The 55,577-nt window shown below is 71.2% G+C and carries 55 protein-coding genes and 1 tRNA gene (2 of these 56 running past the window's edge); 26 read left to right on the forward strand and 30 right to left on the reverse strand.

Features of this window, described 5'->3' with window-relative positions:
• Window positions 1-1,722, reverse strand: partial view of a tetratricopeptide repeat protein gene (locus AB0J87_RS20330; protein ID WP_363967235.1) — the beginning only. Its footprint begins 3,234 nt before the window's first position; the window shows 1,722 of its 4,956 coding nt (coding positions 1-1,722); it begins with the start codon at window positions 1,720-1,722; its stop codon lies off the left edge, out of view.
• Between the two features lie 129 nt (window positions 1,723-1,851).
• On the opposite strand from AB0J87_RS20330, the gene AB0J87_RS20335 reads away from it, so the two are divergent.
• From AB0J87_RS20335 to AB0J87_RS20345, 3 genes are all read left to right on the forward strand, one after another.
• Window positions 1,852-2,400, forward strand: a complete 549-nt coding sequence (locus tag AB0J87_RS20335) for a hypothetical protein (RefSeq protein ID WP_355207942.1) — start codon at window positions 1,852-1,854, stop codon at window positions 2,398-2,400.
• 33 nt (window positions 2,401-2,433) lie between these two features.
• Complete coding sequence (locus tag AB0J87_RS20340; RefSeq protein ID WP_363967237.1) at window positions 2,434-2,814, forward strand: hypothetical protein; 381 nt, start codon at window positions 2,434-2,436, stop codon at window positions 2,812-2,814.
• Window positions 2,815-2,893: 79 nt separating this feature from the next.
• Complete coding sequence (locus tag AB0J87_RS20345) at window positions 2,894-3,565, forward strand: DUF6766 family protein (protein ID WP_363967239.1); 672 nt, start codon at window positions 2,894-2,896, stop codon at window positions 3,563-3,565.
• Here AB0J87_RS20345 and AB0J87_RS20350 read toward each other — a convergent pair.
• Entirely contained in the window at window positions 3,538-4,338 is an 801-nt protein-coding gene (locus AB0J87_RS20350) for a pyridoxal-phosphate dependent enzyme (protein ID WP_363967241.1), read from the reverse strand. The genes AB0J87_RS20345 and AB0J87_RS20350 overlap by 28 nt on opposite strands.
• Window positions 4,339-4,381: 43 nt before the next feature.
• Between AB0J87_RS20350 and galK the strand changes: the two genes are divergently transcribed.
• On the forward strand, window positions 4,382-5,494 hold the full coding sequence (galK, locus tag AB0J87_RS20355) for a galactokinase (protein ID WP_363967243.1): 1,113 nt from the start codon (window positions 4,382-4,384) through the stop codon (window positions 5,492-5,494).
• A 31-nt stretch (window positions 5,495-5,525) separates the two neighbouring features.
• Here the strand turns inward: galK and AB0J87_RS20360 are convergent, their stop codons facing one another.
• The 3 genes from AB0J87_RS20360 to AB0J87_RS20370 all read right to left on the reverse strand — a co-directional run bounded on the left by AB0J87_RS20360 (window position 5,526) and on the right by AB0J87_RS20370 (window position 8,096).
• A complete protein-coding gene (locus AB0J87_RS20360; protein WP_363967244.1) occupies window positions 5,526-6,299 on the reverse strand; it encodes an enoyl-CoA hydratase-related protein in 774 nt (257 codons plus the stop codon).
• A 3-nt stretch (window positions 6,300-6,302) separates the two neighbouring features.
• A complete protein-coding gene (locus tag AB0J87_RS20365; protein WP_363967246.1) occupies window positions 6,303-7,424 on the reverse strand; it encodes a nitric oxide synthase oxygenase in 1,122 nt (373 codons plus the stop codon).
• A gap of 267 nt (window positions 7,425-7,691) precedes the next feature.
• The gene (locus tag AB0J87_RS20370) at window positions 7,692-8,096 is read right to left on the reverse strand and encodes a hypothetical protein (RefSeq protein WP_363967248.1); all 405 of its coding nucleotides are present in this window, start codon (window positions 8,094-8,096) and stop codon (window positions 7,692-7,694) included.
• Between the two features lie 255 nt (window positions 8,097-8,351).
• On the opposite strand from AB0J87_RS20370, the gene AB0J87_RS20375 reads away from it, so the two are divergent.
• From AB0J87_RS20375 to AB0J87_RS20385, 3 genes are read left to right on the forward strand one after another with little or no spacing between them, the layout of a single operon-like run.
• Complete coding sequence (locus AB0J87_RS20375; RefSeq protein ID WP_363967249.1) at window positions 8,352-8,615, forward strand: hypothetical protein; 264 nt, start codon at window positions 8,352-8,354, stop codon at window positions 8,613-8,615.
• 46 nt (window positions 8,616-8,661) lie between these two features.
• Window positions 8,662-8,985 (forward strand): YciI family protein, encoded by a 324-nt coding sequence (locus tag AB0J87_RS20380; RefSeq protein WP_363967251.1) that lies wholly within the window; start codon window positions 8,662-8,664, stop codon window positions 8,983-8,985.
• Window positions 8,982-10,223, forward strand: coding sequence for a DUF6596 domain-containing protein (locus tag AB0J87_RS20385; RefSeq protein WP_363967253.1), 1,242 nt, complete (start codon window positions 8,982-8,984; stop codon window positions 10,221-10,223). Before AB0J87_RS20380 ends, AB0J87_RS20385 begins: the two co-directional genes overlap by 4 nt.
• 245 nt (window positions 10,224-10,468) lie before the next feature.
• Here the strand turns inward: AB0J87_RS20385 and AB0J87_RS20390 are convergent, their stop codons facing one another.
• Window positions 10,469-11,083 (reverse strand): response regulator transcription factor, encoded by a 615-nt coding sequence (locus AB0J87_RS20390; protein ID WP_363967254.1) that lies wholly within the window; start codon window positions 11,081-11,083, stop codon window positions 10,469-10,471.
• Entirely contained in the window at window positions 11,071-12,213 is a 1,143-nt protein-coding gene (locus tag AB0J87_RS20395; protein ID WP_363967256.1) for a sensor histidine kinase, read from the reverse strand. Before AB0J87_RS20395 ends, AB0J87_RS20390 begins: the two co-directional genes overlap by 13 nt.
• 75 nt (window positions 12,214-12,288) lie before the next feature.
• Between AB0J87_RS20395 and AB0J87_RS20400 the strand changes: the two genes are divergently transcribed.
• Window positions 12,289-12,465 carry a hypothetical protein gene (locus AB0J87_RS20400; RefSeq protein ID WP_355207971.1) on the forward strand — a complete coding sequence of 59 codons (177 nt, stop codon included), beginning with the start codon at window positions 12,289-12,291 and terminating at the stop codon, window positions 12,463-12,465.
• A gap of 273 nt (window positions 12,466-12,738) precedes the next feature.
• Entirely contained in the window at window positions 12,739-13,725 is a 987-nt protein-coding gene (locus AB0J87_RS20405) for a hypothetical protein (RefSeq protein WP_363967258.1), read from the forward strand.
• A 227-nt stretch (window positions 13,726-13,952) separates the two neighbouring features.
• On the opposite strand, the gene AB0J87_RS20410 is transcribed toward AB0J87_RS20405, so the two are convergent.
• Window positions 13,953-14,024: transfer RNA gene (locus AB0J87_RS20410), tRNA-Asn, on the reverse strand.
• Window positions 14,025-14,149: 125 nt separating this feature from the next.
• On the opposite strand from AB0J87_RS20410, the gene AB0J87_RS20415 reads away from it, so the two are divergent.
• On the forward strand, window positions 14,150-14,467 hold the full coding sequence (locus AB0J87_RS20415) for a YtxH domain-containing protein (protein ID WP_350725184.1): 318 nt from the start codon (window positions 14,150-14,152) through the stop codon (window positions 14,465-14,467).
• Window positions 14,468-14,495: 28 nt separating this feature from the next.
• Here the strand turns inward: AB0J87_RS20415 and AB0J87_RS20420 are convergent, their stop codons facing one another.
• Genes AB0J87_RS20420 through AB0J87_RS20430 form a run of 3 tightly spaced genes read right to left on the reverse strand, consistent with a single transcriptional unit; the run spans window position 14,496 to window position 16,434 of the window.
• Window positions 14,496-14,972: a hypothetical protein gene (locus AB0J87_RS20420; protein ID WP_350725182.1), complete on the reverse strand. Its 477-nt coding sequence runs from the start codon at window positions 14,970-14,972 to the stop codon at window positions 14,496-14,498.
• Window positions 14,969-16,243, reverse strand: coding sequence for a hypothetical protein (locus AB0J87_RS20425; RefSeq protein ID WP_363967260.1), 1,275 nt, complete (start codon window positions 16,241-16,243; stop codon window positions 14,969-14,971). The genes AB0J87_RS20420 and AB0J87_RS20425 overlap by 4 nt, the downstream gene beginning before the upstream one ends.
• A 32-nt stretch (window positions 16,244-16,275) precedes the next feature.
• On the reverse strand, window positions 16,276-16,434 hold the full coding sequence (locus tag AB0J87_RS20430) for a hypothetical protein (RefSeq protein WP_355207984.1): 159 nt from the start codon (window positions 16,432-16,434) through the stop codon (window positions 16,276-16,278).
• 178 nt (window positions 16,435-16,612) lie between these two features.
• Here AB0J87_RS20430 and AB0J87_RS20435 point away from each other — a divergent pair, with 178 nt between their 5' ends.
• The 7 genes from AB0J87_RS20435 to AB0J87_RS20465 are packed head-to-tail and all read left to right on the forward strand — an operon-like array spanning window position 16,613 to window position 24,837.
• Window positions 16,613-17,779 (forward strand): hypothetical protein, encoded by a 1,167-nt coding sequence (locus tag AB0J87_RS20435; protein ID WP_363967262.1) that lies wholly within the window; start codon window positions 16,613-16,615, stop codon window positions 17,777-17,779.
• On the forward strand, window positions 17,776-19,908 hold the full coding sequence (locus AB0J87_RS20440) for a tetratricopeptide repeat protein (RefSeq protein WP_363967264.1): 2,133 nt from the start codon (window positions 17,776-17,778) through the stop codon (window positions 19,906-19,908). The genes AB0J87_RS20435 and AB0J87_RS20440 overlap by 4 nt, the downstream gene beginning before the upstream one ends.
• Window positions 19,909-19,922: 14 nt before the next feature.
• Complete coding sequence (locus AB0J87_RS20445; protein ID WP_350725173.1) at window positions 19,923-20,744, forward strand: protein phosphatase 2C domain-containing protein; 822 nt, start codon at window positions 19,923-19,925, stop codon at window positions 20,742-20,744.
• A complete protein-coding gene (locus AB0J87_RS20450) occupies window positions 20,737-22,023 on the forward strand; it encodes a VWA domain-containing protein (RefSeq protein ID WP_363967266.1) in 1,287 nt (428 codons plus the stop codon). The genes AB0J87_RS20445 and AB0J87_RS20450 overlap by 8 nt, the downstream gene beginning before the upstream one ends.
• Window positions 22,023-22,652 (forward strand): FHA domain-containing protein, encoded by a 630-nt coding sequence (locus tag AB0J87_RS20455; protein WP_363967268.1) that lies wholly within the window; start codon window positions 22,023-22,025, stop codon window positions 22,650-22,652. The genes AB0J87_RS20450 and AB0J87_RS20455 overlap by 1 nt, the downstream gene beginning before the upstream one ends.
• Window positions 22,649-24,034, forward strand: a complete 1,386-nt coding sequence (locus tag AB0J87_RS20460) for a hypothetical protein (RefSeq protein ID WP_363967270.1) — start codon at window positions 22,649-22,651, stop codon at window positions 24,032-24,034. The genes AB0J87_RS20455 and AB0J87_RS20460 overlap by 4 nt, the downstream gene beginning before the upstream one ends.
• Window positions 24,031-24,837 (forward strand): transporter substrate-binding domain-containing protein, encoded by an 807-nt coding sequence (locus AB0J87_RS20465; RefSeq protein ID WP_363967272.1) that lies wholly within the window; start codon window positions 24,031-24,033, stop codon window positions 24,835-24,837. Before AB0J87_RS20460 ends, AB0J87_RS20465 begins: the two co-directional genes overlap by 4 nt.
• Window positions 24,838-24,903: 66 nt before the next feature.
• On the opposite strand, the gene rpoD is transcribed toward AB0J87_RS20465, so the two are convergent.
• From rpoD to dnaG, 4 genes are all read right to left on the reverse strand, one after another.
• Window positions 24,904-26,040: an RNA polymerase sigma factor RpoD gene (gene rpoD / locus AB0J87_RS20470; RefSeq protein WP_363967273.1), complete on the reverse strand. Its 1,137-nt coding sequence runs from the start codon at window positions 26,038-26,040 to the stop codon at window positions 24,904-24,906.
• Window positions 26,041-26,357: 317 nt separating this feature from the next.
• Window positions 26,358-27,239 carry a hypothetical protein gene (locus tag AB0J87_RS20475; RefSeq protein ID WP_363967275.1) on the reverse strand — a complete coding sequence of 294 codons (882 nt, stop codon included), beginning with the start codon at window positions 27,237-27,239 and terminating at the stop codon, window positions 26,358-26,360.
• Window positions 27,236-28,222, reverse strand: coding sequence for a hypothetical protein (locus AB0J87_RS20480; RefSeq protein WP_363967277.1), 987 nt, complete (start codon window positions 28,220-28,222; stop codon window positions 27,236-27,238). The genes AB0J87_RS20475 and AB0J87_RS20480 overlap by 4 nt, the downstream gene beginning before the upstream one ends.
• A 130-nt stretch (window positions 28,223-28,352) precedes the next feature.
• Entirely contained in the window at window positions 28,353-30,194 is a 1,842-nt protein-coding gene (gene dnaG, locus AB0J87_RS20485) for a DNA primase (RefSeq protein WP_363967279.1), read from the reverse strand.
• A gap of 140 nt (window positions 30,195-30,334) precedes the next feature.
• Here dnaG and AB0J87_RS20490 point away from each other — a divergent pair, with 140 nt between their 5' ends.
• On the forward strand, window positions 30,335-31,243 hold the full coding sequence (locus AB0J87_RS20490) for a M23 family metallopeptidase (RefSeq protein WP_363967280.1): 909 nt from the start codon (window positions 30,335-30,337) through the stop codon (window positions 31,241-31,243).
• On the opposite strand, the gene AB0J87_RS20495 is transcribed toward AB0J87_RS20490, so the two are convergent.
• Together AB0J87_RS20495 and AB0J87_RS20500 are read right to left on the reverse strand one after the other, a co-directional pair.
• Window positions 31,209-32,366, reverse strand: coding sequence for an FAD-dependent oxidoreductase (locus AB0J87_RS20495; RefSeq protein WP_363967282.1), 1,158 nt, complete (start codon window positions 32,364-32,366; stop codon window positions 31,209-31,211). The two genes, AB0J87_RS20490 and AB0J87_RS20495, sit on opposite strands and share 35 nt — an antisense overlap.
• A 66-nt stretch (window positions 32,367-32,432) precedes the next feature.
• Window positions 32,433-33,653 (reverse strand): deoxyguanosinetriphosphate triphosphohydrolase, encoded by a 1,221-nt coding sequence (locus AB0J87_RS20500; RefSeq protein ID WP_363967284.1) that lies wholly within the window; start codon window positions 33,651-33,653, stop codon window positions 32,433-32,435.
• 81 nt (window positions 33,654-33,734) lie between these two features.
• Between AB0J87_RS20500 and AB0J87_RS20505 the strand changes: the two genes are divergently transcribed.
• Window positions 33,735-35,255, forward strand: coding sequence for a M48 family metallopeptidase (locus tag AB0J87_RS20505; protein ID WP_363967285.1), 1,521 nt, complete (start codon window positions 33,735-33,737; stop codon window positions 35,253-35,255).
• Here the strand turns inward: AB0J87_RS20505 and AB0J87_RS20510 are convergent.
• Window positions 35,252-35,983 (reverse strand): phosphotransferase, encoded by a 732-nt coding sequence (locus AB0J87_RS20510; protein ID WP_363967287.1) that lies wholly within the window; start codon window positions 35,981-35,983, stop codon window positions 35,252-35,254. The genes AB0J87_RS20505 and AB0J87_RS20510 overlap by 4 nt on opposite strands.
• A gap of 106 nt (window positions 35,984-36,089) precedes the next feature.
• On the opposite strand from AB0J87_RS20510, the gene AB0J87_RS20515 reads away from it, so the two are divergent.
• Complete coding sequence (locus AB0J87_RS20515) at window positions 36,090-36,533, forward strand: DUF6194 family protein (RefSeq protein WP_363967289.1); 444 nt, start codon at window positions 36,090-36,092, stop codon at window positions 36,531-36,533.
• Window positions 36,534-36,572: 39 nt separating this feature from the next.
• Here the strand turns inward: AB0J87_RS20515 and AB0J87_RS20520 are convergent, their stop codons facing one another.
• On the reverse strand, window positions 36,573-37,109 hold the full coding sequence (locus AB0J87_RS20520) for a GNAT family N-acetyltransferase (RefSeq protein ID WP_363967291.1): 537 nt from the start codon (window positions 37,107-37,109) through the stop codon (window positions 36,573-36,575).
• A gap of 52 nt (window positions 37,110-37,161) precedes the next feature.
• Window positions 37,162-38,019, reverse strand: a complete 858-nt coding sequence (locus AB0J87_RS20525) for a methyltransferase (RefSeq protein ID WP_363967292.1) — start codon at window positions 38,017-38,019, stop codon at window positions 37,162-37,164.
• Between the two features lie 274 nt (window positions 38,020-38,293).
• Between AB0J87_RS20525 and AB0J87_RS20530 the strand changes: the two genes are divergently transcribed.
• The 4 genes from AB0J87_RS20530 (at window position 38,294) to AB0J87_RS20545 (ending at window position 42,106) form a co-directional block, all read left to right on the forward strand.
• A complete protein-coding gene (locus AB0J87_RS20530) occupies window positions 38,294-40,087 on the forward strand; it encodes a protein kinase (protein ID WP_363967294.1) in 1,794 nt (597 codons plus the stop codon).
• 81 nt (window positions 40,088-40,168) lie between these two features.
• The gene (locus AB0J87_RS20535; protein WP_363967296.1) at window positions 40,169-40,933 is read left to right on the forward strand and encodes an FHA domain-containing protein; all 765 of its coding nucleotides are present in this window, start codon (window positions 40,169-40,171) and stop codon (window positions 40,931-40,933) included.
• 43 nt (window positions 40,934-40,976) lie between these two features.
• The gene (locus AB0J87_RS20540) at window positions 40,977-41,768 is read left to right on the forward strand and encodes an arginase family protein (protein WP_363967298.1); all 792 of its coding nucleotides are present in this window, start codon (window positions 40,977-40,979) and stop codon (window positions 41,766-41,768) included.
• Window positions 41,769-41,794: 26 nt separating this feature from the next.
• Window positions 41,795-42,106, forward strand: a complete 312-nt coding sequence (locus AB0J87_RS20545; RefSeq protein WP_363967300.1) for a YciI family protein — start codon at window positions 41,795-41,797, stop codon at window positions 42,104-42,106.
• A gap of 814 nt (window positions 42,107-42,920) precedes the next feature.
• Here the strand turns inward: AB0J87_RS20545 and AB0J87_RS20550 are convergent.
• Window positions 42,921-44,075 (reverse strand): NAD(P)/FAD-dependent oxidoreductase, encoded by a 1,155-nt coding sequence (locus AB0J87_RS20550; RefSeq protein WP_363967302.1) that lies wholly within the window; start codon window positions 44,073-44,075, stop codon window positions 42,921-42,923.
• A 54-nt stretch (window positions 44,076-44,129) separates the two neighbouring features.
• Here AB0J87_RS20550 and AB0J87_RS20555 point away from each other — a divergent pair, with 54 nt between their 5' ends.
• Complete coding sequence (locus tag AB0J87_RS20555; RefSeq protein ID WP_363967303.1) at window positions 44,130-44,822, forward strand: TetR/AcrR family transcriptional regulator C-terminal domain-containing protein; 693 nt, start codon at window positions 44,130-44,132, stop codon at window positions 44,820-44,822.
• 345 nt (window positions 44,823-45,167) lie between these two features.
• On the opposite strand, the gene ppdK is transcribed toward AB0J87_RS20555, so the two are convergent.
• Complete coding sequence (gene ppdK, locus AB0J87_RS20560; RefSeq protein ID WP_363967305.1) at window positions 45,168-47,801, reverse strand: pyruvate, phosphate dikinase; 2,634 nt, start codon at window positions 47,799-47,801, stop codon at window positions 45,168-45,170.
• Window positions 47,802-48,030: 229 nt separating this feature from the next.
• Between ppdK and AB0J87_RS20565 the strand changes: the two genes are divergently transcribed.
• Window positions 48,031-49,386 (forward strand): cytochrome bc complex cytochrome b subunit, encoded by a 1,356-nt coding sequence (locus tag AB0J87_RS20565; protein ID WP_363967306.1) that lies wholly within the window; start codon window positions 48,031-48,033, stop codon window positions 49,384-49,386.
• Here AB0J87_RS20565 and AB0J87_RS20570 read toward each other — a convergent pair.
• The 8 genes from AB0J87_RS20570 to AB0J87_RS20605 form a co-directional block, all read right to left on the reverse strand.
• Window positions 49,383-50,549 carry a HAMP domain-containing sensor histidine kinase gene (locus AB0J87_RS20570; RefSeq protein WP_363967308.1) on the reverse strand — a complete coding sequence of 389 codons (1,167 nt, stop codon included), beginning with the start codon at window positions 50,547-50,549 and terminating at the stop codon, window positions 49,383-49,385. The two genes, AB0J87_RS20565 and AB0J87_RS20570, sit on opposite strands and share 4 nt — an antisense overlap.
• On the reverse strand, window positions 50,546-51,211 hold the full coding sequence (locus AB0J87_RS20575; protein ID WP_363967309.1) for a response regulator transcription factor: 666 nt from the start codon (window positions 51,209-51,211) through the stop codon (window positions 50,546-50,548). Before AB0J87_RS20575 ends, AB0J87_RS20570 begins: the two co-directional genes overlap by 4 nt.
• 10 nt (window positions 51,212-51,221) lie before the next feature.
• On the reverse strand, window positions 51,222-52,046 hold the full coding sequence (locus AB0J87_RS20580; protein ID WP_363967311.1) for a trypsin-like peptidase domain-containing protein: 825 nt from the start codon (window positions 52,044-52,046) through the stop codon (window positions 51,222-51,224).
• On the reverse strand, window positions 52,043-52,987 hold the full coding sequence (locus tag AB0J87_RS20585; protein WP_363967313.1) for a VWA domain-containing protein: 945 nt from the start codon (window positions 52,985-52,987) through the stop codon (window positions 52,043-52,045). Before AB0J87_RS20585 ends, AB0J87_RS20580 begins: the two co-directional genes overlap by 4 nt.
• Window positions 52,984-53,916, reverse strand: a complete 933-nt coding sequence (locus AB0J87_RS20590) for a DUF58 domain-containing protein (RefSeq protein WP_363967315.1) — start codon at window positions 53,914-53,916, stop codon at window positions 52,984-52,986. Before AB0J87_RS20590 ends, AB0J87_RS20585 begins: the two co-directional genes overlap by 4 nt.
• Window positions 53,913-54,908 (reverse strand): MoxR family ATPase, encoded by a 996-nt coding sequence (locus AB0J87_RS20595; protein ID WP_363967317.1) that lies wholly within the window; start codon window positions 54,906-54,908, stop codon window positions 53,913-53,915. Before AB0J87_RS20595 ends, AB0J87_RS20590 begins: the two co-directional genes overlap by 4 nt.
• Entirely contained in the window at window positions 54,905-55,051 is a 147-nt protein-coding gene (locus AB0J87_RS20600; RefSeq protein ID WP_350725105.1) for a hypothetical protein, read from the reverse strand. The genes AB0J87_RS20595 and AB0J87_RS20600 overlap by 4 nt, the downstream gene beginning before the upstream one ends.
• A 122-nt stretch (window positions 55,052-55,173) precedes the next feature.
• A protein-coding gene (locus tag AB0J87_RS20605; protein WP_363967319.1) for a M14 family zinc carboxypeptidase crosses the window boundary here: on the reverse strand, window positions 55,174-55,577 show its 3' portion. It continues 2,707 nt past the right edge of the window; only the last 404 of its 3,111 coding nucleotides appear in the window; its start codon lies beyond the right edge, outside the window; it ends in the stop codon at window positions 55,174-55,176.

Here is a 55,577-nt window from a genome sequence, read left to right on the forward strand (position 1 = left end):
CGTGGCCCGGCGCAGCAGGTCGAGCGAGGCCTCCTCGTCGGACAGCACCTCCTTGCAGATCACCGCCGTGTACGACAGCGCCAGCGGGTCCCCGCTCTCGGCCGCCGACTCGAACAGCTTGGCCGCGTCCGACAGGTCGTACCCGATCGAGGCCAGCACCTGGGCGAACACGGCGGCGCCGATCGCCGCGACGGCGGGATCGGGATGGTCCATGGCCGCGCGGTAGCGGACCAGCCCCTCCTCCCTGCCCAGTCGCTGGTGGTCGAGCATCGCGCCCAGCACGGGGTGCGCCTCCTCGCCCGACTCGCGCAGCAGGTGCAGCAGGAAGACCGCGCTGAAGCCCTGGAGCACGTCGTCGCCCTCGGCCACGTACGCGAGCAGCTCGTCGGCCTGCTCCCGGTCGCCCTCGCCGATCTCCAGCTGGGCCAGCGTCGCCATGGCCCTGAGCGACTGCGTGGCCGCGCCCGAGTCGGCGGCCCCGCGCAGCAGCAGCCTGGCCCCGGCCACGTCACCGGCCTGCAGGCGGGCCAGCCCCTCGTCGGTGTCCTGGAGCGCCTGCTCCTCGACGGGGTCGGCCAGCGGCTGCTGCCTGGCGGCGTGCTCGAGGAGCAGCGTGGCCTTGAACGCGGCGTCGGGGTCGTCGTGCCCGGACGCGAACCGCGCCAGCTCCATGGCCTCGTCGTACACCTCGGGATGCTGGTCGAGCAGCAGGCCGAGCAGCGTGACGCAGATCGACGCCCACTCGTCCTCGCCCGCCTCCAGCACCGCGCGCAGCGCGGCCAGCGCCTCGGCCGTCTCGCCCGCCTCGACGTGCATCTGGGCCAGGCAGGCCTGGGCCTGCACGACGTACTCGCGCTGCCCGCTGGCGATCACCCGGCGGAAGATCGCCTTGGTCTCCTCCACGTCGCCCAGCGACGCGGTCACCTTGGCCAGCTCGATCAGCGACGGCAGCCGGATGTCGGGCCTCGGGTCCTCGGCGGCCACGCGGTAGGCGGCGGCGGACTCGGCGTACTCGCCCAGGTCCACCAGCACCGCGCCGAGCAGCTTGTGCGCCATGGCCAGGTGGTCGGGGTGCCCGACGGCGATGGCGTGCTCGCACACCTGCCTGGCCTGCTCGAACTCCTCCTCCTCGGCGTAGATCTGGTACAGCCGGAACGCCGACAGCGACACCACGTCGGGGTCGCCGCAGGTCAGCAGCGCCCGGAAGTCGTCCTCGTCCTCCGCCTCCTCATACAGCTCGCGGGCCGAGGCCGGGTCCTGGAAGTGGAACTCGGGCAGCTCCAGCCGCGCGGCCAGCTCGGCCACCGCCGGGCTGTCACACCTGCGGGCCCGCTCCAGCGCCTCCTGCGCGCCCTCCACGTCGCCCAGCTGCGTGAGCACCAGCACCATCGCCGTGTCGGCGAGCGCGGCCACCTCGAAGTCGGCCCCGTCGGACGCGATCGTCAGCACCCGGTGCGCCGCCGGCCACTCCTTGGCCGCGACCAGCATCATGCCCATGGCGATGGCCGAGCGCTGCCCGAACACGGGGTCGCCCGACTGGATCACCGACCTGTGCGCCGCCTCGGCGCCGTCGAGGTCCCCCTGCTCCTGCAGCAGGCCCGCCAGCAGGTGGGAGGCTTCCGGGTCCCCTGTGGCCGCGATCTGCCTGAACAGCGCGGCGGCCTGGTCGAGGTCTCCCGCTTTCCAGTGGCCCATGGCCGCGTCGAGCTGTTCTGACGCCATTGCTCACTCCAAAGTCATCCAACAATGTGAAAAAGCTACACATGTGTCACGTCCGTCACAGGCCATTTGTGGAGATGGCGCGTGCTTATGGAGCCCCCGCCGGGCGGGGGAGGCCGTAGCGTAGTCCTCATGGGCAAGGCGTTCTGGATCGATCAAGAGTTCGACAGAGACCGTGACGGGCGCTATGCCGTACACGTTCGCAAGAATCTGGAAGAGTTTGAATGGGGTGACATCGCCCCCGTCAGGTTCGCGTGCGCCGCGTGGCGGCTGGCCACGCCGCCGGCGCTGACCCCCGGTTACGTACGGTGGGACCGGCGCGTGCTCGACGCCACCTGCCACCGCAACACCTGGGACGGCTCGCTCTACGCGCGGGTCAGGGTCGTCTCGCCGCTGCCCGAGGAGCTGACCCGCTCGCGGGCCTGGTGGCGCGACCGGGGGTGGCTGGGCTGGCAGGAGACCTTCGGCCAGTACGTCGAGCCGACCCAGCAGGACCTGGCCCGGCACCCGTTCCTGCGGACCTCGCTGCTCCTGGAGGTGCCCGTGCCCCTGGACGACCTGCCGCCCGAGCCCGAGGGGCCGCACGACGAGGTCGAGCAGCGCGCGCACCGGGCGGTGGTGGTGCTGACCCGTGAGCTCAACGCGCTGGTCGCACCGGTCCTCGATCAGCTCGGGGGCTAGCATGCGCGGATGATCCGCGGGTAGCGGAGGTCCATGAGGAACCTGCTCATCTGGCCGGCGCTCGCGCTGGTCGCCGCAGGCTGCGCCCCTGACACGGGCGCTCCGGCGCGGGCGGCCGAGCGCTTCCACGCGGCCCTCTCCGCGCACCACGAGGACGCCGCGTGCGCGATGCTCACCCGCAAGACCGCCGAGAAGCTCCCCGATCCCGGCCAGACCTGCGCCGAGGCGCTGCGCGAGGCGAAGCTGGGGCCGGGCGGGTCCGTCACGTCGGTCAGCGTGTGGGGCGACGCCGCCCAGGTGCGGCTGGCCGGCGACACGCTCTTCCTGCACCGCTTCACCGACGGCTGGCGGGTCACGGCCGCCGGGTGCGAGCCGGTGCGCGACCTCCCCTACGACTGCGAGGTGGAGGACTGATGCGGGTGATGTTCACGATCACCATGCTGATCATCGTGGTCGGCCTGGCGTTCTTCTTCGTCGTGGGGCTCTCGCGGCTATGAGGTGGGTCAAGGAGAACTCGCTGGCGCTGGTCTTCCTCGCCATGTTCCTGCTCTCGCTGGGCGGACAGGCCGTGGCCGGGATGCTGCAGTACAACGACCTGCAGCGGGTCGAGGGGGCGGAGCCGGTCTCGTTCGCGCAGTACGTGACGTCGTCCCCGTTCGCGGTGGACGTCTCGGAGAACTGGCAGTCGGAGTACCTGCAGTTCCTGCTGTACATCATGCTGACCGTCTGGCTCGTGCAGAAGGGGTCGCCCGAGTCCAAGACGATGGAGAAGGTGGGGACGGAGTCCGAGGAGGAGCAGCGGATCGGGGCACATGCCGGCCCGCGCTCTCCCCGGTGGGCCAGGGCCGGCGGGCTCAGGCTGTGGGTCTACAGCAACTCGCTGGGGCTGGTGATGGGGACCATCTTCGTCCTGTCGTGGCTGGCGCAGTCGGTGACGGGGCAGGCGGCGTACAACTCGGATCGGCTCGGCGACCTGCGCGACCCGGTCTCGTGGTGGTCGTACGTGACCGCGCCCGAGTTCTGGGACCGGACCCTGCAGAACTGGCAGTCGGAGCTGCTCGCGGTGCTGTCGATGGTGGTGCTCTCGATCTACCTCCGGCAGCGGGGGTCACCCGAGTCGAAGCCGGTGGGGGCGGCTCACGTCGAGACGGGTGTGGAGGGCTGACCGGTGATCACGGCGACGATGCGGGTGCCGTCGGGGAAGGCGCCCTGGCGGGCGAGGTCGAGGATCCCGTAGAGCATCTTCGCCACGTAGATGCCTTCAACACGATATTTCCCGATAAATGCGTCCAAAGTGGGGGTCGACTTGGCGTAGCCGCCGAAGTGGTAGTCCAGGTTGAGCTCCCAGTTCGCCCAGGTGCGCCCGTACGCCTCCCGCTGCAGCCTGGCCACCTCGCCCGCGAGGAAGCCCGCCCCCTTCAGCACCGCGAACCCGATCGCCCGCTTCCCCTCCGGCAGCCCCGCCGAGATCCCGGCCAGCGTCCCGCCGGTGCCGACCGGGCAGCAGATGACGTCGTACTCCGCGGAGATCTCCCCCGGCAGCTCGGCGCACCCGCGCACGGCGGCCGCGTTGCTCCCGCCCTCGGGCAGGATCGCCACGTCGTCTCCCCAGCGCGCCCGCAGCCCCGCCAGCACGCCCTCGGTGTGCTTGAGCCGGTAGGAGGCCCGGTCGAGGTAGGTCAGGGTCATCCCGCACGCCCTCGCGTGGGCGAGCGAGGGGTTCAGCGGCAGGCGCTCCTCGCCCCGGATGACCCCGATGGTCTCGATCCCGTGCCGCCGCCCCGCCTCGGCCACGGCCCTGATGTGGTTGGAGTACGCGCCGCCGAAGGTCAGCAGGCGGGAATGGCCCAGGTTGTACCGGAGTTTGCGGGGTTTGTTGTCGTCGTGCATCAGGAACAACCGGACCCGGCCGAGCCCGGGATCCAGGAGCTCTTCCATGGCGCTAGTCTACGGTCGAGCCTTTGTTGAGGAGTGTTCGATTATGAGCGTTGTTGAAGCTTTCCGTGCCGCCTATGGCGCGTCCCCCCAGACCGTCTGGCGTGCGCCCGGCCGGGTCAACCTGATCGGCGAGCACACCGACTACAACGACGGCTTCGTCCTCCCCTTCGCAGTGCCGTGGGGCGTCACGGCCGCGATCACGCCGCGTACGGACGGCACCATCCGGCTCCTCTCCCTCCAGGCTCCCGGCGAGCCCGTCACGATTCCCAGTCACGACCAGTCTGCGGGCTGGACGCGCTACGTCGTCGGCGTCTTCGCCATGCTGGGTGACCGCGTGCGGGGCGCGGACATCGCGATCGACGGCGACGTCCCGCCGGGCGCCGGCCTCAGCTCCAGCGCCGCCCTCGAGGTGGCCGTCGCCTCCGCGCTCAACGACCTGCACGACCTGGGCATGACGCCCATGGAGATCGCCCTGCTCAGCCAGAAGGCCGAGAACGACTTCGTCGGCATGCCCTGCGGCATCCTCGACCAGGCCGCCTCTGCGCTGTGCGAGGAGGGGCACGCGCTGTTCCTCGACTGCCGCTCGCTCGGCTCCCGCAACATCCCGCTCGACCTGGCCGCCCACGGGCTGAGCATGCTGATCATCGACACGCAGGTCCACCACGAGCACGCCGGCGGCGAGTACGCCAAGCGCCGCGCCGAGTGCGAGTCGGCGGCCCGCAAGCTCGGCGTCCCGGCCCTGCGCGACGTCACGGACCTGGCGGCCGCCCTCGATCAACTCCAGGGTGACGAGCGCAAGCGCACGATGCACATCGTCACCGAGAACCACCGCGTCGAGGCCCTCATCGGCCTCCTGCGCGCCGGCGCCGTCACCGAGATCGGCGCCCTCCTCAACGCCTCGCACCTGTCGCTCCGGGACCAGTACGAGGTCTCCTCGCCGGAGCTGGACGTCGCGGTCGAGGCCGCCATCAAGGGCGGGGCGCGGGGCGCCCGGATGACGGGCGGCGGCTTCGGCGGCTCCGCCATCGCCCTGGTGCCGGTGGAGCGCCTGTCCAGTGTCGAGGAGTCGGTGACCGCCGCGTACGCGGAGCACGGCTTCCAGCCTCCGCGCTTCCTGCCCGCCACCCCGGCCCGCGGCGCCCACCGCCTGGCCTGAGCCGCCTACCCTGCCCCCTTACCCTGCCCCCTTAAAGGGGCGGGAAGTTCGGCGGGCGTCGCTCCAGGAAACTGGCGACGCCCTCCGTGAAGTCGGGGCGGTCGAAGGAGGCCATCATCTCCCGCACGGCCGCCTTGGCGGAGTCCTCCAGGGTGGCGTCCCAGTCGTGCCACACCTGCCGCTTGATCACCGCCATGGACGCCGGCGAGCTGTAGGCCGCGAGCTCCCGGGCGTACGCCTGCGCCTCGGAGAGCAGGCCCTCCCCCGGCACGACCCGGTTGACCAGCCCGAGCTCGTACGCCTCGGCCCCGGTGAACACCCGCCCCGACAGCAGGACGTCCATGGCCCGCTGCTGCCCCATGAGCCTGGGCAGCACCCACGACAGCCCGTACTCCGCGATCAGCCCCCGGCGCGGGAACGCCGTGGTCCACTTGGCGTCCGCGGCCGTGAAGACGAGGTCGCAGACGAGCGCGTGCACCATGCCCAGCCCCGCGCAGGCCCCGTTGACGGCGGCGACGATCGGCTTGCCGATCGTGGTCGGGAACGTGTTGGGCCGCGGGTCGGGCTCCACGTCGTAGGTGCCGTTCTGGATCGCCGCCAGCGCCTTGAAGTCCGCCCCCGAGCAGAACCCCTTGCCCGCGCCCGTGACCACGACGGCCCGCACCTCCGGGTCCTTCTCGGCCTCCGCCAGCAGGTCGAAGTAGCGCCGCCCCAGGGCGTCCGTCCACGCGTTGAGGGTGTCGGGACGGTTGAAGGTCAGTGTGAGTACGCCCTGGTCGAGGGATGAGAGCACGAGTTCTGCCATGCCCTAACCGAACCATGTTCTAGGCCGGGAAGGCAAGGACGGCGGCTGGCGGTGATGGACGAAGGCGGGGCTCAGGACGCTGGTGTCGTAGTAGCGGTGGAAGACGGGGGTGACGCTGCCCGACATCGGGGGCACGATCCACGACCAGTCCGCCGGGCAGACGCGCCCGGCTTTCTCCTCGCGCGACAGGTGGGTGAGGAACCGGCGCGACTCGGTGTGGTGATCGGTCATCGTGACCCCCTCCCGCTCGAACGAGTGCAGCACCGCCACGTTCAGCTCCACCAGCGCGTGGTCCCGCCACAGGGTCCGCTCGGTCGAGGTGTCCAGCCCGAGCCGCTCCGCGACGACCTTGAGCTGGTCGTACCTGTCGGCGTCCGCGAAGTTGCGGGCGCCGATCTCGGTGCCCATGTACCAGCCGTTGAAGGGCGCGCACGGGTAGCAGATGCCGCCGATCTCCAGACACATGTCGGAAATAGCCGGAACGGCATGCCAACGCAGGCCCAACTCCTCGAACCACTGATACTCCGGATGCACCAGCGGCACCTCCAGCACGACGTCACCCGGCAGGTTGCACAGCAACGGATCGCCCAGGCTCGGCTGGATGATCACCGGCAGCACGTCGAACCGCCCGGACCTGCCCTGCCAGCCCAGCGCCTTGGCCAGGTCCGTGAGCTCCGCGTTGTGCGGGTCCCCCACGATGCGGCCTCCCCGGGTGCGGTGGCCCGCGTACCGGATGAGCTGGTCGTTCAGGATCCGGGGGCCGGGCAGCGCCGGGGTGTCGGGCGGCAGGACGGTCACCGTGGGCCTGATCCTGCCGTTCCCGGTGGCCACCCGCAGGTGCTCGACGCACTCCAGGGCGACCCCCTCGGCCGTGGTCACCTGCCTGCGGTCGCGCACCTTCAGCGAACGCCAGTAGAGCCGTCCGATGCACCGGTTGCTGTTGCGCCAGGCCACCCGGGCACCGAACTCCAGCTCCTCGTACGTGTGGGTGTAGGTCCCGTGGCGGGCCACGTCTCTGGAGACGTCGCGCAGCCGGGCGTGCAGGCCTCCGGCCTGGGGGTTCTCGGCGTGGAAGAGCCTGATGAAACGCTCCGCCTCGCGGAAGTCGGTGGTTCGCTCAAGCACTGCCTGCACGGTCAGAGCATCGAAGGGGCGCAGGCTCGTAATCCAGGTACGCACGCGGCAATCAGCACTTCTCCGTCATCGGATCGCCCCGCCGATTCCGGGTCGGCGACACGTCCTGGTGGCGGCGCCCTCTCCTCGCCCCCGTCGACCTGCCCGCGGCTCCCGGCCCAGAGGACCGGTAACCCATCCTTACCAGCCGCTCTCAGCTTTGTCCCGCCAAACCATGAAATGAGTGCGCCCCGGAAGGCTCCGGGGCGCACTCAGCGACTAACGGCTCGCGTAGTCCCTCCACACGCACGTGAGGTGGACGACGCGGCTGCGGTGCCAGCGCTTGCCGGCCTTGACCTTGTACGGCAGCTCCCCGGCCGGGACGCTGATCGACAGCCGGTCCGCGGGCAGGGTCGTCACGCCGTCCACGGTCACGGGCTGGGCCGGCTCGATGTACTCCTCGTCCACAAGCTCGGCCACCCGGGCCTTGGAGAACTTGACGACCTTGCCGTCGGTCAGCCAGCACGTGAGCGGGCCGGCCGGGAGGTCCGGCTCGCCGTGGACCCTGACCAGCCCTTCGCCGCGCACCTCGATCGGCCCGTCGTCGGCCAGCGCGGACCCGGCCATGCCGGCGAGCCCGAGGGTGACGGCAGTGAGGACGACGGCGGCGCGTCGCTTGAACATTGGGGTCTCCTTCCCCGATTCGATGAGACAGCCCGAGGGTGGCGCGGCGCACCTGAAGGAGGGCTTAAGGCACCCGAAGTGATCTTCAGGTACGCCTCATCCGGGGTCGAGGAAGTGGGGCGCAGCCGCGCTGTCGGATGGCTGAAAGTTCTTCAAAGGAATTCGGGAGGCGGTGTCGGATCGGGGCGGTGGTGTTCGTAGCAGGGGTGAGGCCGCCCGCAAGGGTGCGGCGCCGAGGTGGAAGGAACCGCGATCATGAAGCTGACGACCGTGACGTGCAGGGAAACGGCGGTGCGTCGGATAAGGACCGCAGGAACGGATTCGAGCGCGCCCACGCTCGCCGCGCCACGCTGGGAGGACACGACCGTTCTCCGCGGTGACCTCGCGGCGGCCACGCGATTGTTCCCGGAGACCGGCCCGGATCGTGCGCTCGACCTGGTCGAATCGCGGGGCGACTCCAAGGGCGTGACGACCCAGGTCTACCGGCCCGCCGGGCGCCCGCAGTATGCAAGCGTCTGAAGTCCCTGACCGGCACTGTCTTGACACCACAGGAGATGATCCTCAGATGCAGTACCTGATTTCCGTGATCCACGACCAGGCCGGCCTCGCCACCCCGGACGAGGACGCTGCGATCGACGTGTTCAACGACCGGCTCCAGACCGACGGCCACTGGGTCTTCGCCGGCGGCCTCGCCTCGCCCGACACGGCCACCGTCATCGACAACCGGGGTGGGGAGGCGATGGTCACCGACGGGCCCTTTCTGGAGTCCAAGGAGTACCTCGCCGGCTTCTGGATCATCGAGGCCCCCGACCTCGACGTGGCGCTCAAGCTGGCAGCCGAGGGGTCGAAGGCCTGCAACCGCAAGGTCGAGGTGCGGCCGTTCCAGTGAACAGGATCGACGTCCGCGAGGCGATCACCCAGGCTCACCATGAGGAGTGGGCCCGGGTGGTCGCCTCTCTGACCAGGCGCTTCGGCGACCTCGACATCGCCGAGGAGGCGGCCGCCGAGGCGTTCGCGACCGCCGTCCAGCGGTGGCCGGCCGACGGCGTGCCCCCCAACCCCGGCGCCTGGCTGACCACCACCGCCAACCGCAAGGCCATCGACCGGATCCGGCGCGAGAACAAACGCGACGACAAGCACAAGGAGGCTCAGATGGTGTACGACGACGACCGGCCCGAGCCTGTCGGCGTCATCGACGACGACCGGCTCCGGCTGATCTTCACCTGCTGTCACCCGGCGCTGGCGATGGAGACCCGCGTGGCGCTGACGCTGCGCATGGTCGCCGGCCTGACCATGCCCGAGATCGCCCGCGCCTTCCTGGTGGCCGAGAGCGCCATGGGGCAGCGGATCACCCGCGCGAAGGCCAAGATCAAGGCGGCGCGCATCCCCTATCGGGTGCCTTCGGCGGAGGATCTCCCGGCGCGCGTCTCCGGCGTCCTCGCCGTCCTCTACCTCGTCTTCAACGAGGGCTACCTGGCCACCAGTCCCGACACCGACCCCGTACGGCACGAGCTGACCGCCGAGGCGATCCGGCTCACCCGCCTGATCCGTGCGCTCCTGCCGGACGACGGTGAAGTGGCCGGACTGCTGGCGCTGATGCTCCTCACCGAGGCCCGCCGCCCCGCCCGGGTCTCGGCCGGCGGCGAACTGGTGGCCCTCGGCGAGCAGGACCGAGGGGCCTGGGACGCGGCGCTGATCGCCGAGGGTCACCGGCTGGTGCGCGAGCGCCTCGCCGCTGCCGCCGCCGGGGTGGCTCCGGGTCGCTACCAGATCCTCGCGGCGATCAACGCCGTGCACACCTCCGCCCGCGACATGCGCGACACCGACTGGTCGCAGGTCCTCGCCCTCTATGACCAGCTCGTCCGCCTCGACCCCTCGCCGATCATCGCCCTCAACCGGGCCATCGCCGTGGCCGAGCTCGACGGGCCGGAGGTGGCGCTGGCGGCAGTCGACCGTCTTGAGCCCAGGTTGGCCGGCTATCACGCCTACCACGCCACCCGCGCCGACCTGCTGCGCCGGCTGGGCCGTGGCCGGGAGTCGCGCGCGGCCTACGACAAAGCCATCGAACTGGCCGGCAACACCGCCGAGACCGCCTCCCTGACCCGCCGCCGCGACCAACTGCGGTAGCGCCCACGGACGCATCTCGCACGGGAGGCGATCCTCAACCGGAACACCCGGCCGGCGCAGGCGAGGCGTCCCTGGCCGACCTGGCCACCCAATACAGCGTCGGACGCCCCACCATCCATGGTTGCGGTCCTTCGAGGAAAGGGGAAGGCACGCCCCACCCGAGGCCGACGCGCAAGCAGTCACCTCCGGGCCGGGGGCTAAGGGGCCGTCGGGGCCGGAAGGGAGCCAACAGCCTGGGGACGGGCTCAGGGGTGGCGGCGGACGAGGCCGAGGTCCAGGGCTGCCAGGACGGCCGAGGTGCGGTCGGAGACGCCCAGCTTGCCGTACACCCGCAGCAGGTACGTCTTGACCGTCGCCTCCCCGATGAACAGCCGCCGGCCGATCTCCCCGTTCGTGAGCCCCTGGCCCACCAGCTCCAGGACCTCTCGCTCCCGTTCCGACAGCACGGGCACGGCGGGCCGCCGCCCGGCCAGCCGCGCGGCGACCGACGGCGAGAGCACCGTCCGGCCGCCCGCCGCCGCCCGCACGGCCGACGCCAGGTCCGCCCGTGACACGTCCTTCAGCAGGTATCCGGCCGCGCCCGCGGAGACGGCCCGAAGGATCTCCCCGTCGTCCTCGTACGTCGTCAGCACGATGACCCGGTGGCCGGGCCCCAGCCGTTCGATGGCGCTGACCCCGTCACCGCCCGGCATGCGCAGGTCCATGAGGATCACGTCGGGCCGCAGCCGGGGCACGACGACCACGGCCTCGTCCCCCGACCCGGCCTCGCCGACCACCTCCAGGTCCGGCTCGGCCTGCAGCATCCCGCGCAGCCCTTCGCGGACGATCGGATGGTCGTCGACGATCATCACCCTGAGCATGGCAGCTCCACCACGAGCGTGGTCCCCTGGCCGGGCGAGCCGGTGATCCGGACGGTGCCGCCGAGCCGGGTCACCCGGTTGCGCATCGCGCGCAGGCCGTACCCGTCGCCGCCGGTCGAGGGGGCGAAGCCGCGCCCGTCGTCGGAGATCGACATCCGTACGGCCGGGCCCGGCACGTGTTCGAGGGCCAGCCGTACGGAGCGGGCGCGGGCGTGCTTGCGTACGTTGGCCAGCCCTTCCTGGGCGGCCCGCACCAGCGTCTCCGCCACGAGGGCGGGTGCGTCGGCGGTCCCGGCGACGCTCACCTCCACGGGCAGCTCGAACCCCTTGGCCAGCCGCCCCAGCGCCTCCTCCAGCGAGGCTCCCTCCAGCGCGGGCGGCGCCAGGGCGGCGATGAGCGCCCGGGTCTCGGACAGGTTCTCCTTGGCGGTCTCCATGGCGCGCCGCACGTACGGGTCGTGCCCGTCCCCCGCGGCCTGCAGCAGCATCATGATGCTCGCGAACCCCTGGGCCAGCGTGTCGTGGATGTCACCGGCCAGCCGCTCGCGTTCGGCCAGCATCCCGGCCTCCTTGCTCACCTCGGCCAGCTCCTCCCGGGTGCGGTCGAGCTCCGCGATCAGCCGAGCCCGCTCGGTGTTCTGCCGCCCGAGCCGGTCGATGAACACCCCCAGCAGCGTACTGGCCGACAGTCCGAGAACGATCGCCACCGCGATCAGCAGCGGGTGCGAGCCGTTCTCCGCCATGAGCTGGATCGCGGGTCCGGTGAACATGGCCACCGTCACGGCCACGGCCCGCGCCCGCCGCAGCGCCATGAACGTCATGGGGATCAACGCCGACAGCGCGACGGCGGACTGCGACGCGAGCAGGTTGGCCGCGGTGAACAGGACGAGCATCGCGGCGGCGTGCCACCAGCCCTCCTTGGTGGGCGCGACCGGCGCCCGCACGGCCTTGCGGCCCCACAGCGCGTACGAGATGGCGATCAGGAGCAGCAGGATGATGGCGACCGGCGCCCCGTCGTCCACCACGATGGTGATGATGGTCGCGATCAGCACGATCGCGAAGTACGCGTCCCAGAAGGGATAGGAACGCAACCAGGCGTTCTCCGCCCGCGCGTCCACGGGACTGCCCATGATCGACATTTTACCGGGAGCCTGTCCACCGATCGGGGGACAGACCCCTGTCCTGCGCCACGCGATCGTGTGCATATGACCCAGAAGACATATCCCCGCCTGATGCTCGCCCTGACCGTGATCTACGGGCTGGTGATCGCCCTGCTCGCACTGCTCCAGACCGGCGGGGTCGGCGTCGTCGCCATCGTCGGCGGCGTCATCGTCGGCCTCGGCTGGGCGCTGACCGGCATCCTCGCCAAACGCCCCTCCTGACCACGTCCGCCTCGGAAACGGCCTTTGAGCTGGTCGGGTGACAGGATCCCGCTGGACGTGACCCGGCCAGGAAATCGCCCGTCCCTACGCCTCGGCGAGGATCTCGGCCTTCAGCCGGTCATAACTCCGCCACGGCGGCCGGAACGTGATCGAATACGAACATGTCGGCCGCCCAGAGCGCCGGCGACTTCATACTCATCATCCGGGAGACGGAGCAGCATCCCGTCCTGCCTTTTGTATGCGATCATCGATGGATGACAACGAGAAAGGCTTATGGTCGCTGACCGCCGGCTTGGGCTGCATGCGACCCTTCCCGATCGCTACGCCCGTTATGAGGTCCTGGCCTCGACCATTGACCATCGTGGCCGACTGGCCGCCCTGGTCGCCGACCCCGCCCAAGACTTCACCCCCATCCCGCGCTTCTCCGGCCTACGGCCGCCTCCGCGCTATGACGCGACGGCCGTCATCTGCGACGGAGCCGAGATCAGTGAGATTCCGCTGACGGATCTCGACCTGTGGTTCACCCACATCGACACCCTCGCCGATGGCATCGTGCTGGCCGCCGGCCGCTGTGAGCCTGTGGGCATCGACCGTGAGCACTACTGGGAGCCGGTTCCCGAGGCCCGACTTCACCTCACCGACAACGTCCGGGTGATCGACGGAAACGGGCAGACCTGCTCGGCCTTCTACGCCGGTGACGGCATCGAGCAGCTCATGACGGATGCCCAGGGCAACATCTGGATCAGCTACTTCGACGAGTCGAACTACTGGTTCCCCAACCCCGACGGCACCCGCTCCTACGGTTTAATGATCGGTTTGGCACGCTGGGACAGCGACGGCGGACCACCCTGGATGGCGCCGTCCCACACTCCAGACGTTGTCTGGTGCGACTGCTATGCGCTGAACGTCGGCCGTGACCTGGTCCATGCGTGCCCCTACACCGACTTCCCGCTGATCGAGATCGACGCTGGCGGCGTCCGGAACATCACACCGAACTCCATCACACGGGGCCACGGCTTGGCCGTCTCAGGCACCGAGCTCGGCTTCCTCGATCAGCGCCGAGCGGGCGGCGGCTTCCGCTGGGAGATCCGCAGGGCCCGCCAACAGGCCGGGGCCATCACCAAGACGGGCCGTGAGCGCCTGCTGCTGCCGGACGACCGGCACCCGACCGGCTGGGCACGGGGGAAGATCGGCAGAGATGGGACGCTGTGGCTGTACGAGAACGGGGATCCGCGGTGTTGGTACCGCTATGAGCTATGAGTGGACACCTGACCTGATCCAGGGTCGCCCTCAATGCAGTCGATGAGCTCGGACGACATCGGGAACATCGACGCTCCTTCGTCTCGATCTTGAGTGACGGCGAGGGCTCGGTGGAGCCCTCGCCGGCCTCGTAGACCGTCTGTCGACGCCAGACCAGGAGTGGCTTCCGGAACGACTCAGGCCCTCGTCCTTGATCAAGGAAGAGGGCCTGCGTTGTGCAATCGAAGCTCCCGCGATAGGACTCGAACCTATAACCTGCCGGTTAACAGCCGGCTGCTCTGCCGTTGAGCTACGCGGGATCGTGCGTCTGCGCATTTCCTCGGGGCTGTCGGCCCCTCCGTCGTGCGCAGGAATAGATTAGCGCACTCCTGGAGTGCGTGTCGCATCGTAAGCGGGGTAGGCCCGGAGACAGCGGAGGTGCAAAATGCGTTATCGAGTGACATTCGCTGTGGGTCTGGCGATCGGCTACGTGCTGGGCAGCCGGGCCGGGCGTGAGCGGTACGAACAGATCAAGCGGACGGCCCAGCGCGTCGCCGACAGCCCCAGGGTGCAGGAGGTCGCCGGGGTGGTGGGCGCGCAGGCGTCGAGGCTGGCCGGGGTGGCCAAGTCGAAGGTGGGGGCGACGTTGCAGCACCGCATCCCGTTCCTCAGTGCCGACAACCACCACCCCGACACGGGCACGGGCTGGCCTGAAGAGGACATCGTGGACAAGAAGGCCCGCGAGAGCGGCATCCCTTACTGATCCGGTAGAGCAGGGCGGAGCATGGGCGTCACACGCCCATGCTCCGCCGCAGCCCTTCCAGGGCCTGTTCGGCCTGCGCGCGCAGGCCCGGGTCCTCGGGGTCGAGGCCGTCGTCGAAGACGAAGGTCCAGCCGCGCACCTCACCGCCGGGCCGGCGCCTGGCCACCAGCCGCACGCCGCCCCTCCCCGGCAGTTTCACGTGCTTGTTGACCACGATCGTGGAGTTGACGCGCTCCCGCACGGTCTCGGGCAGCATCCGCGGGTCGGTGATCCGCTCGGCGTGTCGCGTGCCGTCCGTGGTGAGGATCCGCACCCCGTCGTCGTCCCACGACGCCTTGTCGACCATCTCGTACGGCACCCGCGTCCCGTCCGTCAGGTAGAGGGCGAGGTTCGTGGCCACCACATAGCCGGAGACCGCCCCGGCGGCGAACGTCAGCACCCGCTCCCCGGGCTCGGTGGCCAGGGACTTGCGCACGTCGGCGGGCAGGCGGCGGAAAATGCTCATTCCTCCACGTTATCGGCGAGCAGATCGAGGGTGAGCGCCGCGCTCCACGAGAAGTCCCTGCACCCGCGCCCGCTGCCGTCGAAGGGGTCGAAGCACTCCCGGAACCCGGCCTGCCGGACCAGCCGCAGGGTGCCGTTGGCGAGCTGCTGGCCGAGCTGGTCGAGCGAGTGCACGGCCGCGGCCCTGCGCAGCAGCCAGTTGGTGTTCACCCAGGAGGGGCCGCGCCAGTAGCGCGTACGGTCGAACTGAGGGGCCCGGATCTCGCAGCTCGGCACCGGATAGCCGGTGGCCCCCATGAACCTGGCCGACTCCAGCACCTCCACCGCCGCGTGCAGGTGGTCGCTGGGCAACCCGGGATCCAGCAGCGGCCCGAACCCGCCCACCGTGCAGACCCGGATCAGCCGGTCGGTCCGCAGGTCGCGGGCGTAGAAGCACCCGTCCCACAGGCGGTCGAGCATGGCCTGCCTGATGCGGTCGGCCTGCTCGGCGTGCGGTACGGGGTCGGCGCCCGCCAGCGGCGCCAGCTCGGCCAGGGCCTGGCAGGAGGCCAGCCAGATCCCGTTGAACATCGGGTCCTCGATCGCGAACGGATGCTCGTCCCGCAGGTATTCGGCCCGGTATCCGGCGTCCCGGTAGCGCATGGCCAGCCAGACGTAGCGGTCGTGGTCGCTGTCGGGGTGGCGCTGCTCGAGCTCCACGTGGCGGTAGCCGTACCTGATCGCGGGCAGCGCGTTCAGGGGCTCGTCCCAGGAGGGGCTGTCGTCCATGCCCGACTCCCAGGGGTGCACGATCGCCGCCAGGCCCGCGCCGCCGAGATCGCGGGCCGAGGAGAGGTAGGCGTGCTGGGCCACCAGCGCCGGGTACGCCTTCCTGACGAACGCGACGTCGCCGGTGTGCCGGTAGAACCACCACAGCGCCAGCGCGTGCAGCGGCGGAGAGGTGAGCCCCGAGGTGAGCACGCGTGGCGCGGCCTCGTGCTCCTGCGAGCGCCACACGGACGGCCCCGGGAAGTACGCCTCGCGCGTGTGGAAGACGATGTGCGGCACCATCCCGGTCGCCCACTGCCCCCGCAGCAGGCTGAGCAGCTCGTCGCGGGCCCGGTCCGGCCGGTGCCTGGCCAGACCGATGACGACGAACGCGGAGTCCCAGCTCCATTGGTGCGGATAGAGACCTGGCGCGGGCACGGTGCCCGTGCCTGTCCAGTTCGCCTCGAGCACGGCCAGTGCCTCGCGCCCGAGCGCGGCATCGTCGACCGCCGGCCGCGCCTCCATCACACAACTATGCCTGGGGAAACCCCAAGACGCTATGTCCTCTTGACCCACTTCGACAGGAGCATGGCGCCGAACGCCACGGCACCGATGATCAGTCCCCACTTGAGCAGCGTGAGCGCGAAGCCCACAAGGGGCCCGAGAAGTACGAGTGCGGCCACGACGGCCGCGATGATCAGCAGAATTCGTCCCATGCCTGCAACGGTAAAAGATCCTTTAAGCGAATTGCAGGCGATGCAGGGTTGAATCAGGGACAAGTCAGGGTCACCCCTACTCTTGGAACCAACCGGCCGATCCCCCCGTTGTGCCGGTAGGAGCAAGGGTTCGGGGGAGGCCTGCTTCACGGGGAGCGTGATGAGCCTGGGACCACCTATGAGCAGGGAGGGCGTCGAGCACGCACTGCGCGCTCGAGCCGACGAACGCGACCGCGTCTCCGGCGACCTGCTCGATCTCGAATCCCACACCACCTATCAGCTGCTCAAGGGAGCCTCCTTACGCGGGGAGACACAGCGGAGATGGGCCGCGGCGCAGGAGTCGCTGGCCACGCTGTGGTCTCTGAACGACGCGTACCGGGGGGTGCTGCGTGACGCGGAGCAGATGAGGGCCACGCGCGCCAGGCTGACCCCCGAACAGCTGAGCCGGCTGACGGAGCTGCTGGCGGGCCCGTCCGTGGTGCTGCGGGCCACCGCCAAGCCCGTCGAGCAGCGCTCGCTGCTCCCCCAGAAGGACGAGCGGCTGACCCTCGACCAGACCCTGACCCGGATGGACGCCGCCTTCCGCGAGGTCACCTCCGCGCTCAACGACATCGACGCGGTGTGGAACGCCGTGCTGCCCCGCCTCGACGGCGCCGACAGCGACCTGCGCCACATCCGCGACCTCGAACGCCAGTTGGGCGAGGGCGCCGACCTGACCGCGCAGGAGGCCGAGCTGAAGCGGCTGCGCGGCTCGGTGCTCGAAGACCCGCTGGGCCCGTCCGCGGAGCCGGACCTCGACCGGCTGACCCGGCTGCTGGCCGGCTCCCGCGCGGAGCTGGAGCTGGCGCTCACCGTCAAGGACGAGTTCGCCAGGCGGCGGGAGGACCTCGTGGCCGCGCTCGACCGGGTACGGGCGGCCGAGAGCGAGGCCAGGCTGGCCCACGGCGCGGTCGTCGTGAAGATCGCCCTGCCGCCGCAGGCCCAGCCGCGCGGCCGGGCCGAGTCCCTGGCCGCCGAGCTGGATGCGCTCGACGCCTCGGCCGACACCTGGGTGCTGCGGGCCAAGCGGCTGGCGGCGCTGGAGGAAGAGGCCCGCAAGGCCGCCGAGCAGTCGCAGACCACGGCCAAGGCGCTCTACGGCCTGGTCAGCAGGCGTGACGAGCTGCGCGGGCGGCTCGGCGCCTGCCAGGTGATGGCGGTGCGCAAGGGCCTGGCGGAGGACCCGGCGGCCTCCGAGCTGTTCGAACGGGCGCGCGTGCTGCTGTGGACCGCGCCCTGCGACCTGACGAGGGCGGCGGCGGCCGTCGAGACGTACCAGCGCGCGATCCACGGAGGTAAGCCATGACCCGCTGCGCGCAGCCGGGCTGCACGGGCACGATCGAGGACGGCTACTGCGACCTGTGCGGCCACTCGGCGAGCACGCCGGCGCCGCCGCCCGCTTCTGTGCCCGTTTCTGGGCCCGTTTCGGTCCAGACACAGCCGGTGAGCCGGTCGGTCACCTCTCCGGTGAGCAGCGGCAGGTCGCGGCCCGGCGTGCTGGCCACCATCGCCGACCTGCCGTCGGTGCCCTACCGCGACCCGGCCACCGCCGTGATGGCCGACCCCGTGGTGCCCGAGAACAAGCGGTTCTGCGCCAACCCGGCGTGCGGGCAGGAGGTCGGGCGCTCCAGGGAGGGCCGGCCGGGGCTGACGGACGGGTTCTGCCCGCACTGCCGCACGCAGTTCTCGTTCACCCCCAAGCTGGACAAGGCCGACCTGGTGGCGGACCAGTACCGGGTGCTGGGCTGCCTGGCGCACGGCGGGCTCGGCTGGATCTACCTGGCCTCCGACGAGAACCTCGACGGCATGTGGGTCGTGCTCAAGGGCCTGCTCAACACCAACGACGCCGAGGCGCTGGCGGCGGCGGAGGCCGAGCGGAAGTTCCTCACCACGGTCGACCACCCCAACATCGTCAAGATCCTCAACTTCCAGCGCTCCGGCGGCTTCGGCTACATCGTCATGGAGTACGTCGGCGGCCAGTCGCTGCACGAGCTGCGCCGCCAGGGCCCGGTGCCGCTGCGCGAGGCCCTCATGTACGGCCGGGAGATCCTGCAGGCGTTCGCCTACCTGCACGAGCACGGCATGGTCTACTGCGACCTCAAACCGGCCAACGTGATCAGGGTCGGCAAGCGGCTCAAGCTCATCGACCTGGGCGCGGTGCTGCCCATCGGCGCGCCGCCGGGCTCGGGCTGGGCCACGCCCGGCTACCACGGCCCCGAGGTGGAGACCCACGCCGCCGCCGCCACCGCCGACCTCTACACCGTGGCCAGGACGCTGGCGGTGCTGGCGATCCCGGGCTTCTCCCCGTACGCGAACGGCGTGGCCACCCCGCTGCCCGAGGACTGCGGGCACCCGTCGTTCACCCGGCTGCTGCGCAAGGCCACCGCCGTCAATCCCGCCGACAGGTTCCAGAGCGCGGAGGAGATGGAGGAGCAGCTCGTCGGGGTGCTGCGGGAGGTCAGCGCCATCGAGGACAAGGTCCCGTACCCGGCGCCCTCGCCGATGTTCGGGCCCGAGCGCGGCGCCGTGGGCACGGCGCTGGCGGAGGAGAGCGACGTGGTGTTCGGGCCGCTCGACCCGGTGGCCGTCGCGCAGGCGCTGCCGGTGCCGCTGGTCGACCCCGCCGACGCGGCGGCGGGCGCGCTGGCCGGGCTGCTGGGCAGCGACGGCAAGGAGCTGATGGACCAGCTCGCCGCGCTGCCCAAGACCCCCGAGACGAAGCTGATGCGGGCCAGGCTGCTGGCCGAGGGGGCCGCGGCCGAGGCCCCCGTCGCGCTGAACGAGCTGGACATCGAGCTGCCCCGCGACTGGCGGGTGACCTGGTACCGCGGGGTGCTCCACCTGACCACGGGACGGCCGGAGGAGGCCGTCGCGATGTTCGACGCGTGCCTGTCGGCGCTGCCCGGCGAGCTGGCGCCGAAGCTGGCGCTGGCGTTCGCGCTGGAGTGCGCGGGCAAGCCCGCCGCCGGCTGGTACGAGGCCGTGTGGCGGACCGACCACTCGTACGTGAGCGCGGTGTTCGGGCTGGCCAGGTCGGGCCGGATGAGCGTGCTCGACGAGGTGCCCACCCATTCGGTGCACCGGGCGCGGGCGCAGGTGGCGCTGGCCGTCTCCGTCGTACGGGGGGCCGACCTGAGCAGGCTCACCACGGACGACCTGGTGGGCTCGGCCGACCGGCTGGCCAAACAGGCCGACCTCGACCCGCGCCGCCGCGACGTGCTCACCGCCGAGCTGCTCACCTCGGCGCTGACCTGGCTCGAGAACGGCTCGCCACCGAAGGGCGCACGACTGGCCGAGGCGCCGTTCACCGAGCAGGGGCTGCGCCGGCGGCTGGAGTCGATCTTCCGCAAGCTGGCCGTCGCGGCCGAGTCCCGCCAGGAGCGCCACGCCCTCATCGACCAGGCGAACGCCATTCGACCTAGGACGTGGTTCTGATGGCTGGTTGTCCCGTGTGTGAGGCGCCCGTGCTCGCGGGTGACATCTACTGCGAGGCGTGCGGGCACACCCTGGGTGCGCCGACCTGCGCGTCGTGCGGCGCGGCGGCCGTGGATGCCGAGGGCTACTGCGAGCGGTGCGGCCTGCGCCAGCCCACCGACAGGGACCACGCGGAGACCGTGATCGACGGCGGCGCGGCGGCCGTGACCGACAAGGGCCTGCGCCGCAGCCGCAACGAGGACGCGGTGGCGCTGCTGACGTCCGGCGACGCGATCGTGACCGTGGTCTGCGACGGCGTGGGCAGCTCGCCCAGGGCCGACGAGGCGTCCGCGGTGGCCGTCGAGACCGCCTCGGCCGCGCTGGCCAGGGGGCTGGGGCAGGAGGAGGCGTTCGAGCTGGCCGGGCGCGCGGTGACCAAGCTCGCCACGTCCGTGGACGACGCTCCCGCCTGCACGTACATCGCCGCCGTGGTCGAGCGGGGCCGGATCACGCTCGGCTGGGCCGGCGACACCCGGGCCTACTGGCTGCCGGGCCCGGCAGGCCGGCCCGGCGTCATGCTGACCGTGGACGACGCGATCGAGACCGGCGAGATCACCGGCTGGCTGGGCGCCGACGCCGTCGACGTCCCGCTCCACGTACGCACCCTCACCCCGGAGGAGCCCGGCCTGCTGCTCGTCTGCAGCGACGGCCTGTGGCGCTATCTGGACGGCTACGCCTTCCCCAGCTCCGGAACCCCCATCGACATGGCCCGCGAGATGCTGCGCCACGCGCTCGACTCCGGCGGCCAGGACAACGTGACCATCGCCTTGATCCCCCTAGGAGTGACGCATGGGTGAGCAGCCGACCTTCACCTTGACGATCGACCAGAACAAGTACCTCTCCACCGACGGCCGCGACGTGCACGCCATCCTCACGGTCAGCTCCACCGGCGGCGTCACCACGCAGTCCGTCGCCGCCGAGGCCGCCGAAGTGATCATCATTGACACGTCCGGCTCGATGAGCGGCAGCAAGATCCGCGAGGCCAGGCAGGCGGCCACGACCGCCGTCCACACCCTGCGCGACGGGGTGTATTTCGCGGTGGTCGCCGGCACCGAGCGGGCCAAGGTCGTCTACCCCGGCGGCAACGCCAACCTGGTCAGGTCGAGCCCGGCCACCAGGGCCGAGGCCGAGCGGGCGATCAGCCGGTTGAGCGCGCACGGCGGCACCGCCATGGGCGAGTGGCTGAAGCTGGCCGGGCATCTCCTCTCGGCGCACCCGTCGGCGATCCGGCACGCGCTGCTGATGACCGACGGCCAGAACAACGAGCGGCCCGAGGTGTTCGCCTCCGTGCTGGCGGGCTGGAGCGGCAAGTTCGTGTGCGACTCCCTGGGGATCGGCGAGGACTGGGTGCCCGCCGAGCTGCGGAAGGTCGCGGAGGCCATGCTCGGCTCGTTCGACTACGTACGCAACCAAGGGGATCTGTCGGAGTTCTTCCGCAGGCTGACGCAGACGTCGATGAGCAAGACCGTGGCCGAGCTGTCGCTGCGGGTGTGGGTGCCGCAGACCGCGACGCTGAAGTTCGTCAAGCAGGTCTCCCCCACGCTGCTCGACCTGACCGGCAAGCGCACCGACGTGAACCCGCTGACCGGCGACTACCCGACCGGCTCCTGGGGCACGGAGGAGCGCGAGTACCACATCTGCGTGGAGGTGCCGCCGGGGCAGATCGGGCACGAGATCAGGGCCGGCTGGGTCAAGCTCGTACGCCCCGACACCCAGGAGGTCCTGGCCAGCGGGAACGTGCTCGCCCAGTGGACCGACGACCTGGCGCAGTCCACCCGGATCAACGGCAAGGTCGCCCACTACACCGGCCAGGCCGAGCTGCACGAGCTCATCCAGGACGGCCTCAGCGCCCGCGCCATGGGGGACGTCGACACCGCGACCGCCCGCCTGGCCAAGGCCCAGCAGCTGGCCGCCCAGTCGGGCCGCGAGGACACGGCCAGGCTGCTGGAGAAGGTGGTCGAGGTCGATCCGGCCACCGGCACGGCCAGGCTGCGCAGGAACGTGGACAAGGCCGACGAGCTCGAGCTCGACACCGGCTCCGTCCGTACCAGCCGGCTGCGCAAGGAAGGAAACTGATGGCCACCTGTCCGCAGGGGCATCCGTCAGGCGCCGACGACTACTGCGACGTCTGCGGCGCGCAGATGGGGGGCGCGCCCGCGGCCGCGCCCCAGCCCCAGGCTCCGGGCCCGTCGGTGGAGGCGTGCCCGGTCTGCCAGACGCCGCGCGCCGGGCAGTTCTGCGAGGTGTGCGGGCACGACTTCACCGGCGGCAGCGCGCCCGTCGCGGTCCCCGTGAGCGGGGTGCGGTTCGAGGCCGTCACGGCGGCCGACCGGACCTACTACGAGAAGGTCGTCGCCGAGGGCGGGCCCGACGCGGCGGCGATGGCGTTCCCGCCGTACTGCCCCGAGCGCTCGTTCGCGCTGATGGGCGAGCAGGTACGCATCGGGCGGCGCAGCAGGGCCAGGAACGTGGCCCCCGAGATCGACCTGACCGGACCGCCCGAGGACCCGGGCGTCTCCCACCTGCACGCCGTGCTGCTGGCGCAGCCGGACGGCTCGTGGATGCTGGTCGACCCGGGCTCCTCCAACGGCACCCAGGTGAACGGCAAGCCCGTCAAGGTCAACGTGCCGGTCAGGGTCGGCGCGGGCGACCGGATCCACCTGGGCGCGTGGACCGTCATCACCATCAGGGAGGGCACGCCGTGACCCTCGCACAGCCCCAGGCGCCCCAGGCCCCCGCGGTGCCGGCGGCGGGCGGCCCGCCGCCGGCGCGCCGGAGCGTGCCCGGCAGGATCCGGGTCATCACCGGCATCACCGTCGCCTCGCTGGCGCTGCTCTTCGGGGCGCTCGCGGTCGGCAGCATGACCGCCCGCGATGGCCTGCAGGTCATCGGGCGCGACGCGGGGCCGCAGGTGGTCGCCACCGCCGATCTCTATCTGGCGCTGAGCGACATGGACGCGCAGGTGGCCAACGTGCTGGTCATGGGCGACCAGTACGCGCCGCAGCGGGCGCAGGCGCTCGACCGCTACGAGGCGGCGCGGTCCAGGGCCAACGAGGCGCTGATGCAGGCGCTGTCGCTGGCCGACACCAAGGCGGAGCAGGCGACGGTCCACGCGGTGCTCGACCGGCTGGGCCGCTACGAACGGCTGACCGGCCAGGCGCTGCTGCTGGACGAGCGGTCCAAGCACGCGCCGGGGCCGCCTCCCCAGGACGTGGTGCTCACCTACCGCGAGGCCACCAAGCTGATGCGGGTCGAGCTGCTGCCCCAGGCGTACAACCTGACCTTGGAGAGCGGCACGATCGTGCGCGCCACCTATGACGAGAAGGCCGTCATGGTGCCCCTGCTGCGGGCCGCCGTGGTGGTGGCCGGGCTGCTCGCGCTGGGCTGCCTGATCTGGCTGCAGGTCTTCCTCGCGCGGCGCTTCCGCCGGGTGTTCGGTCCGGCGCTGCTGGTCGCCACCGTGACGACCGCGGTCGCGCTGATCTCCGGGCTGACCGTGCTCGCGCAGGACGAGAACGCGTTGCGCACGGCGAAGTCGGCCGGGTTCGACTCGGTGCTGACGCTGGCCAAGGCGCGCTCGATCAGCAACAGCATGCAGGGCGACCAGAGCCGCTACCTGCTCGACAAGGAGTGGGCCGACACCTACGAGCACACGTTCCTGGACAAGGCGATGTCGGTCGTCTACCTCAAGGCGGGCAACCTGCGAACCTACCACGACCAGGTCGCCAAGGGTGACGACGACGTCCTCGGCCTGCTGGGGCCCGAGCTCGTCGGCAGGCAGGGCGACCAGGCGATGGAGGCGTACCGAAGTTTCCAGGCCGCCGACGGGAAGTTCCGCGAGCTGGTGGCGGGCGGCAGGACCAACGAGGCGGTCGCCGAGCGGCTCGGGCCGGTGAGCCAGGCGTTCGACGCCTATGACCGCGCGCTGGTGTCGCTGTCCGCCGGGCACCAGGCCGTGTTCACGCGGGCGATCGCGACCGGCGAAGGCTCGCTGGACAACCTGTGGCGGCTGCTGCCGTTCGCCATCGGCGCGATCGGACTGCTGGTGATCGCAGGGGTGTGGCCACGACTCAAGGAGTACCGGTGAAGCGGGCGTTGGCAGCGGTGCTGGCCCTGTTCGCGACGGTCGTCGCGGGCTGCGGGACGGACGGGCAGGAATCGGTCCTGGACAAGGACAAGATCGTCATCGCGGTACGGCCCGACCTGCCGTCGGTCGGGTTCCGCCGCCCGGACGGCGGGTTCGAGGGCTTCGACGTGGACGTGGCCGCCTACATCGCGCGCAAGCTGCACAAGCAGGCCTCCTACATCCCCGTGCTGGCCGCCGACCGGGCGAAGGTGCTGACGGACGGCAAGGCCGACCTGGTGCTGGCCACGTTCACGATCGACCAGGAGCGCAAGAAGGACGTGCTGTTCGCGGGGCCGTACCACGTCTCCTACCAGGACATCCTGCAGCGGCCCGACGAGACGATCAAGAACGTGCGCGAGCTCAAGGGCCGCAAGATCTGCGCGGTCAAAGGCTCGAACGCGGCCCAGCGGGTCGTGGAGGAGCGCGAGGTGCCGGCGCAGCTGGTGCCGTTCGACGACTACAAGGCGTGCCTGACGGCGCTGAAGAGCAAGCAGGTCGACGCGGTCACCACCAACGACGTCATCCTGGCGGGGCTGGCCAACCAGGACGGGACGGGGCTGAAGCTGGCCAACGCGCAGTTCAACGAGCAGCGCACCGGGGTGGGCATGCGCAGGAGCGACGTGGCCGGGTGCGAGGCGGTCAACCGGGCGATCACCGACATGTACCAGGACGGGACGACCGCGCGGCTGCTGCACCGGTGGTTCGGCAAGTCGGGGCTGGACCTGTCGACGGTCGCGGTGCCGCAGTTCGAGGGCTGCTCCTGACGGCCGCGGACATGGGAAGGGCCCGGGCTGCGAGGCCCGGGCCCGTTCCCTTGGGATCCCTCCGGATCAGTCCAGATAGTCCCTCAGCATCTGCGCCCGCGTCGGGTGCCGGAGCTTGGCCAGGGTCTTCGACTCGATCTGCCGGATGCGCTCCCGCGTGACCCCGAACTCCCTGCCCACCTCCTCCAGCGTGCGCGGATGACCGTCGGCGAGGCCGAAGCGGAGCTGGATGATGCGCTGCTCGCGGTCGGACAGCGTGGCCAGGATGTCGTCGAGCTGGTCCTGCAGCATGATGAAGGCCGCGGCCTCCATGGGCACGACGGCGTCGGCGTCCTCGATGAAGTCTCCGAGGTCGGAGTCCTCCTCACCGATCGGCGACTGCAGTGACACCGGCTCCTGGGCGATGCGCTGGATCTCCACCACGCGATCGACAGGGAGGTCCATCTCCTTGGCGATCTCCTCGGGAATCGGCTCGCGGCCGAGGTCCTGGTGGAGCTGGCGCTGCACGCGCACGAGCTTGTTGATGGTCTCCACCATGTGCACGGGAATGCGGATCGTCCGCGCCTGGTCGGCGATGGCCCTCGTGATCGCCTGCCTGATCCACCAGGTGGCGTAGGTGGAGAACTTGTAGCCCTTCGTGTAGTCGAACTTCTCGACCGCCCGGATGAGCCCGAGGTTGCCCTCCTGGATCAGGTCCAGGAACAGCATGCCGCGGCCCACGTACCGCTTGGCGATCGACACCACGAGCCTGAGGTTGGCCTCGATGAGCCGCTGCTTGGCCCGGGTGCCCTGCCAGACGAGCTCCCTGAACTCCGGGAAGGCCAGGCGCGAGACCCCGCTGCCCAGCTTGTCCTCGGCGAACAGACCGGCTTCGATCGACTTGGCGAGCTCCACCTCCTCCTCTGCGGTCAGCAAAGGCACACGGCCGATCTCCCGTAGATAAATACGGACCAGATCGCTGGTCGGCGCCCGCTTGCCAACGTCTTCCTCATCGGCGCGGGTGGCCTCCTCGTCGCCCTGGGGCTCGAGGACCTCCACGCCGTTCTCGGCGAGCATGCGCACGACGCGTTCCAGCGCGTCGGACGGCAACTCGGATCGGTCAAGCGCGGCTGCGACGTCATCGACGGTTACGCTCCCGCGCTCTCTTCCCTTCGCGACGAGGTCCGCCACCTGATCTACCGATGGCGGACTGCTTGGCAGCACCGATGCACCCACGGGAGACAGTCTGCAGTATTGGTTCCATCAAATGGCAGACCCATTTTTGTCACCGAAGGTAAGACTAACGTCCTTACCGAATTGAGATCACTTAAAGGTTTAGCCGGAGTTTGATCAGGAAAGTAAAGTCAATTACGCGGTCTGGATTCCCGGCGCCCGGCGACACCCTCCGGCGGACGCAACTCTTTCGCTGCCTGGAAGTCGTCGGCCATCCTCTTTGTCGCTGCATTGGACCGCGCCAGGCTCCCGGGCTTTCCCTGGTCAACCGCCCTGATATCCCGCTTGTCATCGCGGCCGAACTGTTATCAACCGCCCGCGTGGTATGCCCGCTTCACAGGGGTTCGGTAGTCGTCCGCGACCTGGCTCGCGCCGCTGTCCACGTCGATCCGGACCAGCCGTGTCCGGCCGCCGCCGTCCACGCGGAGCGTCACCTCCCGCTCCCCCGTCCAGGTGGCGGCCGCCGGCTTCTGGACGGTGATCTTCTCGCTCACCTGCCTGCTCGCCAGGTCGTACACCACCAGGCCCGGGGCCTGGCCCGGCACGTACACGGCGATCCTGCGCCCGTCGGCGGCCAGCGCCACGACCTTGCCGTCGCCGTCCCACGCGGGCAGGTTGAAGCCCACGATCTGGGGCGGGGTGTCGCGGCGGAGCACGCGCCCGCGCAGGTCCGTGACGGCCAGGTCGGTCGTCGAGCCGCTCCGGACCAGCAGCATCTCACCGCCGTCGCCGCTGAACCCGGCCGGGTTCCAGTTGAGGGGGGCCGGCAGCGAGCCGATCTTCTTGCCGGTGACGGCGTCGAACACGCGGCCCCGGTGGGAGCCGTCGTTGTCGAAATAGGCCAGCCGTCGGCCGTCCGGCGACAGCATCAGCGTCGTCTCGTCCACGCCCACCTCGTTCCTGGGCTGCTTGATCGATCCCACGCGCTTGCCGGAGGGGTAGGTGACGAGGGCTCTGTCCGCCGCCCTGAAGTAGGCCATCCGGGCCCCGTCGGCGCTCACCGCGACCGGCCTGTTGCCCTCCCCCAGCGCCTTCAGCGTGCGCGTGGCGCCGCTGCGGAGCACGACCTGGAGCGTCCTGCCCTTGAGCGGTGCCGCGTAGCGGATCGGGTCGCTCGCGGCCCCCGCGGCCGGCGTGATCGCGAACGGCGCCAGCAGGGCGGCCGCGACGGCAAGGTGACTCACTCTCACTTCGGCACCCCCGCGTGGATCGTGTACTTGTCCACCTGCTTGGTGGCCCCCGTCTCGGGGTCGAGCGCGTAGACCCGGGTGGTCCGCCGCAACTCCTCGTCGGAACCGACGACGCGGCGAAGCTCCAGCCGCCCGCCCGGCCCCCAGGCCAGGCTCGAGGTGCCCTGCGTCGCCTTGATCGGTCTGCCCTTGCCCGCCCAGGCGCGGGCCAGCAGGTCGTACGTCCGCACCCGCTCAGGCTGCTTGCCCGCCGTGGGCGGCCGCACCAGGAGCGTGTGGCCGTCGGCCGCCAGCACGAACTCGGAGTCCCTGGACACGACCTCCTGGGGCGGCGTGTCGGCGACCGGCTCGCCGTCCAGCGGATACGCGAGCACCTCGATCGTGTTGTCGTCCTTCGCCCTGGTCGCGAGCACCTCGTCACCGTCGGCGCCGAACCCCTTCGGCACGTCGGTCGCCGGGAGCGTCCTGACCGTCTGGCCGGTCACCACGTCGACCACCATCGGCGCCCGCGGCTTCGCCGCCTCCGCGAAGCCGACCAGCAGGCGGCGGCCGTCGGGCGACAGGAACAGGTCGACGTACTTGGTGCCCACGCCCTTGCCGTAGGCGGGCAGCACGGTCGCCTTGCCGCCGGGCCACCGCTCGACGACCACCCGGCCGTCGCGGGCCCTGACGTAGGCGACGGTGCCGCCGTCACCGCTGACCTCGAACGGCGCCGGATCGTCCTCCACCTCGTCGGCCCGCGTCCCGTCGGCCTCGGTGGCGTACCGGGCGGCGGCGGGGAACTTCACCCAGCGGCCGTCGCGCAGGTAGAGGTACCAGGGGGCCTTCTTGCACGGGATGAAGTAGTCAGCGCCGCAGTTGGGCAGATGTGCGGCCCGGACCGGCGAGCTCTTGGCCGCCCCCGCCTCCGCCGTGCCGGCCGCGCCCGCCACCATCGCCACGGCCGCCAGCGCCCCCAGGGCCGACGTGATCTTGACTCTCACGCCGGTTTAGACCGCTTCGCCGCCGCAAAGGTTGATCACAAACCCATCACGCCGGGCAGGCGGCGCAGGGCACGTGGCCCGCGGGCCGGGGCCCAGGGCGGCGTGCGGGCGTGGCCGTCGGGGGCGGGGGTCAGCTGCCGGCGGCGCGGTCGCGGAGGACGCGGCGCTGTTGCTCCAGCGCCACCAGCTCCCCGAACAGCTTGTTGTACTCCTGCTGCTCCTCCACCGGATTGAGCCGCTGCATCCGCGACTTCGCCTGCGCGATGGCCCGGTCGACCGCGATGGCCTCGATGGCCGCCAGCATGGCGCCGGCGTAGCGTTCCTCGGCGTGCGCGTCCGCCTGGATGGGCTCCACCGCGAAGCGGGTCACCAGCCCCCGCGCCCCCTCCTCGTGCGCGTGCTCCAGCAGCCGGTCGACCCACTCGCGGCCGCCGTAGGAGCCGGCGGCCACGCCGCCCGCGGCGAGGATGACCTTGTGCAGCGTCACGTGGTCGGGAGCCGTGAACGCCTGCGGGTCGAGCGCGTCGAAGCGGGGCCCGAGCAGCGCCGGGCGCTGCACCGCGAGCTTGAGCAACTCCCCCTCCACCCGCACGCTCGGGTCGACGGGCGCCGCCTGGGGCGCGCGCCTCGGGCGGCCCTGCTGCGCCCCGCCCACCTCGGCGATGCGCTGCATCACGAACCGCTCGTCCATGAACCCCAGCCACCGGTCGAGGTCGATGGCGTAGCGCTTGCGCAGCCCGACGTCCTTGATCCCGGCCACGATCGGCGCGGCGGCGTCGAGCGCGGCGATCTTGCCTTCGTTGCTGCGCAGGTCGTAGCGGGAGATCGTGCTCCTGATCGCGAACTGGAAGAGCGGCTCCCGGCTCGCGATGAGGTCCCGCACGGCCGCGTCGCCCTGCTTGACCCGCAGGTCGCACGGGTCGAGCCCGTCGGGCTGCACCGCGACGTAGGTCTGGGTGACGAACTTCTGCTCGTCGGCGAACGCCCGCAGCGCCGCCTTCTGCCCGGCCGCGTCGCCGTCGAAGGTGAAGATCACCTCGCCCCGGAATTCGGCCTGGTCGAGCAGGAATCTGCGCAGGATCTTGATGTGCTCCTCGCCGAACGACGTGCCGCAGGTGGCCACCGCCGTCGGCACTCCGGCCAGATGGCAGGCCATCACATCGGTATAGCCTTCGACGATCACCGCCTGGGCGCGCTTGGAGATCTCCCGTTTGGCGAGATCAATCCCATAAAGCACCTGGCTCTTCTTGTAAAGCGGCGAGTCAGGCGTATTCAGATATTTCGGACCATCATCGGAATCGAGCAACTTCCGCGCGCCGAATCCGATCACATCGCCCGTGGCGTCCCTGATAGGCCAGATCAGCCGCCCTCTGAAGCGGTCGATGGGCCCCCGCCGGCCCTCCTTGGCCAGCCCGCCCTTGACGATCTCCTCGGCGGTGAACCCGCGCCCCAGCAGATGCCGCGTCAGCGCCTCCCATTCGGCCGGCGCGTAGCCCACCCCGAACAGCTCGGCGTCGGCCCGCTCGAAGCCCCGCTCCGACAGGAACCTCCGCCCGGGCGCCGCGTCGGGCACAAGCAGCTTGTCCGCGTAGAACTCCGCCGCCGCCTTGTGCGCCTCGATCAGCCGGGCCCGCTCGCCGTGGTCGCGCCTGGGGACGTAGCCGCCCTGCTCGTACTGCAGCGTGATCCCGGCCCGCTGCGCCAGCCGCTCGACCGCCTCGCCGAACGACAGGTGCTCGATCTTCTCGACGAACGTGATCACGTCGCCGCCCTCGGAGCAGCCGAAGCAGAAGTACATCCCGCGCTCGGGGGTGACGTTGAAGGACGGGCTCTTCTCGTCGTGGAAGGGGCACAGGCCCTTGAGGTTGCCGCCCCCTGCGTTGCGCAACTGGATGTGTTCGCCGATCACGTCGGCGATGGGTGAACGCTCACGTACGAGCGCGATGTCGACATCACGGATCCGGCCAGCCACGCCGGTGAGTCTATTCCGCCCCACCGACGGTTCCGCCCCTCCGGGCCCGGTACGGGTAGGCGCGCATTACCTGTCGGTTGCTAAAGAGGGAAACCGGCTCTGCGGGAGCTCCCGGTCGGCTACAAAGGTAAAGGTTGTCGGTGGAAACGGTGACACGGGTGGAGATCATGCGCACGGGGCATCTCGGACGATGGGCGGCCGTCACGGCCGCCCTGTTGCTGACCGGCGCCTGCTCCCAGGCCACCGGCCTGGCGGGGGTCAACGCGACCTCGCCGTCGACCCCGCCGGCCACGAGCCCGCCGGCCGCCGCGCAGCCCGGCGAATCGGCGGAGCCGGAGGCCGAGCACCAGGCGGCCGAGCAGCCGCCCAAGGGCGACGACCCGGTGAAGGTGCCGCCGCCGAAGATGTCGAAGTACGAGTACACCTTCCCGGTCAAGGGCTGCAAGACGACCTACCAGCGCCAGCTCCTCGTACTGCCCAAGACGACGATCTGGGCGCCGCAGGGGTGCGCGTTCGTGGCCCCGATCGGCGGCGTCGTGGACGAGGTGAACCTCCAGGACAAGTGGAGCTCGTCCACCGACGCGGGGGCCGCCCGCGAGGGCAGGTTCGTCACGATCATCGGCGAGGACGGCGTGCGTTACCTCGGCGGTCACCTCGACACGATCGCCGACGGCGTCCGGCCGGGCGTCCCGGTCAAGGCGGGCCAGCTGCTCGGGCGGGTGGGCCGGACGGGCAACGCCCGCGAAACCGGGCCCAACCTCTACTTCGCGATCTCGTGGAAGACGGGCCCGGCCTTCTGGTGGGTACGCAGGGGCATGGTCAAGCCCTGGGACTACCTCGACGCCTGGGCGACCGGCAACCGCACGTACTCGCCCAGGGAGGAGACGCTGGCGTTGCGCGGCAAGCTGGGCGAGACGCCGGGCTGCGCCGTGCAGTGCGGGTCGAAGAAGGTCCCGCAGGCCGGCAAGACCCAGGGCCCGAAGCCGAAGCGCACCGACGACGGCGTGATCACCGTCACCCCGTCGATAGCTCCTTTTGATCAACAATGACGCGTGACCTGATGAGCTCCTGGATCTCGTCCACGACGTCCCAGACGTTGACGTTCATGCCGGCGATCACGCGTCCCTCGCGCAGCCAGTACGCGATGAACTCCAGGCTCTCCGGCTCGCCGCGGTAGACGATCTCGTCGTAGCCCTCGATGTCGCCGGAGAACTCCATGCCCAGCTCGTACTGGTCGGTGTAGAAGTACGGGATCCGGTCGTAGACCACGTCCTGGCCGAGCATGGACCGGGCGGCGGCGGGGCCGCCGTGCAGGGCGTTGGCCCAGTGTTCGACGCGCAGGCGGCGCCCGTACAGGGGGTGGAGGGGCTCGGCCACGTCGCCGGCGGCGAACACGTCGGGGTGCGAGGTGCGCAGCGCGGCATCGGTGTGGATGCCCTGGCCGACGTCGAGCCCGGCGTCACGGGCGAGCCCGACCTCGGGCGCGGCGCCGATGCCGACGACGACGAAGTCGGCGGCGAGCCGCTCGCCCGAGCTGAGCCGCACGCCCGTCTCGGTGATCTCGGCGGCGGCGGTGCCGAAGCGCAGGTCCACGCCCTTGCTGACGTGCAGGCGGGCGAACAGGTCGCCGAGCTCGTTGCCGAGCGGCCGGTTGAGCGCGGTGGGCTCGGGCTCGACGACGGTGACCTCGCAGCCGGCCGCGCGGGCGGCCGCCGCGGTCTCCAGCCCGATCCAGGAGGCGCCGACGATGAGCACGCTGCCCGCGCTCGCCAGGCGCTCTTTGAGCGCCTCGCTGTCGTGGACGGTCCGCAGATAGTACGCGGGCCCCGGCAGGCGTCGCGGCGTGGCGCCGGTGGCGATGAGCAGCTTGTCGTACCGCCGGCGCGACCCGTCGCCGAGCCTGACCAGGTGGTTGTCGAGCTCGATGCGCGTGACGCGCGTGCCGAGCCGCAGATCGACGGCGTTGTCCGCGTACCACTCCGGGCCGTGGACGAAGATGCTCTCTCGTTCGCTCTTGCCCTGGAGGTAGTCCTTGGACAGGGGCGGTCGTTCGTAGGGCCGTTCGTTCTCCGCGCCGATGAGCACGATCTCGCCGTCGAAGCCTTCCTCGCGCAACGTCTCCGCGGCCTTGGCCCCCGCGAGTCCGGCACCGACGATCACATATGTGGCCATGGGCGCAGTATCCGCCTGCGACGGTCATGGGGAAAGCCGGGTGTACCGGATCATGGGGAAACTTGGTCAGCGGGAGAGCCTGCGGTGCCACGCCACGGCGGAGGTGTCGGTGAGCGAGGCGATCTGGTCGATCACCACGCGGACGCGGGCCGCGTCGTCGGCGGCGCCCAGGTACGCGGGCCTGAAGGCGGGCTCCAGCGTGCCCGGAGCGCCCAGCGTGATCATCGAGGCCAGTTCGGTGATGAGCTCGCGCTGCCTGGCCTGGTTGGCGTTGTGGTCCCTGGTGGCCATGACGTAGTGGGCGGTGACGCCCTTGAGCAGGGCGCACTCCAGGCGGGTGGCGTGGGGCACGACGAGGTCGGCGCGGTGGCGGGAGCCGTACACCTCCTTGGTGGCGGTCTGGGCCGAGCGGCAGAAGCGGCCGATGAGGCCGCTCGTGAGGGCTTTGAGCCCCGCCAGGTCGGCGAGCGTGGCCTCGAAGCGGCGCGGCCAGAGCGGGTCGGTGATCAGCTTGGCGAAGATCTCCTCCAGCTCGCCGAGGTCGGCGTTGGGGGCGTACCAGGTGCGGGTGGTCTCGCACACCAGCGTGCGCTCGATGGGCGAGCGCAGCGCCTCGGGGGTGACGTGGCCGGAGTGGAGCGCGTCCTCGAGGTCGTGTACGGAGTAGGCGACGTCGTCGGCCCAGTCCATGATCTGCGCCTCGAAGCTCACCCGCCCGTCCGGCGCGCCGTCCCGGATCCAGCGGAACACGGGTAGATCATCGTCATATACGCCGAATTTTGCGGATTTTTCGCATGTCCAGGGATATTTGATGGAAGCGTCGAGCGCCGCCCGCGTCAGGTTGAGCCCGGCGCTGCGGCCGTCCTCCGTGAGGACCTTGGCCTCCAGCCTGGTGAGCAGGCGCAGGCTCTGCGCGTTGCCCTCGAAACCGCCGCACGAGGCCGACAGCGCGTTGAGCGCCATCTCCCCGTTGTGGCCGAAAGGTGGGTGCCCCAGGTCGTGCGCCAGGCACGCGGTCTCCACCAGGTCGGGATCGACGCCGAGCGTGGCGCCCATCTCCCTGCCGACCTGACCGCATTCGAGGGAGTGCGTGAGCCTCGTGCGCGGGATGTGCTGGCCGCCGCCGAGGGACTCGGCAGGGCCCACGACCTGCGTTTTCGCGGCCAGCCTGCGCAGGGCGGCACTGTGCAGCACGCGGGCGCGGTCGCGCTCGAATGCGGAGCGTTCGGGATTGCCGGGAGGTTCCGGAACCCAACGCTCCTGATCATGGTCATCGTAGTACGGCATTGCTTAGGTGATTTTATCCAGTTTCCGGTCTCCGCTAAGGTCGAGCCTCGCGAGAACCCCTTCCCCGGGAGCCCTCACCCCATGACGACAGCGTTCCGAGCAGTGCTGGCCTTCATCCTGCTCGCCGGCTTCTACGTTCTGGTCGGCCTCTTCCTGGTGGCCGCCATCTTCTTCGATGTCCTGCTCCTCGTGGACTTCCACGCGAACACCCTCAAGCTCGCGATCATCCTCACCCTGGTCGCCGGCGCGCTCGTACAGGCCCTGTTCGTGGTGAGCCGCCGCCAGGGCGGCGAGCAACCGGGCGTGCCGATCGGGCGCGAGCACGAGCCCGCGCTCTGGCAGACGGTCGAGGAGCTCGCCCAGCGCGTGCGCACGGCGCCGCCGGACGAGATCCGGCTGGTGGCGGAGGTGAACGCGGCCGTTTCCGAGGACACGCGCTGGCTGGGGATGAAGGCGACGCGGCGGCGGATGTTCATCGGGCTGCCGCTGCTGCAGACGCTGACGGTGGACGAGCTGCGCGCGGTGCTCGGGCACGAGCTGGGCCACTACAGCGGCGCTCACACGCGGCTGGGCGCGCCGGTCTACCGGGGGCGGGTCTCGCTCCTCGCCACCGTCCAGGGGCTGCGCAACCACCCGTTCGTCCAGCGCCTGTTCACCTGGTACGCCAAGTTCTACCTGCGGGTCTCGCAGGCCGTCTCGCGCAAGCAGGAGCTGGAGGCCGACCAGTTCGCGGTCGCGATCGGCGGGCGGCAGGCCATGGCCGGGGCGCTGCAGAAGATCCAGACCACCGCGACCGGCTGGGACCTCTACGTCGCCAACTACCTGTCGCTCACCGGCGCGGGCGGCACCAGGCCCCTCTCGGTGTTCGGGGGCTTCCACGCGCTCATGAGCGACTCCGACCGGCAGGCCGAGATCGCCAAGCTGGGAGAGGAGCCGCAGGAGGTCTCGCCGTACGACTCCCATCCGAGCCTGACCGAGCGCCTGGCCGCCATCGAGCACCTGCCGGAGCCGCCGCACGTCCCCGACCCCCGCTCGGCCCTGACGCTGCTGCGCGACGCGAACGTGGCGGTGCAGGCCGTGGAGCAGTCCATGTGGACGCCGGAGGCGCTGACCGGGCTGCGGCCGGTGTCGTGGGAGGAGCTGGTGTCGCACGCCATGTACGCGGGCCGCAACGCCGACGCCCTCCACGACCTGGCGGTCGCCGGCCAGCGGGTGATGGGGGCCGCGCGGCCGTACCTGGACGCCGCCTTCGAGGCGATCGCCCGGGGCCGGCAGGCGGAGCTGGAGGCCGTCCTGCGCGAGCAGGGCTGGAACGCGTCGGAGACCCTGCTCGCCGGGGTGCTGGGGCAGGCGCTGGAGGCGGTGCTGATCCAGCTCGGCGAGGCCAAGTGGACGCTGTCGTGGTCGGGGCCGGCGCGGCTGCTGTTCGACGACGGGGAGGAGGTGGCGCTGTCGGAGTACGCGGCCCAGGTGTCGGCCAATCCGGAGGCCGTCTCCGGGCTCCGGCGGTGGCTGGGGGACCACGGCATGCGCCACGACTACGTCCCGATCGAGGAGCCCTCCCCCGGGCAGCCCGCCGAGGCCGCGACCCCCTCGGTCTAGCGCATTGCCCGCTCGAATCCGGCGCGGTGCTCGGCGACCCAGTCGTGGCAGGCGCGCACCTGCGCCACCGCCCCCTGCTCGCGCAGCCTGATCGCGTACGCCAGCCCCTGCGCGGCATCCCGCTCGATGCCGCGCCGGCATCGGTCCTGCCACCAGAGGATCGTCTCGACCACCTCGCCGCGCTCCCGCAGCCCGTAGGCGTCGCAGATCAGCCGCACCCGCCGGGCCGCGTCGGCCGGGTCGGCGATCAGCGGGCCCAGGCCCGCGTACTGCCAGCAGACGTGCGCCACGTCGTGAACGCGCCGTCCCGGCCCCGCCATGTCCCAGTCGATGAACGCCACCGGCCGCGGCTCCTCGCCCCGGTAGACGGTGTTCCGGGGAGACAGGTCGTTGTGGCAGACCACCTCCTCCTCCCCGGCCAGTGAGGTGCCGGCGGTCAGGTCGTGGAACTCCCGCACCAGCTCCGCGGCCCGCGCCAGGCTCTCGTCCGAGGCGACGCCGTCCGGCTGGACGTCCTCCCAGGCCACGTGGCCGTCCATGAAGCTCAGGATCTCCCGACCGCGCTCGTCGAGGCCCAGGAACCGGGGCGCGGCCGCCCATCCGCTCCGCTCGAAGAGGCGCAGCAGCTCGTGCACGTACGCGGCCCGCTGTCCGGGCGTGCGGCGGACGGTGTCGCCGACGCGGACGACCGCGTTGACGAAACCCCCGGGGAGGTGTGTCTCGGACATGGTCTCCAGCCTGTCGCATAGGTCAGCGGTTTGAGGCTTTCACGCGGTCGATGGCCTGTTCAGCACGCAAAGTCTCACAGGGCAGTGCAATGAAACACTTGAAGGTATGACTGAGAGCGAAATCATCGAGTTCGTGTCCGGTTTCCCCGGAGTCGTGACCCAGACCATCGAGGAGAACAGCGAGGCCCCCGAGATGGCCTGGGGCGACACGTTCTTCTTCTACGACCCGGAAGGCACCCTGGAGACCCATCCCCGGCAGCCGTTCGCCACGATCGTCATCAAGGACTACCCGGATTGGGACACCTTCTCCGACCTGAACAGGACGGGCGTGTTCCGGCTCAACATCGCCGTCGGGCGCGCCACCCTCCAGCGGCTCGCCGGCGACGACGCCGAGGTCGACTACACGGCCGAGGACCGCGTCCTCCCCCACCCCAAGTACGCGACCCAGGGCTGGATCGCCATCGTGAACCCGGGCGAGCAGGCCCGCCCCCTCCTGACCGAGGCACACACGCGCGCCGTCACCCGCCACCGCCCCCGCAAGACCTCCTGACCCTCGCGCCTGGCCGGTCCCCGGCCAGGCGCAGCGAGGTCAGCGGGGTTCGTCGTCCCAGTCGGGGGGCGTCACCGTGCCGGAGAGCCAGTCGCGGCGCAGGATCGCGTAGCCGACGGCGTCGTGGACCGTGCCGTCCAGGCCCGGCCACGACTCCCGGTAGTGCGACTCCTTGGCGTACCCGCTCTTGCGGAAGACCGCCCGCATCGCGTGGTTGTCCTGGCGGGTCGTGCCCTCGATCCGGTTGACGCGCGGGAGTTCGGTGAACAGGTAGCCGGTCAGCCAGGCGACCGCCGCGGCGCCGAGGCCCCGGCCCCGCCATTCCCGCCCGATCCGCAGGTCGAACAGGGGGGTGTCGTCGGCGAGGTCCTGCAGCCGGACCAGGCCCGCGCGCTCCCCATCGGCGAGCACCCAGAACGTCCTGGACTCCTCGTCGTCGTAGAGGCCGTCCGCGGCGCGCTCGCGCACGGTCTCGGGGTCCTGGACGCCCGCGTGAAAGGGCCATTCGTGCCCGGTGAGGAAGCCGACGAGCGCTTCGACGTCGTCCGGGGAGAATCTCGTGAACTCGATCTGCACCCCCCGCATCCTTCTGACGGGCTCCGCGCGGGGTCAACCGAATTTCAGCGGGTCAGCCGATCACTCGCTCGGGGCTGTCCAGCCAGACCCGCTGCCCGTCGGGCGTGATCGTCACGCCGAACCGCTCCCGCTCCGGCTCGCCCCAGTCCGCCCACGTCCGGCGGGCGTCACCCGGCTCGGCCAGGACGTCCTCGGCCAGGACGGCGCCCGGCGGGGTGTCGCGCCGCGTCCACGTCATGGTCGTGAGCGGGGAGAACCGGCCGTCGGCCGTGCCGTCCGGCCCGACCACGAGCCGCAGGGCGTGCCCGTCGCCGTACGGCGCGACCACCACCCCGCCCGGCCTGGTCTGCGCGATCCAGGCGTACGGCACGGTCCGCACGGCGTACGTCGCGTGCACCCCGTCGTACGGCGCCCGCTCGGCCCACCCCGCCGCGCCGTCGCCCACGACCAGGTGCGGGAGCGCTCCCGCGGCGGCCAGGTTCTTGGCGGCCTGCTCGGCCACAGTGGGATCCGCCTCGATGGAGGTCACACTCCCCGACTGCCCGACCAGCCGGCACAGCAGGGCGGCAGTCCACCCCGTACGCGTGCCCACCTCCAGCACCCTCTGGCCCGGCGCCGGTCCGAGCAGCTCCAGCAGGTCGGCGACCGCGCTGGGCGCGGGACAGGAGCACCCGTCGGCGGCGACGATCGGGCGCCCGGCGTAAACGGCGTCCCACCAGGCCGGCGGGTCGGCCTCCCGGTCGATCGGCGCGCTCCCCCCGTCGCGCTCGGGCGACTCCCCCGCCGGCGGCACGAACCAGTGGCGCGGGACCGCCCGCAGCGCCTGCTCGATCGGCCGGGTGAGGGGCGGGCGGTGGTCGGTGATCGCCGCGATCATCGCGTCGAGCCGCCACGCGATGTGCGTGAACATCACACCTCCCCGTTCGCGAAAGGATGCCCGCATTCGTGCCTCCCCACAGCTCCACCTCCATATCTCGGGAAACGCTATCCGTGACGGTACGACTACGATCCGGATGCGGCAAGGGTTTCCATGGAAGTCACCGCCGAGGTGGGCGGCGCTGACATCCGGCCCGCGCGCCGGGTGAGGGAACGCCGTCAGAAGCGCCGCCAAAACGCTGCGTATCTCCCCGATCACCCAGTAAATTCGGAACCATCGCGCCAAACACCGGCGAGGGGGGATCGGGGTGCCGGGGAGCACGGCGATCGGCGGGCGTTACCAGCTGGTCACCTGCCTGGGCGGCGGCGCCGCGGCCGAGGTCTGGCTGGCCCTGGACCTGGGCCTCAACCGGGAGGTCGTGGTCAAACGTCTGCTGTCCGACAACCCCGGGTCCAGCCGGTTGCGCGCCGAGGCGCGGGCCCTGGCCGCGTTCAACCACCGGCATGTGGTCACCCTGCACGACACGGTGGACGACCCGGAGACGGGCACGTTCTGGCTCGTGATGGAGCACGTGCCCGGCGGGAGCCTGGACGGCCGGACCATGTCACCGGAGCGGGCGGCGCACGTCGGCGCGCAGATCGCGGACGCGCTGGCCGCCATGCACGCCGAGCGCATCGTGCATCTCGACGTGAAACCGGCCAACATCGTCGCCGCCGATGACGGCGTCGTGAAGCTGGCCGACTTCGGCGCCGCGTACCGGGTCGGGGGCCGCGACACGATCACCCCGAACGGCGCCATCAGCTACACCGTCGCCTACGCCGCCCCCGAGGTCATCAGGGGGCAGCCCGACCCCAGGTCCGACGTGTTCTCCCTCGGGGCCACCCTCTACGCGCTGGTCGCCGGGCGTCCGCCGCGCCGGGGAGCCGGCGACACGGAGTCGGACGCCGACATCGTGGCGTGGCGGGCCGCGCATTCGGACGTCTCGCTGACGGCGGACGTGGGACCGCTGGACGGGCTGCTGCGGGAGATGCTGCGGCTGGACCTCCGGGAGCGGCCGGAGATCGAGGACGTACGGAAACGGCTGGCCGAGATCACCGGAACGCCGCCGCCGGTCCCCGCACGGCGGCGGTTTCCGCTCCTCGTGGCGGCGGTGGCCGCCGCGGCGGTGCTGATCGCCGCCGGGTCCGTCCTCGGAGAACGCGGCACACCGCCGCCCAGAGCCTCGGTGGCCCCCGCCACCCCTGCGCAGGCGGGGGACCTCTTGATCGGCGACCCCCGCACGGCCGACCCCTGCGCCATGACCGACGCCACCGCGCTCGACCGGTTCGGGAAGACCGAGCTCGACCGCGACTACGGGAACTTCGACCGGTGCGACGTCAGAGTGTCCCCGCCGGGCGGCGGAGTCGTGGACGTCGTGGTGGACCTCAACCACGACCCGCCTCCCGAGCAGCTCGGGGTGGCGCGGACCGTGGGCGGCATCACGGTGGCCGACGACCCCGCCGAGAGCGACGAGTGCTCGCGGACGCTCGTCCTGCCCGGCGTGGACGACGTCATCGTGAAAGTCCGGGCCAAGTGGGAGGGCGACGAGGGCAAGGCCGGGCTCTGCGAGATCGCCGACGCCGCCGCCACCGTCGCGGCGCGGGCGCTCGGCCGGGGCCCGCTCGAACGCCGTACCCCGCCGCTCCCCGCCACGTCGCTGGCGCAGCGGGACGCCTGCTCGCTGCTGTCCGGCAAGGCCCTGGAGGCCGTCCCGGGCATCGACGCCGCCGGCCCGGACGTCGGGTTCGGCGGGTGGGACTGCGAGTGGGACAGCACCACCAGTGACACCTGGGTGGACCTGGACTTCGACCGCGACCAGCCGCCCACCGCCGAGGACGGGACGGCCACCCGGATCAACGGCTACCGCGCCTTCGTCCGGCCGGACCGGGAGGAGTGGACCTGCGAGGTCGAGGTGGTGTTCCGTCCGTACACCGATCAGGACGGCCGGACGGCGGTCGAGGAGGTACTCCTCGTGATCGGCGGCTCGCGCCCCATGGACCGGCTGTGCGGGATGGCCACCGCGCTCGCCCGCTCGGCCACCGCCGAGCTGCGCGGCGCCTGACGTCACGTTCCCGGGGAGGGTCCCGGAGAGGTTGGGGCACCATACGGCTGCGTCCGACAAGCACCGAGGAGGCGAACAGAGATGAGCGCTCCCCACAGCCTCGCCCACGGCGTGGACCCGGCCGTCCCGGGCACGCTGCACGCCCGCACCATCATGGGCGGCATCAGGGTCGCGCCACGCCCGGGCCGTCATGTCCGCTTCGGCCGCGACCAGCGCCCGAACGTCGACCTGCGGGTGGGCGCGGACGACCAGTCGGTGAGCCGCCTGCACGCCGAGGTGACGTACGAGGACAGCCGGTGGTGGCTGCGCAACCTGGGCCAGCAGCTCGTCCGCCTGCCGCGCGGCCAGCTGATGCACAGCTCCACCGACCCCGTCCCGCTGGCGCCGGGCTACACCCCGCTGTTCATCAGGGGCTCCGGCTACCGCCAGCACCTGGTGGAGCTCTACGTCACGGGCGCCTACGGCGACATCCAGGCCGACCTGCACGCGGCCGCGACCACCCCGCCGAAGATCTGGGGCCTCAGCGAGACGGAACGCCTGCTCCTGGTGGTGCTGGGCGAGCGCTACCTGCTGTACGAGGAGGCTCCGCGCCCGTTGACGTACAACCAGGCCGAGGCCCGGCTGGCCTACCTGCGGCCCGGGGAGAAATGGCGGGCGGGCATCGTCGAGGACCGGATCGAGGCCGTGCGGCACCGCCTCCACGCCGCCGGCTTCCCGTACCCGCTGCGCCACGACCGGTCGGAAGGCCGCCCGTACGACAACAACCTCCTGCACAACCTCCTCAGAGGCCTGGTGGAGTCGACCACCCTCGTCCCCCCGGACCTGGACCTCCTGGAGACCTCATGAAACGATCTGGTCCTGTGATCCGGGCGCCCCGTATCGTCGCCGCATGACCACTGTGCTCTGCGTACCGCAATGGCAAGGCTCGGCGTCCGGCAGCGCGCCGCGGCTGATGGCCGGGGCCCGCCGCGCCGCCGCGCTCGTCCCGGCCGACGCGGTGGTGACCGTGCCGGTGCTCGAGGCCGACGGGGACAGGGCCGCCGGGGTTCGCGCGTACGACGTGCTCGTGGAGAACCAGCGGCTGACGCGCGAGGCACTGGCCGGCATCGACGACCGGGTGATCACCGTCGGCGGCGACTGCGCGGTCGACATCGCGCCGATCGACGCCGCCCACGCCCGCTACGGGGACGCTCTGACGGTGCTGTGGATCGACGCGCACCCGGACGTCTACAGCCCGCAGACCCTGCCGTCGGGCGCCTTCCACGGGATGGTGGTGCGCGCGCTGCTCGGGGACGGCCCGACCGGCCTCACGCCGGAGCATCCGCTGCGACCGCACCAGTTGATCATCGCCGGGGAGCGGGCGGGCGACGTGTCCGAGCACGAGTACCTCGAGAAGACCGGCCTGCGCAGGTACGGCGTGAACGACCTGGAGCGCGTGCTCGACGATCTGCGGGGCCCCGTGTACGTACACGTCGACCTCGACGTCCTGGAGCCCACCGCCTTCGGCTCGACCTGCTACCCGGAGCCGGACGGCGTGCGGCCGCAGCGGCTGATCGACCTCGTCTCCCAGGTGGACGACGTCGTCGGGGCAGCCATCACCGAACACGCGCCGTCCGGCGACGACGCCGACCCCGGCGAGGCCGAGGTGATCCGCCGCCTGGGCACCGCGCTGACGCGCTGACGAACACGATCGGTCAGGCGAAGTAGTTGCTGCTGATATGCGGAGACAGCAAGGCCTACGAGGAGATGCCGGCCGACCCCGGGTTCCTGGACGACTGCAAGGCCAAGGGCGACAAGCTGATCCAGAGCGGTGGCCTGGAGCCTCCGGCGGACGCCACGACGGTCCGGGTACGCGACGGCGAGGTCCTCCTCACCGACGGTCCCTTCGTCGAGTCCAAGGAGGTCGTGGCCGGGTTCAGCCTGATCGAGTGCGCCTCCCGCGAGGAGGCCGTCGAGGCCGCCCCTACGCATCCCGTGGCCCGCCACGGCACGATCGAGCTGCGAGCCGTGCAGCCTTGACCGTCGAGGCGACGATCGAGGGCCTGTTCCGGGAGGAATGGGGCCAGATCGTCGCGACGCTCATCCGGGTGACCGGTGACTGGGACCTGGCGGAGGAGTGCGCAGGACGCCTTCGCGCCAGGCGCTCCAGCGGTGGCCGGCGGACGGGATCCCACCGGAACCGGGCGTCTGGCTCACCACGACCGCCCGCGACAAGGCGATCGACCGGCTCCGCCGCGCCGCCGTGGGCACCGCCAAACTGCGGGAGCTGGCCGCCTGCCCCGTCCCGCCCGCGGCCGATCCGGAGCTCGGGGACGATCGGCTACGGCTGATGTTCACGTGCTGCGTTGTGGCATTTGACCGAGGAACGCTGGACCAGAGAACGGCCGAGCGATGTGCGGGACATCATGGAGCTGGCTGCCAGTGAGGACGGGCGCCATGTGTATGCGCTGGGCAGCGCGGTGGGGCGGCTCAGCCGGTGACGGCCATGGCTCAAAGGGCTCAGTGTCGCCGGACGCCACCGAGCATGACGCCCGGGCCGCCCACCTCCCCTGAGCCACGTCACGGCCGACGCCCGGAACGCCGCCCCGCGCCACCACGGGGTCCGGGCGGATGAACCGCTTCCCCTTCCCAGGTGCCGTACCCGTACGGGCTGGATGCCGTGCGGGCACGGCAGCATGACAGAGGCCAGGCCACCGGTCACACCGACCACGAAGGCGATTCACACGACGTTGGCCTGTCCGGGCACATGCGGCAGCCGTGACACTTCAAGGCCGCCGGCGATCAGGACCACCTCGGCGACGACGATCAGCCGGTAGCCCCTCGCGCTCGGCGGTCAGGATGGCTGGACTTCGTCGAAGACGGCGAGGGCTTCGGCGGGGTCCGGGCTCACGAGGCGTTCCAGACCGGCCGTCGTGATCTCCGCCCACCTGCCGGCCCGTGCCCACATCTGTTCCTCGAAGGCGCGGACGGCCTCGTCCAGATCGCCAGGGCCGGGGGCGGCGACGACGGACTCGGCGAGTTCGGCGCCTTCCAGCATCGCGAGGTTCGCGCCTGCCCCCAATGGGGGCATCAGGTGGGCGGCGTCGCCCAGGAGCGTCACCCCGGGGACGTGGGCCCAGGTGTGGGACACGGGCAGGACGTAGAGGGGGCGGTGGACGAAAGCGGTGCCGTGGCGGAGGAGGCCGAGGACGGGAGCGGCCCAGCCGTCGAACATGGCCAGCAGGCTTGATCGCACGGCCTCGACGTCAGCCAGGTCCAGGCCTGCGTCCAGGCCCATATGCCGGTCCACGTTCGTGTGCCAGTCCAGCGGCGCGCGGAACCGGGCGTACACCTTGACGTGGCCGCCGCTGTTGCGCTGGGCGACGAGGGAGCGGTTCACGCCGTACACAGCCATGGAACCGTCGCCGACCAGCCGGGCGAGGTCGGGGTGGCGGGTGTCGACGTCGTCCAGGGAGGTCTCGACCGAGGTGATGCCGGTGTAGTGCGGCGTCGCGGACGAGACTGCCGGGCGGACCCGGGACCAGGCGCCGTCCGCGCCGACCACGAGGTCGAACGTCTCCTGCCGCCCGTCCGCGAAATGGACCAGCACGCCATCCCGGGTCTCCGGCACCACCTCGGTCACGCCCCGCCCCCACTGAACGTCCAGGGAGCCGAGCAGCAGGTCACGGAGTTGCCCGCGGTCGATCTCGGGATTGGCCAGGTCCCCCGGACGGGGTTGCCAGTCGCGGAGGACGGTCCCGTCCGTGTCCAGGATGCGCATGGCCTGCCCCTCGGGACGGGACAGCGCCTGGAACTCCGCCAGCAGCCCCGCCTTGCTCATCGCAAGCTGGCCCAGCCCTTCGTGCAGGTCCAGCATGCCGCCCGGGGGACGGGCGTCGGGGGCGGGATCGCGTTCGAGGACGGTGACGGGGTGATCGTGGCGGTGCAGGACGCGGGCGAAGGTAAGGCCGGCAGGGCCGCCCCCAATCACAGCGATACGGTGTCTCATGGCGATATACTGTATTTATCTTTTACGGTGTATCGCAACAGTACGATGTAACCCATGACTGTGTGGGACCGGCCGGAGCCGCCGACTCGCCCCGCGCCGCTCGACCGGGAGCGGATCGTTGCCGCCGCCGTCGCGCTGGCCGACGAGGGCGGGCTGGAGGCGGTGTCGTTGCGCAAGGTAGCCGCCCGGCTGGACGTCGGCCCGATGCGGCTGTACGGATACATCTCCACCAAAGAGGAGCTGTTCGACCTCATGGTGGACGAGGTCTACGCCGAGATCCTCCCCAAGGAGCAGCCCGGCGACTGGCGGGAGGTGCTGCGCATCCGCGCCCACCTCACCAGGCAGGCCACCCTCCGCCACGAATGGCTGGCCGACCTGCTCGGCGGCCGTCCGACCCTGGGCCCGAACGCCCTCGCCGTGACCGAGGCCACGCTGGCCGCCCTCGACGGCCTCGCCGACCTCGACACCGTCATGCGCGCCGTGGAGACCGTCAGCGCCTACTTCACCGGCGCGCTCAGGCGCGAGATCGCGAACCTGCGGGCCGAGCGCGCCACGGGCCTGTCCAAGCGCGACTGGCAGCGCGCCTCCGGCCCGCATGTGAGGAGGATGCTGGCCACGGGCCGCTTCCCGGCGCTGTCCAAGGCCGTGCACGACGGCACGGAGGTGGACGCCGAGGTGTCCTTCGCGACCGGCCTGGACTGGGTCCTCGACGCCGTGGCCGCCAAACTCACCCGGCCGCCGGCGTGACGCTCAGGACTTCCTGGTGACATCCATGGCATAGCGTGCTCGCGAAATGGCCAACTGCTCCTTGGTCGATCGCTGCGCGGCCCACGACACATCCTTGTGAAACGTGGCTCTCGCCCCCGGGGCTCGGGGCGAAGCCTCGAGCCCCCATCGGCACGCCCGAGCGTCAGCGAGGACCGCTCGGGGCGGGATCCAGCAGGGCCACCCGGTGACCACGCAACGGGCGGGTGCTGGCGAGCGAAGCGAGCGGTCCAGCGGGCCCACCCGGTGACCACGCAACGGGTGGGGTGCCGGCGAGCGGGTCCACCCGGCAACCAGGTCACGCGGGTGGGTGCCGGCGGGTGGAGGTTAGCGGGTGTCGGAGTCTGAGTCGGTCAGGGCGGCGCGGCCGGCTTCCAGGCGGGCTATCGGGATGCGGAACGGGGAGCAGGAGACGTAGTCCAGGCCCACGTCGTGGCAGAAGTGGACGGAGTCGGGGTCGCCGCCGTGTTCGCCGCAGATGCCCAGGTGCAGGTCCGGGCGGGTCGAGCGGCCCTCCTCGACCGCGATCTTGATCAGGCGTCCGACGCCCTCCCGGTCCAGGGTCTCGAACGGGGATACGCCGAAGATGCCCAGGTCGAGGTAGCGGGAGAAGAACGCCGACTCCACGTCGTCCCGCGAGAAGCCCCAGGCCATCTGGGTCAGGTCGTTGGTGCCGAAGGAGAAGAACTCCGCCGCCTCCGCGATCTGGGCCGCGGTCAGGGCCGCCCTGGGGACTTCGATCATGGTGCCGATCAGGGCCTCCACGCCGCTCTCCGCGAGGATCTTCGCCGCCTCCTCGCGTACCGACTCCAGCTCCTGTACGGCCGCCACCAGCGGGATCATGATCTCCGGCCGCGCGCCCGGCACCTCCTTGGCCGCCTGGGCGATGGCCCTCACCTGCATGGCGAACAGGCCCGGGATCACCAGTCCGAGGCGGACGCCGCGGAGGCCGAGCATCGGGTTCTGCTCGTGGAGGCGCTTCACCGCCGCCAGGAGCTTGCGGTCCTTGTCCGTGGCCTCGTCCGTGGCGACCTTGACCGACAGATCCACGATGTCGGGAAGGAACTCGTGGAGCGGCGGGTCGATCAACCGAATTGTGACGGGATTTCCGTCCATAGCCCGAAATATCTCGGTGAAGTCGGCCTTCTGGAGCGGCTCCAGCGCGTCCAGGGCCGTCTGGCGGGCCTCGTCCGTCGACGCCAGGACCAGGTCCTCCACGAGCTGCCTGCGCTCGCCCAGGAACATGTGCTCCGTCCGGCACAGCCCGATCCCCTGCCCCCCGAACCGGCGGGCCCGCGCCGCGTCGTCCGGGGTGTCCGCGTTCGCCCGCACGCCCAGCCGCCGGACCGAGTCCGCGTGGCGCATGATCCGGTCCACGGCCTTGACCAGCTCGTCCTCCGGCTCGGCTCCCTCGAAGTACTCGACCACGGCCGAGTCCACGACCGGCACCTCGCCCAGGTAGATCTCCCCGGACGTTCCATCGATCGAGATGACGTCGCCCTCCGACACCACCACCCCGCCGGGCGCGGTGAAGCGGCCTTCGCGCGTCGAGACCTCCAGCTCCTCGGCCCCGCACACGCACGTCTTCCCCATGCCCCTGGCCACCACGGCGGCGTGCGAGGTCTTGCCGCCCCTGCTGGTCAGGATGCCCTTGGCGGCGATCATGCCGGCCAGGTCGTCGGGGTTGGTCTCGCGGCGGACGAGGATGACGTCCTCACCCCGCTCCGACAGCTCCACGGCCCGCGCGGAGGTGAAGACGACCTTGCCCACGGCCGCGCCGGGCGAGGCGTTCATGCCCTTGGCGATCCTCTTCTTGTCCGCGCCGCCGTCGAAGCGGGGGAACATGAGCTGCGCCAGCTGGTCGCCGGTGACGCGGGTGACGGCCTCGTCGATCGTGATCAGGCCCTGGTCCACGAGCTGGGTGGCGATGCAGAACGCGGCCGCCGCCGTGCGCTTGCCGACCCGCGTCTGCAGCATCCACAGCTTGCCACGCTCGATCGTGAACTCGATGTCGCACAGGTCCCGGTAGTGGTTCTCGAGGGTCTCCATGATCCCGAGCAGCTCGTCGTACGAGCGCTTGTCGATGCGCTCGAGCTCCTCCAGCGGGATCGTGTTGCGGATGCCGGCCACCACGTCCTCGCCCTGGGCGTTCTGCAGGTAGTCGCCGTAGATGCCCTGCCTGCCGGTCCCCGGGTCGCGGGTGAAGGCGACGCCGGTGCCGGAGTCGTTGCCGACGTTGCCGAAGACCATGGCCACGATGTTCACGGCGGTGCCGAGGTCGGCGGGGATGCGTTCCTGGCGGCGGTAGAGGATGGCCCGGGGAGCGTTCCAGGAGTCGAAGACCGCCATGACGGCCAGGCGCATCTGCTCGCGCGGGTCGGTGGGGAAGTCCTTGCCGGTCTGCTCGTGGACGATGCCCTTGAACGTCTCCACGAGCCCCTGCAGCTCGCCCGCGTCGAGGTCGGTGTCCTGGCGCTTGCCCTTCAGCGCGTCGAGCGCGTGCTCGAACAGGTCGCCGTCGATCCCGAGCACCGTCTTGCCGAACATCTGGATGAGCCGCCGGTAGGAGTCCCACGCGAAGCGGTCGTTGCCGCCCGCCTGCTTGGCCAGGCCGTGCACCGACTCGTCGTTGAGCCCGATGTTGAGAACGGTCTCCATCATGCCCGGCATGGAGAACTTCGCCCCGGAGCGCACGCTCACCAGCAGCGGGTCGTCGGCCTGCCCGAGCCGCCGGCCCATCTGCTTCTCGAGCGCGTCGAGGTGCGCGGCGACCTCCCGCTCGAGGCCGTCCGGTACGACGCCCGCCGCCAGGTAGTGACGGCAGGCGTCGGTGGTGATCGTGAATCCGGGGGGAACGGGGAGCCCGAGGTTGGTCATTTCGGCAAGGTTCGCTCCCTTGCCGCCAAGAAGATCCTTGAGATTCCTGTTGCCCTCGGTGAAGTCGTAAACGTACTTGGCCACCACACGCTCCAATCAACGCCTCTGCCCGGACTCTACCGGCGAAATTGATGATGAAACTGCACTCCTCGGATAAGTCATCGTTTGTGCTGGTCAAGGCCCCATCAAAGGTCTAATCCAATTATAGTTCTAGAGGGTCGGAAATTGGATTAGACCAATTGGTTTAAACCAATTCTTGAGAAAGGTGGCGTATGGGTGCAGAATCGGATCACACCCCCACCAGGAGGCCCCCATGGCCACTCCTACCAAGCCCAAGCGACGCGCCCGTATCATCGCGGGAACCGCAAAAACGGCCGTCGATTCGGCGATCTACCTCGATGATCGCCTGCCCTTCGCCCGCTGGCTCCGCCCCCAGCTGCGCAAGCTGTTCCCGAGCCACTGGTCGTTCCTGCTGGGCGAGCTGGCGCTCTACTCGTTCGCGCTGCTGGTGCTGACGGGCACGTTCCTCACGCTGTTCTACAAGCCCAACCCCGACGTGGCCTTCGCGTCCGCGACGGAGATCAGCCTGGACGTGCGGGGCGGGCTGCTGATGCGGCAGCTCCACCACTGGTCGGCGACGGTGTTCGTGCTGGCGATCGTGGCCCACCTGTGCCGCGTCTTCTTCACCGGCGCGTTCCGGCGGCCGCGCGAGCTGACGTGGATGCTCGGGGTGGTGCTGTTCGGGCTGGTGCTGTTCGAGTCGTTCCTGGGCGTCTCGCTGCCCGGCGACCAGCTCGCGATGGCCGGGCTGCGGCAGGCTCAGGGGCTGCTGCTGTCGATCCCGGTGGTGGGCACGTACCTGTCGGCGTTCGCCTTCGACGGCGAGTTCCCCGGGCAGGTCCTGCCGCGCGTCTTCGTCACCCACGTGCTGCTGGTGCCGGGGATCCTGATGGCGGTGGTGCCGCTGCACGCGTTGATCCTGACCTGGCGGCAGAAGCACACCGAGCGTCGCCGGGCCCCAGCAGATGCGGAAGGCCGGGTCAGCGGCGGCCCGTTCTTCCCCTACTTCGCGGTCAAGAACGGCGCGACGGCGCTGTTCACGATGGGGGCCATCGCGGCGCTGGCCACGTTCGTCCGGGTCAACCCGGTGTGGGAGCACGGCGCGTACAGCGCGGGCGGTTACGTCCCGTCGGCGCAGCCGTTCTGGTACTTCGGGGTGCTGGACGGCGCGCAGCGGCTCGTCCCGCCGTGGGAGATCACGGTCGGCGGGTACGTCCTGCAGCCCGGGCTCTGGATCCCGCCGCTGATCCTGACGGTCTTCTTCGGGATCCTGCTGCTCTATCCGTTCCTCGAGCGGCGTTTCACCGGCGACGGCGACCATCACCACCTGCTCGACCGGCCCTCGCAGGCCCCGGTGCGCACGGCGCTGGGCATCGCGGTCATCGCGTTCTTCACCGTGTTGTGGGCGGGAACGTGGTTCTCGGAGGCGGCACCGCCGATGCACTCCGCGCCGGGCTTCCCGCAGCCGCCCCAAGCCCCGCACGCGCTGCTCACCGTGCCGCACGACACCTACGCGATGATCGTGCTCGGGCTGCGGGTGGCCGTGTTCGTGGTGCCGGTGCCGGCGTTCCTGGTCACCCGGGCGGTCTGCCGCAGGCGCGCCGGCTAGAGAGGGTTGTGATCGGGCGGCGCGCCGGGGACGCCGTCCCGCGGCGGCAGCCAGAGCACGAACGTGGCCCCCTCCCCCAGCCGCGAGAACACCGCCACCCGCCCTCCGTGCGACTCCACGATCTGGCGGACGATGGCCAGGCCGAGGCCCGTGTGGCGGTCGCGGCGGCTGGACTCGCCGCGCCAGAACCGGTCGAACACCCGCGCCTGGTCGGCCGCCTCGATCCCGGGGCCGTCGTCGCGAACCGCCACCCACAGCCAGCCCTCGGACCTGCCCGCCGCGACCCGGATCGCCCCGCCGGGCGGCGAGAGGCGCACGGCGTTGGAGAGCAGGTTCGCCACGGCGCGGCGCAGCGCGTCGGCGTCGCCGGTCGCCTCCAGGCCCGATCCCAGCTCCCGGGTGAGCGTCAGGTCGCGGGCGGCGGCCGGGGCCGCGTACTCCTCGCACGCCTCGCCCACCATCCTGGCCAGGTCGAGATCGGCGTCGGCGAACGCGCCGCCCTGCCGCCTGGCGCTGGCCAGCAGGTCCTCGACGAGCCTGGTCATGCGGGTGGTGGCGCGGTCCACGATGGCCACGGCCCTGGCCCGCTCCTCGTCGCTGGCCTCGGGGGCGGCGAGCACGGCGTCCACGTTCGCCCGGATGATCGTCAGCGGGCTGCGCAGCTCGTGGGAGGCGTCGTCGATGAGCTGGCGCTGCGCCCTGAACGCCTCCTCCAGCCGGTCCAGCATGGTGTCGATGGTGTCGGCCAGGTCCTTGAGCTCGTCGCGCGGCCCGTTCAGCTTGATGCGCCGCTTGAGGTCGGTGGCCTGGATCTCCTCCGTCGTACGCGTGATCGACCTGACCGGCCGCAGCACGCGGCCCGCCAGCACCCAGCCGATGCCCAGGCTGGCGACGTAGAGGCCGGCCAGCGTGATCAGCGAATAGTCGCGCAGCGTGGCCATCGTCCGGACGTTGACCGCGTTCTCGACCTCCTCGACGAAGACCACCTCGCGCTTGCCGAGGAAGGTGGTGCCGCTGTAGGTCTTGGCGAACTCCGTCGTGATCGGGCGCTGGTCGGTGGTCTTGGAGACGGCGAAGTAGGTGCCGCCGAGCACGAGCGCGGCCAGCACGAAGAGCAGTCCCGAGTAGAGGACCGTGAGCCGGAAGCGGATGGTGTGGATCACGCCGGTTCCCTGAGCCGGTAGCCCCGGCTGATCACGGTCTCGATCAGGCCCTCTTCCTGCAGCTTGCGGCGCAGGTTGCCGACCGTGACGCGCACGGTGCTGGTGAACGGGTCGGCGTGCTCGTCCCAGACGTGTTCCAGCAGTTCCTCGGAGGAGACCACGTATCCGGGGCGGCGCATGAGGTAGTGCAGCACCCCGTACTCCTTGGGGGTGAGCGCCAGCGACCTGCCGTGCAGCGACACCTCCAGCCTGGCGGTGTCGATCCGCAGCCCGCCCACCTCCAGCACCGACGTGCCGGCGCCGGAGTCCCTGCGCAGCAGGGCCCGCACCCGCGCCAGCAGTTCGGGGAACGCGAACGGCTTGACCAGGTAGTCGTCGGCCCCCTCGTCGAGCCCGCGCACCCGGTCGTCCAGGCGGTCGCGGGCGGTCACCATGATGATCCGCGCGCCCTGCCCGGCCGCGCGCACGCTGCGGCACAGCTGGAACCCGTCCCCGCCGGGCAGGTTGAGGTCGAGCAGGACCAGATCGTACGAGTTCACCTGCAACTTCTCATGCGCGGAAGGCGCGTCGTAGGCGACGTCCACCGCGTATCCGGCACGGACGAGGCCGACGCGCAACGCGTCGACCAGGTCCTCCTCGTCTTCCACCACAAGCAGTCGCATGCCCCGCACCCTAGTTTCGGATGATTCGTTCCGCGATCGGCGCCGCCCGGTCGATGGGGATGGCGAACCCGATGCCGATGTTGCCGCCACCCCGCCCGGACGCGATCGCCGTGTTCACCCCGACGACCTCACCCCGGGCGTTGACCAGCGGGCCGCCCGAGTTGCCGGGGTTGATGGACGCGTCCGTCTGCACGGCCGTACGGCGTGCCGAGCCCAACCGTACCTCCCGGTCCAGAGCGCTCACGATGCCGGCGGTGACCGTGCCCGACAGGCCCAGCGGGGAGCCGATCGCGAGCACCTGGTCGCCGACGGCCAGATCTCCGGACCTGCCGAGGGTGGCGGGCGTGAGCTCCCGGGGATAGTCCACCTCCAGCACGGCCAGGTCCTCGTCGTCGTCCTCGCCGATCACGCGGGCGCTGATCCGGCGGCCGTCGTTCAGCACGACGGTCGCCCGGTCGCTGCCCCTGATCACGTGCGCGTTGGTGAGGATGTGGCCGCGGCCGTCCACCACGAACCCCGAGCCGCCCCCGCCGCCCGTCTCCACCGAGACCACGCTGGGCAGCACCCGGGCCGCCGTCGCGCTCAGCCCGCTGAGGCCGGCCGACGGCGCGGGCGCCACCCTGGGGAGGGCGGCGGCGGGGGCCGGCTCGGACCCTTCGGAGAGCCGCGCCCCCGCCACACCCGCCGCCGCCCCGGTGAGCGCCGCGACGAGCGCGGCGGCCACCAGCAGACGTCCCTTGGGTGGAGCCCCCTTCTGCGGCGGATCCTGCGGCAAGGTGGCCACGACGGTCGGGGTGACGAACTCCGGCCCGCGCGGGCTGCCCAGACCTCTCATGGCAGCCTCGAGAACCACAACATCGACGTCACCGCCGCGATCAGCGCGAAGGCCATCCCCGCCGCCACGAACCACATCCATACCTCCTGCCGCTCGGTCCGGTAGCCGACCGACGTGCCGATGTCCTCGTAGACCGCCTGCAGCTCGTCGCCGCTGGCCGCCTCGTAGAAGCCGCCGCCGGCCGCCTCGGCCAGCCCGCGCAGCGCCGGGGCGTCCACCGGCACCGGGATCTCGCGTCCCGAGATGTCGATCGTGCCGTCCGCCGTGCCGTACGCGATGGTCGTGACCGGCACGCCCCTCCCGGAGGCCGCCGCGGCCGCGTCACCGACCGTGCGGCCCGTGGTGTTGGAGCCGTCGGACAGCAGCACGATGTGCGCGGGCGGCCTCTCCTCCTGCGAGTCGAGCGCGGCGATGGCGTCCAGCGAGGAGTAGACCGCCTCGCCGATGGCAGTGCCTGAGGCGGTGCTGAGCCGGTCGAGCGCGCTCAGCACCGCCTGCCGGTCCGTGGTCGGCGGCACGGCGACGGACGCCGACGAGGAGAACGACACCAGGCCCAGGTTGAACCGCTCGGGCAGGCCCGCCACGAACTGCCTGGCCGCCTGCTTGGCCGCCTCGAACCGGTTGGGCTGGACATCGGTGGCGCTCATGGACGCCGACACGTCGAACGCCACCATGATCGTCGCCCGCTCCCTCGGCACCCGCACCTCGGCCGTCGGCCGGGCGAAACCGATCACGAGCAGCGCGAACATCAGCAGCAGCGCCGCCGCCGGAACGTGCCTGCGCCAGCCCGGCCGCCTCGGGGCGACCTTGTCGAGCAGGTCGAGGTTGGTGAACCTGACGGCGTACGCGGTCCTGCTCCGCAAGGCCATGACCACGTACGCCAGGGCCAGCGCGGCCACGGGGACGAGCAGCAGCAACCACAGGGGCGCGATCAGCGTCACGCCGCATCACCTCCTCCCCCGGCGGGGCGCGCCAGGACGGCCAGGCGGCGCTGCCTCATGACGTGCCGGACCAGGTCGCGCACCCAGTCCCGGTCCGTGCGCAACCGCAGATGGGTCGCCCCGGCCCGGCGCAGCGCCTGCGCGACGGCATCGCGCTGCTCCGCCGCCGCCTCCGCGTACCTGCGGCGCAGCCGCGCGCTCCCCGTGGCGACCTCGCGCCGCCGCCCCGTCTCCGGGTCGACCAGCGTCAGGATCCCGACGTCGGGCAGCGTCAGCTCGCGCGGGTCGAGCACCTCCACGGCCAGCACCTGGTGCCTGGCGGTGAGCTTGCGCAGCGGCAGCTCCCAGGTCTCGGGCGCGTCGAGGAAGTCCGACACGACCACGACCAGGCCGCGGCGCCGTACCACCCGGCCGAGCTGGTCGGCGGCCACGCCCAGCAGCGGCTCGGCCACCCCGGGTGGGGTGCGGGGCAGCGCGAACGCCGCCTGCAGCAGCGCCATCAGGTGCGGCCGGCCCGTCCTGGCGGGCAGCGTCCTGACGCCGCCGCCGTGCAGCAGGTGGGTGCCGATCCGGTTGCCGGTCCGCTGGGTGAGGAAGCCGACCGCCGCCAGCGCCGACACGGCCAGCTCCCGCTTCTCCATGGCCGCGGTGCCGAAGTCCATGCTGGCGGTGGCGTCGAGCAGCGCCCAGATCTCCAGCTCGCGGTCGGCGACCAGGTCCCGGACATGGGGCTCGTTGGTGCGGGCGGTGACGTTCCAGTCCATCCGCCGCACGTCGTCGCCCGCCTGGTACGGCCGGGTCTCCGCCGGCTCGCTCCCCGGCCCCGGGACCAGTCCCAGATGCTCCCCCTGCAGCAGTCCATCCAGTCTCCTGGTGATCGTCAGCTCGAGCCGGCGCAGCGCGGGCTCGGCCATCAGGTACGGCCTCATGCCACGGCTTCGTTCAGCTGTGACTGCTGTTGGGGGGCGATGACGGGCAGCGGGACGGCCGCCAGCACCCGGTCCACGACCTGCCTGGGCGCCACCCCGTCGGCCAGCGCGTCGAAGGAGAGCACGAGCCGGTGCGCCATGACGTCGTGCGCCAGGTCGCGCACGTCCTCCGGCAGCACGTAGTCGCGCCCCCGCATCAGGGCCAGCGCCCGCCCGGCCGCCAGCAGGCCGAGCGTGGCCCTGGGGCTCGCCCCGAACGCCAGCAGCCGGCGCACGTCCTCCACCCCGAACCGGTCGGGATCGCGGGTGGCGTAGACGAGGCGGACGGCGTACTCGGCCACGGCGTGGTGCACGAAGACCTCCTCGGCCCGCCGCTGGAGCGCGACGACCTGAGCGGGGTCCAGCACGGCGTGCGGGACGGGCGGGTCCACGCTCATGCGGTAGACGATCGCCAGCTCCTCCGACTCGCTGGGATAGTCCACGTCGATCTTCATGAGGAAGCGGTCCCGCTGCGCCTCGGGCAGGTGGTAGACGCCCTCGGACTCGATCGGGTTCTGGGTGGCCAGCACCAGGAACGGCCTCGGCACCTCGTGCGAGACCCCGCCGATGCTGACCTGCCGCTCGGCCATGATCTCCAGCAGCGCCGACTGCACCTTCGCGGGGGCCCGGTTGATCTCGTCGGCGAGCAGCAGGTTGACCATGACCGGGCCGAGCTCGATGTCGAAGGTCTCGGTCGACGGCCGGTAGATCCTGGTCCCGACGATGTCGGCGGGCACCAGGTCGGGTGTGAACTGGATGCGGGCGAACGTGCCGCCGACCACGGTGGCCATGGTCTCGGCGGCCAGCGTCTTGGCGATGCCGGGCACGCCTTCCAGCAGGCAGTGGCCCTTGGCGAGCACCGCCACGAGCAGCCGCTCGACCATGCGGTCCTGACCCACGATCACCCGCTTGACCTCGAACAACGCCCGTTCGAGCAGCGCGGGGTCGGTCATGGCTGAACCACCGAGTGGTAGCAGTCGTCCACGACCACCCGCAGCTCCAGCGCGGACGGATCGGGATCGGCGAACGCGGCGCTTCCCGTCATGAGCACGGCGCCCGCGGCCAGCAGCACAAGAGCGAAACGTGATGTACGCATAGGACGCATGTCATCAAGCGACCGCGAAAACCCGCGTAACCCCCGTCTTTACATGATCTTTCGGTCCCCACCGCGAAAAAGGACGGCCACCCGCAACCGGGTGGCCGTCCGTCAGGAGGAGATCAGCCGATCAGGTACTTCATCACCTTCTTGATCGTCGCGTTCCGCTCGTTGTCGTTGGCGAGCTGCTCCAGCCCGAACCCCAGCAGCACCGTGTCCTTGGTGGAGACGGCGGCCGTGGTGTCCGCCTGCGCGCGGGCGAAGTCGCCGCCGCCGGTGGGGCTGCCCGCCGGCGGACCGGGCATGGCCCAGGGGCCGAGGCCGGTCTCGAAGCCCTCGGAGTCGAGGGTGCCGCCGGTGGTGGTGACCCGCGTGTCGTCCACGAACACGCCCACGCCGCCCGTGCTCGGGTCGGTCACGTAGCTGATCGACACCTCGACCTGCCGGCCCGCGTAGGCGGACAGGTCGAAGGCGACCTGCTTCCAGCCGCCGGAGTCACCGGTGAACCGGTTCCAGGAGCCGCTGG

The organism is Nonomuraea sp. NPDC049625, assembly GCF_040675285.1.
GTDB classification, from domain to species: domain Bacteria; phylum Actinomycetota; class Actinomycetes; order Streptosporangiales; family Streptosporangiaceae; genus Nonomuraea; species Nonomuraea angiospora_A.

Coding starts and splice junctions, on each gene's coding strand:
- AB0J87_RS20525 (WP_363967292.1), bottom strand. CDS start 38,019: ATGTTCACGCACATCGCGTGGCGGCTCGACGCGATGATCGCGGCGATC.
- AB0J87_RS20575 (WP_363967309.1), bottom strand. CDS start 51,211: ATGCGACTGCTTGTGGTGGAAGACGAGGAGGACCTGGTCGACGCGTTG.
- AB0J87_RS20600 (WP_350725105.1), bottom strand. CDS start 55,051: ATGCGTACATCACGTTTCGCTCTTGTGCTGCTGGCCGCGGGCGCCGTG.
- AB0J87_RS20370 (WP_363967248.1), bottom strand. CDS start 8,096: ATGTTCAAGCGACGCGCCGCCGTCGTCCTCACTGCCGTCACCCTCGGG.
- AB0J87_RS20405 (WP_363967258.1), top strand. CDS start 12,739: ATGGTCGCTGACCGCCGGCTTGGGCTGCATGCGACCCTTCCCGATCGC.
- AB0J87_RS20555 (WP_363967303.1), top strand. CDS start 44,130: ATGACTGTGTGGGACCGGCCGGAGCCGCCGACTCGCCCCGCGCCGCTC.
- AB0J87_RS20450 (WP_363967266.1), top strand. CDS start 20,737: ATGGGTGAGCAGCCGACCTTCACCTTGACGATCGACCAGAACAAGTAC.
- AB0J87_RS20335 (WP_355207942.1), top strand. CDS start 1,852: ATGGGCAAGGCGTTCTGGATCGATCAAGAGTTCGACAGAGACCGTGAC.
- AB0J87_RS20595 (WP_363967317.1), bottom strand. CDS start 54,908: ATGACCGACCCCGCGCTGCTCGAACGGGCGTTGTTCGAGGTCAAGCGG.
- AB0J87_RS20395 (WP_363967256.1), bottom strand. CDS start 12,213: ATGGGCAGTCCCGTGGACGCGCGGGCGGAGAACGCCTGGTTGCGTTCC.
- AB0J87_RS20435 (WP_363967262.1), top strand. CDS start 16,613: ATGAGCAGGGAGGGCGTCGAGCACGCACTGCGCGCTCGAGCCGACGAA.
- AB0J87_RS20415 (WP_350725184.1), top strand. CDS start 14,150: ATGCGTTATCGAGTGACATTCGCTGTGGGTCTGGCGATCGGCTACGTG.
- AB0J87_RS20425 (WP_363967260.1), bottom strand. CDS start 16,243: ATGGAGGCGCGGCCGGCGGTCGACGATGCCGCGCTCGGGCGCGAGGCA.
- AB0J87_RS20510 (WP_363967287.1), bottom strand. CDS start 35,983: ATGTCCGAGACACACCTCCCCGGGGGTTTCGTCAACGCGGTCGTCCGC.
- AB0J87_RS20340 (WP_363967237.1), top strand. CDS start 2,434: ATGAGGAACCTGCTCATCTGGCCGGCGCTCGCGCTGGTCGCCGCAGGC.
- AB0J87_RS20345 (WP_363967239.1), top strand. CDS start 2,894: ATGAGGTGGGTCAAGGAGAACTCGCTGGCGCTGGTCTTCCTCGCCATG.
- AB0J87_RS20495 (WP_363967282.1), bottom strand. CDS start 32,366: ATGGCCACATATGTGATCGTCGGTGCCGGACTCGCGGGGGCCAAGGCC.
- AB0J87_RS20550 (WP_363967302.1), bottom strand. CDS start 44,075: ATGAGACACCGTATCGCTGTGATTGGGGGCGGCCCTGCCGGCCTTACC.
- AB0J87_RS20430 (WP_355207984.1), bottom strand. CDS start 16,434: ATGGGACGAATTCTGCTGATCATCGCGGCCGTCGTGGCCGCACTCGTA.
- AB0J87_RS20390 (WP_363967254.1), bottom strand. CDS start 11,083: ATGCTCAGGGTGATGATCGTCGACGACCATCCGATCGTCCGCGAAGGG.
- galK (WP_363967243.1), top strand. CDS start 4,382: ATGAGCGTTGTTGAAGCTTTCCGTGCCGCCTATGGCGCGTCCCCCCAG.
- AB0J87_RS20500 (WP_363967284.1), bottom strand. CDS start 33,653: ATGCCGTACTACGATGACCATGATCAGGAGCGTTGGGTTCCGGAACCT.
- AB0J87_RS20535 (WP_363967296.1), top strand. CDS start 40,169: ATGAGCGCTCCCCACAGCCTCGCCCACGGCGTGGACCCGGCCGTCCCG.
- AB0J87_RS20375 (WP_363967249.1), top strand. CDS start 8,352: ATGAAGCTGACGACCGTGACGTGCAGGGAAACGGCGGTGCGTCGGATA.
- AB0J87_RS20565 (WP_363967306.1), top strand. CDS start 48,031: ATGGCCACTCCTACCAAGCCCAAGCGACGCGCCCGTATCATCGCGGGA.
- AB0J87_RS20400 (WP_355207971.1), top strand. CDS start 12,289: ATGACCCAGAAGACATATCCCCGCCTGATGCTCGCCCTGACCGTGATC.
- AB0J87_RS20515 (WP_363967289.1), top strand. CDS start 36,090: ATGACTGAGAGCGAAATCATCGAGTTCGTGTCCGGTTTCCCCGGAGTC.
- AB0J87_RS20505 (WP_363967285.1), top strand. CDS start 33,735: ATGACGACAGCGTTCCGAGCAGTGCTGGCCTTCATCCTGCTCGCCGGC.
- AB0J87_RS20360 (WP_363967244.1), bottom strand. CDS start 6,299: ATGGCAGAACTCGTGCTCTCATCCCTCGACCAGGGCGTACTCACACTG.
- AB0J87_RS20420 (WP_350725182.1), bottom strand. CDS start 14,972: ATGAGCATTTTCCGCCGCCTGCCCGCCGACGTGCGCAAGTCCCTGGCC.
- AB0J87_RS20380 (WP_363967251.1), top strand. CDS start 8,662: ATGCAGTACCTGATTTCCGTGATCCACGACCAGGCCGGCCTCGCCACC.
- AB0J87_RS20440 (WP_363967264.1), top strand. CDS start 17,776: ATGACCCGCTGCGCGCAGCCGGGCTGCACGGGCACGATCGAGGACGGC.
- AB0J87_RS20580 (WP_363967311.1), bottom strand. CDS start 52,046: ATGAGAGGTCTGGGCAGCCCGCGCGGGCCGGAGTTCGTCACCCCGACC.
- AB0J87_RS20590 (WP_363967315.1), bottom strand. CDS start 53,916: ATGAGGCCGTACCTGATGGCCGAGCCCGCGCTGCGCCGGCTCGAGCTG.
- AB0J87_RS20350 (WP_363967241.1), bottom strand. CDS start 4,338: ATGGAAGAGCTCCTGGATCCCGGGCTCGGCCGGGTCCGGTTGTTCCTG.
- AB0J87_RS20540 (WP_363967298.1), top strand. CDS start 40,977: ATGACCACTGTGCTCTGCGTACCGCAATGGCAAGGCTCGGCGTCCGGC.
- AB0J87_RS20455 (WP_363967268.1), top strand. CDS start 22,023: ATGGCCACCTGTCCGCAGGGGCATCCGTCAGGCGCCGACGACTACTGC.